The organism is Kocuria sp. LHG3120 (assembly GCF_049897445.1).
Lineage (GTDB): Bacteria > Actinomycetota > Actinomycetes > Actinomycetales > Micrococcaceae > Kocuria > Kocuria rosea.
The window spans coordinates 617,012-671,678 of the sequence record NZ_JAFCWG010000001.1; the positions used below are offsets into that span (position 1 = coordinate 617,012).

Annotated in this window: 61 protein-coding genes and 1 tRNA gene (1 of these 62 only partly in view); 2 read left to right on the plus strand and 60 right to left on the minus strand. The window is 70.7% G+C overall.

Going from position 1 to position 54,667, the window contains the following annotated elements; translation table 11 throughout:
- Positions 1–101: 101 nt before the first annotated feature.
- The 34 genes from glmM to rpsJ form a co-directional block, all read right to left on the minus strand.
- Complete coding sequence (glmM, locus tag ACP7CD_RS02840; protein WP_031282958.1) at positions 102–1,457, minus strand: phosphoglucosamine mutase; 1,356 nt, start codon at positions 1,455–1,457, stop codon at positions 102–104.
- 131 nt (positions 1,458–1,588) lie between these two features.
- Entirely contained in the window at positions 1,589–2,095 is a 507-nt protein-coding gene (gene rpsI / locus ACP7CD_RS02845; protein ID WP_031282957.1) for a 30S ribosomal protein S9, read from the minus strand.
- Between the two features lie 33 nt (positions 2,096–2,128).
- Complete coding sequence (gene rplM, locus ACP7CD_RS02850) at positions 2,129–2,572, minus strand: 50S ribosomal protein L13 (RefSeq protein WP_017833326.1); 444 nt, start codon at positions 2,570–2,572, stop codon at positions 2,129–2,131.
- 295 nt (positions 2,573–2,867) lie between these two features.
- Positions 2,868–3,836: a tRNA pseudouridine synthase A gene (locus ACP7CD_RS02855; RefSeq protein WP_035924851.1), complete on the minus strand. Its 969-nt coding sequence runs from the start codon at positions 3,834–3,836 to the stop codon at positions 2,868–2,870.
- 104 nt (positions 3,837–3,940) lie between these two features.
- Positions 3,941–4,702, minus strand: a complete 762-nt coding sequence (rplQ, locus tag ACP7CD_RS02860) for a 50S ribosomal protein L17 (RefSeq protein WP_035924856.1) — start codon at positions 4,700–4,702, stop codon at positions 3,941–3,943.
- 67 nt (positions 4,703–4,769) lie between these two features.
- A complete protein-coding gene (locus ACP7CD_RS02865; protein ID WP_017833323.1) occupies positions 4,770–5,777 on the minus strand; it encodes a DNA-directed RNA polymerase subunit alpha in 1,008 nt (335 codons plus the stop codon).
- 137 nt (positions 5,778–5,914) lie between these two features.
- On the minus strand, positions 5,915–6,319 hold the full coding sequence (gene rpsK / locus ACP7CD_RS02870) for a 30S ribosomal protein S11 (protein ID WP_017833322.1): 405 nt from the start codon (positions 6,317–6,319) through the stop codon (positions 5,915–5,917).
- 82 nt (positions 6,320–6,401) lie between these two features.
- Entirely contained in the window at positions 6,402–6,770 is a 369-nt protein-coding gene (rpsM, locus tag ACP7CD_RS02875; RefSeq protein ID WP_017833321.1) for a 30S ribosomal protein S13, read from the minus strand.
- Between the two features lie 168 nt (positions 6,771–6,938).
- Positions 6,939–7,052: a 50S ribosomal protein L36 gene (rpmJ, locus tag ACP7CD_RS02880; RefSeq protein WP_017833320.1), complete on the minus strand. Its 114-nt coding sequence runs from the start codon at positions 7,050–7,052 to the stop codon at positions 6,939–6,941.
- A 55-nt stretch (positions 7,053–7,107) separates the two neighbouring features.
- Positions 7,108–7,329 (minus strand): translation initiation factor IF-1, encoded by a 222-nt coding sequence (gene infA, locus ACP7CD_RS02885; protein ID WP_017833319.1) that lies wholly within the window; start codon positions 7,327–7,329, stop codon positions 7,108–7,110.
- Positions 7,330–7,580: 251 nt separating this feature from the next.
- On the minus strand, positions 7,581–8,753 hold the full coding sequence (gene rlmN, locus ACP7CD_RS02890; protein WP_290467948.1) for a 23S rRNA (adenine(2503)-C(2))-methyltransferase RlmN: 1,173 nt from the start codon (positions 8,751–8,753) through the stop codon (positions 7,581–7,583).
- Positions 8,754–8,803: 50 nt separating this feature from the next.
- A complete protein-coding gene (gene map, locus ACP7CD_RS02895; protein ID WP_017833317.1) occupies positions 8,804–9,640 on the minus strand; it encodes a type I methionyl aminopeptidase in 837 nt (278 codons plus the stop codon).
- Positions 9,641–9,757: 117 nt separating this feature from the next.
- Entirely contained in the window at positions 9,758–10,321 is a 564-nt protein-coding gene (locus ACP7CD_RS02900) for an adenylate kinase (protein ID WP_017833316.1), read from the minus strand.
- Between the two features lie 85 nt (positions 10,322–10,406).
- A complete protein-coding gene (secY, locus tag ACP7CD_RS02905; RefSeq protein WP_031282952.1) occupies positions 10,407–11,717 on the minus strand; it encodes a preprotein translocase subunit SecY in 1,311 nt (436 codons plus the stop codon).
- A 268-nt stretch (positions 11,718–11,985) separates the two neighbouring features.
- Positions 11,986–12,474, minus strand: a complete 489-nt coding sequence (rplO, locus tag ACP7CD_RS02910; protein WP_017833314.1) for a 50S ribosomal protein L15 — start codon at positions 12,472–12,474, stop codon at positions 11,986–11,988.
- A 2-nt stretch (positions 12,475–12,476) separates the two neighbouring features.
- Complete coding sequence (rpmD, locus tag ACP7CD_RS02915; protein WP_017833313.1) at positions 12,477–12,686, minus strand: 50S ribosomal protein L30; 210 nt, start codon at positions 12,684–12,686, stop codon at positions 12,477–12,479.
- On the minus strand, positions 12,686–13,417 hold the full coding sequence (rpsE, locus tag ACP7CD_RS02920; protein ID WP_017833312.1) for a 30S ribosomal protein S5: 732 nt from the start codon (positions 13,415–13,417) through the stop codon (positions 12,686–12,688). The genes rpmD and rpsE overlap by 1 nt, the downstream gene beginning before the upstream one ends.
- Complete coding sequence (gene rplR / locus ACP7CD_RS02925) at positions 13,414–13,785, minus strand: 50S ribosomal protein L18 (protein WP_017833311.1); 372 nt, start codon at positions 13,783–13,785, stop codon at positions 13,414–13,416. The genes rpsE and rplR overlap by 4 nt, the downstream gene beginning before the upstream one ends.
- 2 nt (positions 13,786–13,787) lie before the next feature.
- Entirely contained in the window at positions 13,788–14,324 is a 537-nt protein-coding gene (gene rplF / locus ACP7CD_RS02930; protein WP_031282950.1) for a 50S ribosomal protein L6, read from the minus strand.
- A gap of 23 nt (positions 14,325–14,347) precedes the next feature.
- Positions 14,348–14,746 carry a 30S ribosomal protein S8 gene (rpsH, locus tag ACP7CD_RS02935; protein WP_017833309.1) on the minus strand — a complete coding sequence of 133 codons (399 nt, stop codon included), beginning with the start codon at positions 14,744–14,746 and terminating at the stop codon, positions 14,348–14,350.
- 85 nt (positions 14,747–14,831) lie between these two features.
- Positions 14,832–15,401, minus strand: a complete 570-nt coding sequence (gene rplE, locus ACP7CD_RS02940) for a 50S ribosomal protein L5 (RefSeq protein WP_017833308.1) — start codon at positions 15,399–15,401, stop codon at positions 14,832–14,834.
- Positions 15,401–15,745, minus strand: coding sequence for a 50S ribosomal protein L24 (rplX, locus tag ACP7CD_RS02945; protein WP_017833307.1), 345 nt, complete (start codon positions 15,743–15,745; stop codon positions 15,401–15,403). The genes rplE and rplX overlap by 1 nt, the downstream gene beginning before the upstream one ends.
- A gap of 2 nt (positions 15,746–15,747) precedes the next feature.
- The gene (gene rplN / locus ACP7CD_RS02950) at positions 15,748–16,116 is read right to left on the minus strand and encodes a 50S ribosomal protein L14 (RefSeq protein WP_017833306.1); all 369 of its coding nucleotides are present in this window, start codon (positions 16,114–16,116) and stop codon (positions 15,748–15,750) included.
- Between the two features lie 355 nt (positions 16,117–16,471).
- Positions 16,472–16,762 carry a 30S ribosomal protein S17 gene (gene rpsQ / locus ACP7CD_RS02955; RefSeq protein ID WP_284563479.1) on the minus strand — a complete coding sequence of 97 codons (291 nt, stop codon included), beginning with the start codon at positions 16,760–16,762 and terminating at the stop codon, positions 16,472–16,474.
- The gene (gene rpmC / locus ACP7CD_RS02960; protein ID WP_017833304.1) at positions 16,759–17,034 is read right to left on the minus strand and encodes a 50S ribosomal protein L29; all 276 of its coding nucleotides are present in this window, start codon (positions 17,032–17,034) and stop codon (positions 16,759–16,761) included. Before rpmC ends, rpsQ begins: the two co-directional genes overlap by 4 nt.
- Positions 17,035–17,036: 2 nt before the next feature.
- Positions 17,037–17,453 carry a 50S ribosomal protein L16 gene (gene rplP, locus ACP7CD_RS02965; protein WP_017833303.1) on the minus strand — a complete coding sequence of 139 codons (417 nt, stop codon included), beginning with the start codon at positions 17,451–17,453 and terminating at the stop codon, positions 17,037–17,039.
- On the minus strand, positions 17,454–18,305 hold the full coding sequence (gene rpsC / locus ACP7CD_RS02970) for a 30S ribosomal protein S3 (RefSeq protein ID WP_017833302.1): 852 nt from the start codon (positions 18,303–18,305) through the stop codon (positions 17,454–17,456).
- Positions 18,306–18,671, minus strand: a complete 366-nt coding sequence (gene rplV / locus ACP7CD_RS02975; RefSeq protein WP_017833301.1) for a 50S ribosomal protein L22 — start codon at positions 18,669–18,671, stop codon at positions 18,306–18,308.
- A gap of 53 nt (positions 18,672–18,724) precedes the next feature.
- Positions 18,725–19,006: a 30S ribosomal protein S19 gene (rpsS, locus tag ACP7CD_RS02980; RefSeq protein ID WP_017833300.1), complete on the minus strand. Its 282-nt coding sequence runs from the start codon at positions 19,004–19,006 to the stop codon at positions 18,725–18,727.
- Between the two features lie 12 nt (positions 19,007–19,018).
- Positions 19,019–19,858, minus strand: a complete 840-nt coding sequence (gene rplB, locus ACP7CD_RS02985; RefSeq protein WP_017833299.1) for a 50S ribosomal protein L2 — start codon at positions 19,856–19,858, stop codon at positions 19,019–19,021.
- 30 nt (positions 19,859–19,888) lie between these two features.
- Positions 19,889–20,194, minus strand: coding sequence for a 50S ribosomal protein L23 (gene rplW / locus ACP7CD_RS02990; RefSeq protein ID WP_017833298.1), 306 nt, complete (start codon positions 20,192–20,194; stop codon positions 19,889–19,891).
- Positions 20,191–20,814 carry a 50S ribosomal protein L4 gene (gene rplD / locus ACP7CD_RS02995; protein WP_017833297.1) on the minus strand — a complete coding sequence of 208 codons (624 nt, stop codon included), beginning with the start codon at positions 20,812–20,814 and terminating at the stop codon, positions 20,191–20,193. Before rplD ends, rplW begins: the two co-directional genes overlap by 4 nt.
- 7 nt (positions 20,815–20,821) lie before the next feature.
- The gene (rplC, locus tag ACP7CD_RS03000) at positions 20,822–21,478 is read right to left on the minus strand and encodes a 50S ribosomal protein L3 (RefSeq protein WP_017833296.1); all 657 of its coding nucleotides are present in this window, start codon (positions 21,476–21,478) and stop codon (positions 20,822–20,824) included.
- Between the two features lie 16 nt (positions 21,479–21,494).
- Positions 21,495–21,803, minus strand: coding sequence for a 30S ribosomal protein S10 (gene rpsJ / locus ACP7CD_RS03005; RefSeq protein ID WP_003803825.1), 309 nt, complete (start codon positions 21,801–21,803; stop codon positions 21,495–21,497).
- A gap of 491 nt (positions 21,804–22,294) precedes the next feature.
- Here rpsJ and ACP7CD_RS03010 point away from each other — a divergent pair, with 491 nt between their 5' ends.
- On the plus strand, positions 22,295–22,678 hold the full coding sequence (locus ACP7CD_RS03010) for a VOC family protein (protein WP_284563478.1): 384 nt from the start codon (positions 22,295–22,297) through the stop codon (positions 22,676–22,678).
- A gap of 87 nt (positions 22,679–22,765) precedes the next feature.
- On the opposite strand, the gene tuf is transcribed toward ACP7CD_RS03010, so the two are convergent.
- From tuf to ACP7CD_RS03140, 26 genes are all read right to left on the minus strand, one after another.
- Positions 22,766–23,956, minus strand: coding sequence for an elongation factor Tu (tuf, locus tag ACP7CD_RS03015; protein WP_017833294.1), 1,191 nt, complete (start codon positions 23,954–23,956; stop codon positions 22,766–22,768).
- Between the two features lie 159 nt (positions 23,957–24,115).
- Positions 24,116–26,230: an elongation factor G gene (gene fusA, locus ACP7CD_RS03020; protein WP_031282946.1), complete on the minus strand. Its 2,115-nt coding sequence runs from the start codon at positions 26,228–26,230 to the stop codon at positions 24,116–24,118.
- A gap of 69 nt (positions 26,231–26,299) precedes the next feature.
- Entirely contained in the window at positions 26,300–26,770 is a 471-nt protein-coding gene (rpsG, locus tag ACP7CD_RS03025; RefSeq protein WP_017833292.1) for a 30S ribosomal protein S7, read from the minus strand.
- Entirely contained in the window at positions 26,770–27,144 is a 375-nt protein-coding gene (gene rpsL / locus ACP7CD_RS03030; RefSeq protein WP_017833291.1) for a 30S ribosomal protein S12, read from the minus strand. Before rpsL ends, rpsG begins: the two co-directional genes overlap by 1 nt.
- 313 nt (positions 27,145–27,457) lie before the next feature.
- Positions 27,458–28,270 carry an IclR family transcriptional regulator gene (locus tag ACP7CD_RS03035; RefSeq protein ID WP_035924877.1) on the minus strand — a complete coding sequence of 271 codons (813 nt, stop codon included), beginning with the start codon at positions 28,268–28,270 and terminating at the stop codon, positions 27,458–27,460.
- A 76-nt stretch (positions 28,271–28,346) separates the two neighbouring features.
- Positions 28,347–29,024, minus strand: coding sequence for a 3-oxoacid CoA-transferase subunit B (locus ACP7CD_RS03040; protein ID WP_095650585.1), 678 nt, complete (start codon positions 29,022–29,024; stop codon positions 28,347–28,349).
- 1 nt (position 29,025) lies between these two features.
- The gene (locus ACP7CD_RS03045; protein WP_035924883.1) at positions 29,026–29,718 is read right to left on the minus strand and encodes a 3-oxoacid CoA-transferase subunit A; all 693 of its coding nucleotides are present in this window, start codon (positions 29,716–29,718) and stop codon (positions 29,026–29,028) included.
- Positions 29,719–29,768: 50 nt separating this feature from the next.
- Positions 29,769–30,962: a thiolase family protein gene (locus ACP7CD_RS03050; protein ID WP_426118798.1), complete on the minus strand. Its 1,194-nt coding sequence runs from the start codon at positions 30,960–30,962 to the stop codon at positions 29,769–29,771.
- Between the two features lie 71 nt (positions 30,963–31,033).
- Complete coding sequence (gene pcaC, locus ACP7CD_RS03055) at positions 31,034–31,459, minus strand: 4-carboxymuconolactone decarboxylase (protein ID WP_035924888.1); 426 nt, start codon at positions 31,457–31,459, stop codon at positions 31,034–31,036.
- Entirely contained in the window at positions 31,456–32,289 is an 834-nt protein-coding gene (locus ACP7CD_RS03060) for an alpha/beta fold hydrolase (RefSeq protein WP_426118801.1), read from the minus strand. Before ACP7CD_RS03060 ends, pcaC begins: the two co-directional genes overlap by 4 nt.
- A complete protein-coding gene (locus tag ACP7CD_RS03065; protein WP_284563477.1) occupies positions 32,286–33,731 on the minus strand; it encodes a lyase family protein in 1,446 nt (481 codons plus the stop codon). Before ACP7CD_RS03065 ends, ACP7CD_RS03060 begins: the two co-directional genes overlap by 4 nt.
- 91 nt (positions 33,732–33,822) lie before the next feature.
- Positions 33,823–34,407 carry a protocatechuate 3,4-dioxygenase subunit alpha gene (gene pcaG / locus ACP7CD_RS03070; protein WP_017833283.1) on the minus strand — a complete coding sequence of 195 codons (585 nt, stop codon included), beginning with the start codon at positions 34,405–34,407 and terminating at the stop codon, positions 33,823–33,825.
- Positions 34,400–35,221: a protocatechuate 3,4-dioxygenase subunit beta gene (gene pcaH, locus ACP7CD_RS03075; RefSeq protein ID WP_017833282.1), complete on the minus strand. Its 822-nt coding sequence runs from the start codon at positions 35,219–35,221 to the stop codon at positions 34,400–34,402. Before pcaH ends, pcaG begins: the two co-directional genes overlap by 8 nt.
- Positions 35,222–35,379: 158 nt before the next feature.
- Positions 35,380–36,579: a 4-hydroxybenzoate 3-monooxygenase gene (locus ACP7CD_RS03080; protein WP_284563476.1), complete on the minus strand. Its 1,200-nt coding sequence runs from the start codon at positions 36,577–36,579 to the stop codon at positions 35,380–35,382.
- Between the two features lie 135 nt (positions 36,580–36,714).
- Positions 36,715–37,479: an IclR family transcriptional regulator gene (locus ACP7CD_RS03085; protein ID WP_017833280.1), complete on the minus strand. Its 765-nt coding sequence runs from the start codon at positions 37,477–37,479 to the stop codon at positions 36,715–36,717.
- A 149-nt stretch (positions 37,480–37,628) separates the two neighbouring features.
- Positions 37,629–41,513: a DNA-directed RNA polymerase subunit beta' gene (locus ACP7CD_RS03090; RefSeq protein WP_115162903.1), complete on the minus strand. Its 3,885-nt coding sequence runs from the start codon at positions 41,511–41,513 to the stop codon at positions 37,629–37,631.
- Positions 41,514–41,574: 61 nt separating this feature from the next.
- Positions 41,575–45,084, minus strand: coding sequence for a DNA-directed RNA polymerase subunit beta (rpoB, locus tag ACP7CD_RS03095; protein ID WP_017833278.1), 3,510 nt, complete (start codon positions 45,082–45,084; stop codon positions 41,575–41,577).
- 276 nt (positions 45,085–45,360) lie between these two features.
- Positions 45,361–48,195 (minus strand): aminomethyl-transferring glycine dehydrogenase, encoded by a 2,835-nt coding sequence (gcvP, locus tag ACP7CD_RS03100; protein ID WP_426118806.1) that lies wholly within the window; start codon positions 48,193–48,195, stop codon positions 45,361–45,363.
- Positions 48,196–48,392: 197 nt separating this feature from the next.
- Positions 48,393–48,776 (minus strand): 50S ribosomal protein L7/L12, encoded by a 384-nt coding sequence (rplL, locus tag ACP7CD_RS03105; protein WP_017833276.1) that lies wholly within the window; start codon positions 48,774–48,776, stop codon positions 48,393–48,395.
- A 98-nt stretch (positions 48,777–48,874) separates the two neighbouring features.
- On the minus strand, positions 48,875–49,399 hold the full coding sequence (rplJ, locus tag ACP7CD_RS03110; RefSeq protein WP_017833275.1) for a 50S ribosomal protein L10: 525 nt from the start codon (positions 49,397–49,399) through the stop codon (positions 48,875–48,877).
- 299 nt (positions 49,400–49,698) lie between these two features.
- Positions 49,699–50,850: a GNAT family N-acetyltransferase gene (locus tag ACP7CD_RS03115; protein ID WP_035924897.1), complete on the minus strand. Its 1,152-nt coding sequence runs from the start codon at positions 50,848–50,850 to the stop codon at positions 49,699–49,701.
- Positions 50,851–50,995: 145 nt separating this feature from the next.
- Positions 50,996–51,703, minus strand: coding sequence for a 50S ribosomal protein L1 (gene rplA / locus ACP7CD_RS03120; RefSeq protein WP_017833273.1), 708 nt, complete (start codon positions 51,701–51,703; stop codon positions 50,996–50,998).
- Between the two features lie 89 nt (positions 51,704–51,792).
- Positions 51,793–52,224 (minus strand): 50S ribosomal protein L11, encoded by a 432-nt coding sequence (rplK, locus tag ACP7CD_RS03125; RefSeq protein ID WP_017833272.1) that lies wholly within the window; start codon positions 52,222–52,224, stop codon positions 51,793–51,795.
- Between the two features lie 146 nt (positions 52,225–52,370).
- The gene (nusG, locus tag ACP7CD_RS03130) at positions 52,371–53,219 is read right to left on the minus strand and encodes a transcription termination/antitermination protein NusG (RefSeq protein ID WP_017833271.1); all 849 of its coding nucleotides are present in this window, start codon (positions 53,217–53,219) and stop codon (positions 52,371–52,373) included.
- Between the two features lie 84 nt (positions 53,220–53,303).
- The gene (gene secE, locus ACP7CD_RS03135) at positions 53,304–53,576 is read right to left on the minus strand and encodes a preprotein translocase subunit SecE (RefSeq protein ID WP_017833270.1); all 273 of its coding nucleotides are present in this window, start codon (positions 53,574–53,576) and stop codon (positions 53,304–53,306) included.
- A gap of 110 nt (positions 53,577–53,686) precedes the next feature.
- Positions 53,687–53,759: transfer RNA gene (locus ACP7CD_RS03140), tRNA-Trp, on the minus strand.
- A 283-nt stretch (positions 53,760–54,042) separates the two neighbouring features.
- On the opposite strand from ACP7CD_RS03140, the gene ACP7CD_RS03145 reads away from it, so the two are divergent.
- Positions 54,043–54,667, plus strand: the 5' portion of a protein-coding gene (locus ACP7CD_RS03145) for a pyridoxal phosphate-dependent aminotransferase (protein WP_144836158.1). The gene runs 581 nt beyond the window's last position; the window shows 625 of its 1,206 coding nt (coding positions 1–625); the start codon lies at positions 54,043–54,045; its stop codon lies off the right edge, out of view.

Consider the following 54,667-nt stretch of genomic DNA (forward strand, 5'->3'; position numbering starts at 1 on the left):
CCGCACCGTAGCCCGGTCCCGCCGGGCCCGCGGGGCCCGCCGGACGCCGGAGGCCCGCACCGTGCGCACGGTGCGGGCCTCCGGCGCCCGGCGGGACCGGCTCAGACGGTGAGGGCCAGCTCGCGCTCCACGACGGACGCGAGGAACTCCGTCTCGGCCCGGGCGATCTCCTCGGAGGCCGCCTCGACCATCACGCGGACCACCGGCTCGGTCCCCGAGGGGCGCAGCAGCACGCGGCCCGTCTCGCCGAGGCGCTGCTCGACCTCCGCGACGGCCGCCTGCACCCCGGGGTTGGAGCCCACCGCGGTGCGGTCCACCCCGCGCACGTTGAGCAGCACCTGCGGCAGCCGCGTCATCACGCGGGCCAGCTCCGCGAGCGGTGCGCGGGTCTGGGCCACGCGCGAGGCCAGCATCAGCCCGGTCAGCAGCCCGTCGCCGGTGGTGGCGTAGTCGGACATGATCACGTGGCCGGACTGCTCGCCGCCCAGGTTGTACCCGTGCTCGGTCATCGTCTCGAGGACGTAGCGGTCCCCCACGGCGGTCTCCCGAACGTCGATGCCCGCGTCCCGCAGGGCCAGCTTGAGGCCGAGGTTGCTCATCACGGTGGCCACGAGCGTGTCCTCGACGAGCCGGCCCGCGTCCTTGAGCGCCAGGGCGAGGATCGCCATGATCTGGTCCCCGTCGACCTCGCGGCCGGTGGCGTCCACGGCGAGGCAGCGGTCGGCGTCGCCGTCGTGGGCGATCCCGAGGTCGGCCCCGAGCTCGACGACGGCCCGCTGGAGGGGCTCCAGGTGGGTCGAGCCGCAGCCGTCGTTGATGTTCAGGCCGTCGGGCTCCGCGCCGATGACGTGCACCTCGGCGCCCGCGCCGCGGAAGGCGTCCGGCGAGACCCCGCTGGCGGCGCCGTTGGCGCAGTCCAGGACCACGCGCATCCCCTCGAGCCGGTGCGGGATGGCCCCCACCAGGTGCAGGACGTAGCGGTCCTCGGCGTCCGTGAGCAGGTGGATGCGCCCGACCCCGGCGCCGGTGGGGCGCCGGAAGTCGCCGGACTCGAAGACCTGCTGGATCTCGTCCTCCACCCGGTCCGGGAGCTTCCGCCCGCCGTGGGCCAGGAACTTGATCCCGTTGTCGGGGGCCGGGTTGTGCGAGGCGGAGATCATCACGCCGAAGTCGGCGTCGAGGTCCGCCACCAGGTAGGCCAGCGCGGGGGTCGGCAGGACCCCGGCGTCGTGGACGTCCACGCCCGAGCCGGCGAGACCCGCGGTCACGGCGGCGCTGAGGAACTCCCCGCTGGCCCGCCCGTCCCGGGCGACGACCGCCGTGGGGCGCCGCCCCTCGCGTGCGTGGCCGTGGCCGAGCACGATCGCGGCGGCCTGGGCCAGGTCCAGGGTCATGTTGGCTGTGAGGAGGTCGTTCGCGAGCCCGCGCACGCCGTCCGTTCCGAATAATCTAGACATCGCCCCCATCCTACGTTCCCCGCGGCCCGGACACCGGCAGGCGGGCAGAAACGAAGGGACCCCGTCCGACACCGGTGTGCACCGGGTCGGACGGGGTCCGTGACGCTGGGGCGGGCCGGGAGGCCCTCCGATCAGCGCTTCGAGTACTGCGGAGCCTTGCGGGCCTTCTTGAGACCGGCCTTCTTGCGCTCGATGACGCGCGGGTCGCGGGTCAGGAAGCCGGCCTTCTTGAGGGTCGGGCGGTTGTTCTCGAGGTCGATCTCGTTCAGGGCACGCGCCACGCCGTGGCGCAGGGCACCGGCCTGGCCGGAGGGGCCACCGCCGTGGATGCGGGCGATGACGTCGTAGGCGCCCTCGAGCTCCAGCACCTTGAAGGGGTCGTTGACCTCCTGCTGGTGCAGCTTGTTCGGGAAGTAGTTCTCCAGGGTGCGGCCGTTGACGGTCCACTGGCCGGAGCCGGGGACGACGCGCACGCGGGCGACGGCCTCCTTGCGGCGGCCGACGGCCTGGCCGGAGACGGTGAGGGCCGGGCGCTCGGCGGCGGCCTCGGTCTCCTCCGCGGGGGAGGACTCGGAGGTGTAGCTGCTCAGCTGCTCCTCGCCGTCCACGATGTTCTGCTCTTCAGTATTCTGAGCCACGATTTTCCTCGCTCGTTTCTGTCGTAGGCCCGGTTACTGGGCGACCTGGGTGAACTCGAAGGTCTGCGGCTGCTGGGCACCGTGGGGGTGCTCCGGGCCGGCGTAGACCTTGAGCTTGGACATCTGCTGGGCGGCCAGCTTGTTCTTCGGGAGCATGCCACGGATGGCCTTCTCCACGGCGCGGACCGGGTGCTTCTCCAGCAGCTCGGCGTAGGAGCTGGACTTGAGCCCGCCCGGGTAGCCGGAGTGGCGGTAGGCCCGCTTCTTCTCGAGCTTGGAGCCGGTCAGGGCCACCTTCTCGGCGTTGATGATGATGACGAAATCACCGGCGTCCACGTGGGGAGCAAAGGTCGGCTTGTGCTTTCCGCGCAGCAGCGTTGCGGTCTGGCTGGCAAGGCGACCCAGGACGACGTCGGTGGCATCGATGACGTGCCACTGGCGCTGGATGTCACCGGGCTTCGGGGTGTACGTACGCACGTTAGTTTGCCTTCGTTCGGGTTATCTCGGTGGCGCTAGTTGGGATCACGCCGTTTCTCGGTGTGCCGTCCGGGGCTCGGGTGAGGGCCGAGCTGCATCCGGTGCCCGAGACCCCGGTGCACCGGACCGCCAGGCGTCCTGCAACGGGACAGCGGATCCGGGTACACGTGAACCGAGGCGGGACACGCACAACAGCACCCCACGGTACCGGATGGAGCGGCCAAAGACCACTCGGGCCATACACCCGGAGGGTGCGGCGGTCAATCTCCCCGCGGGCGCCCGGGCCCGCGGAGGCTCACGCTCCGCCGTGCCGGGGCGTCCCGGGAGCGTCGCGGGGATCTCCTCGGAGCTCCTCGCGGGCGGGGTCGCCGAGCGGGGCGCGCCGCGCCCGGGTGCGCTCGGCCCGCTCCCCCAGGGCGGCGTCCCCGGGATAGCGGACCTCCTCGAGCACGAGGGCGTGCGGCGGGGCCATCAGCGCCTTGGCGTCCCGGACCCGCTCCGCGAGCCGGCGGCCGAGCCAGTCGGGGTCCTCGCGGCCCGCGCCCACGCGGGCGGCCGCGCCCACGACCGAGCGGACCATGTGGTGGCAGAAGGCGTCCGCCTCGATGCCCAGCAGCACGAGCCCGTCCCGGTCCCGCTCGACGGACACGTCCAGGACCTCCCGCACCGTCGTGGCGCCCTCCCGGGGGCGGCAGAAGGACAGGAAGTCGTGCAGCCCCACCAGCTCCTGCGCCGCCCGGGCCATGACAGGGACGTCGAGCACGTCCTTCGACCACCACGTCAGGTGCCGGGTCAGCGGGTCCCGGCCCGCCGCGCCGTCGTCGATCCGGTAGCTGTAGCGGCGGGAGACGGCGGAGAAGCGGGCGTCGAAGCCGGCGGGGGCGGCGCCCGCGCGGCGGACCACCACCGCGCCCGGGCACTCGGGCAGGCCCTGCGCGCGGCGGCCGCGGCCCAGGACGTGGGCCAGTGCCCCGGTGAGGCGGCGTTCGAGCGCCCGTCCCGGGTCCTCGTCCCGGCCGCGGGCGAGACCGGTCCACTCCGCGGGGGCCAGGTCCAGGTGCGCCACCTGGCCGCGGGCGTGCACCCCGGTGTCCGTCCGGCCGGCCACCGCGACCCGCACGTCCCGGCGGACCAGCACGGCGAGGGCGTCCTCCACGGCCCCCTGCACGGTGGGCAGGCCCGGCTGACGGGCCCACCCGGCGAACGGCGCGCCGTCGTAGGCCAGGTCGATCCGCACGCGCACGGGGGAGTCGGACGGGCTCATGGTCAGCTCCTGGGAGGGGGTGGTGGGGGGTGCGGCGGGCACGACGACGCCGCCGGGGACCAGGTCCCCGGCGGCGTCGCGGTGTCCGTCCGTGCGTCGTCCGGTCAGCGCAGCTTCTGCGCGGCGGCGCCGCCGGCCGGCTGGAAGCCGGCGGCCTCGGCGTTGGCCGGCGAGTCGAACCAGATCTCGGCGGTGGTGCCCGCGTACCAGCGCGAGCCGGGCACGTGGTACTTCATCGAGTTCTTGTTGCCCTTGACCTCGAAGCCCTCGGGGGCCTCGCCGGACTCGAGCGGGGCGTGCGAACCGGGGAACTCGGCGTCGGAGTTCTCGGCGGCGACCTCGGCGGCCTGCTCGGAGCCGACCTCGGGGGCCTGCTCGTCGGCGGGGATCTCCTCGGCGGCGACCTCACCGGCGGTGGTGTCCGCCGGGGTGTCGACCGGGGCGGCGGGGGCCGGGGCGGCCTTCTCGGTGGCGCGCTCGGCCTCGGCCACGGTGGCCTTGGTCGCGACGGGCTCCATCACGAGCTCGATGACGGCCATGGGGGCGTTGTCGCCCTTGCGGTTGCCGATCTTGGTGATGCGGGTGTAGCCGCCGTTGCGGTCCTCCATCGCCGAGGCGATGGTGGTGAACAGCTCGTGCACCACGGACTTGTCGGTCAGCTGCGCCAGCACGCGACGGCGGGCGGCCAGGTCACCGCGCTTGGCGAAGGTGATCAGGCGCTCGGCGTAGGGACGCATCCGCTTCGCCTTGGTCACGGTGGTGGTGATGCGCTTGTGCTCGAACAGCTGCTGCGACAGGTTCGCCAGCATCAGGCGCTCGTGCGCGGGTCCGCCTCCGAGGCGGGGTCCCTTGGTGGGAGTAGGCATGGTTGTTGATCTCCTGGAAGTGTGTCCCGGCCCGGGCGGGCACCCGTCGGGACGTCAGCGGGAAGGACTAGTGGTCGTCGTCGTCGAACGGGTTCTCGTCGTCGATCGCGGCGGCGCGAGCGGCGAGGTCGAAACCGGGGGGCGAGTCCTTGAGGGACAGCCCGAGGTCGACGAGCTTGGCCTTGACCTCGTCGATCGACTTGGCGCCGAAGTTGCGGATGTCCATCAGGTCCGCCTCGGAACGGCCCACGAGCTCACCCACGGTGTGGATGCCCTCGCGCTTGAGGCAGTTGTAGGACCGCACGGTGAGCTCGAGGTCCTCGATGGGCAGCGCCATGTCGGCGGCCATCGCGGCGTCCGTCGGCGAGGGCCCGATCTCGATGCCCTCGGCGGCCGTGTTGAGCTCCCGGGCGAGACCGAACAGCTCGACCAGGGTGGTGCCGGCGGAGGCCACGGCGTCACGCGGGGTGATGGCCTCCTTGGTCTCCACGTCCAGGACCAGCTTGTCGAAGTCGGTGCGCTGCTCCACACGGGTGGCCTCCACGCGGAAGGTCACCTTCAGGACGGGCGAGTAGATCGAGTCGACCGGGATGCGGCCGATCTCCGCGTCCCCGGCCTTGTTCTGGGCGGCGGAGACGTACCCGCGCCCGCGCTCGATGGTCAGCTCGAGCTCGAGCTGGCCCTTCGCGTTGAGGGTCGCGATGTGCAGGTCCGGGTTGTGGATCTCCACACCGGCCGGGGCCGTGATGTCCGCGGCGGTGACGACGCCGGGGCCCTGCTTGCGCAGGTAGGCGACGACGGGCTCGTCCTGCTCCGAGGAGACGGCGAGCTTCTTGATGTTGAGAATGACCTCGGAGACGTCCTCCTTCACGCCCTCCACGGTGGAGAACTCGTGGAGCACCCCGTCGAGCCGGATGCTGGTCACGGCGGCACCGGGGATCGAGGACAGGAGGGTGCGGCGGAGGGAGTTGCCGAGGGTGTAGCCGAAGCCGGGCTCGAGCGGTTCGATCACGAAGCGGGACCGGTTGTCGGCCACGACCTCTTCAGAGAGGGTGGGGCGCTGTGCGATGAGCACTGATGTTTCCTTTCAGCGGGCATCCGCTATATGACGCGCGCAAATGGTGGAAAACAGTTGATGGGTGCGGACCGGTGCCCGGTCCGTTGTCGGCATGCGCACCGGGACCCCGCAGGGTCCCGGTGGGCGTGCTCACATCAGACGCGGCGGCGCTTCGGCGGGCGGCAACCGTTGTGCGCGCTCGGGGTGACGTCCGAGATGGAGCCGACCTCGAGGCCGGTGGCCTGCAGGGAGCGGATGGCGGTCTCGCGCCCGGAGCCGGGGCCCTTGACAAACACGTCGACCTTGCGCATGCCGTGCTCCTGCGCGCGCTTCGCGGCGGCCTCGGCGGCCATCTGGGCCGCGAAGGGGGTGGACTTGCGAGAGCCCTTGAAACCCATCTCGCCGGCGGACGACCAGGAGAGGACGGCGCCGGAGGGGTCGGTGATGGTGACGATGGTGTTGTTGAACGTCGACTTGATGTGGGCCTGGCCCTGGGTGACGTTCTTCTTGTCCTTGCGGCGGGGCTTGCGGGCAGCCGCTGCGCGAGTCTTCGGGGGCATGGAGATCTCCTACAAAGTTCGGGAAGAGTGGTGGTGGGCCGCTCGGGGGACCGCGGGGTCCTGGCGCACGAGCGGCAGCGGGCTACTTCTTCTTGCCGGCGACCGTGCGCTTCGGACCCTTGCGGGTGCGGGCGTTGGTCTTGGTGCGCTGACCGTGCACGGGCAGGCCGCGGCGGTGCCGGATGCCCTGGTAGCTGCCGATCTCGACCTTGCGGCGGATGTCGGCGGCCACCTCGCGGCGGAGGTCACCCTCGACCTTGTAGTTGTCCTCGATGTAGTCGCGCAGCTCCACGAGCTGGGCATCGGTGAGTTCGCGCACGCGCAGGTCGCCCGAGATGCCGGTGGCGTCCAGGGTGGCGAGCGCGCGGGTGCGACCCACGCCGTAGATGTAGGTGAGCGCAATTTCCAGCCGCTTTTCGCGGGGGAGGTCGACGCCTGCGAGACGAGCCATATCGGCGGTTCTCCTTGTGGTGTTCCAGAGGTCTGGAGCATCGCTGTCCGGTCGGGGACGTCATGTCCCCTCCGGTCCCCGGCCTCTGTACCGGGGGCGCCCGCCTGGATCTCTCCGGTCGGGAGCGGTGCCTTTGTGGATCCACTTGCGTGGGCAGCTCGGGGCGGGTCAGCCCTGACGCTGTTTGTGGCGCGGGTTCTCGCAGATCACCATGACCCGCCCGTTGCGGCGGATCACCTTGCACTTGTCGCAGATCGGCTTCACGCTCGGTTGGACCTTCATCGCATTCCTTCGCGTCGTTCTCTCGAGTGGTGTGCGGCCCGGACGGCCGCCGGTCCTACTTGTAGCGGTAGACGATACGACCGCGGGTGAGGTCGTACGGGCTCAGCTCCACCACCACGCGGTCCTCGGGGAGGATCCGGATGTAGTGCTGTCGCATCTTCCCGGAGATGTGGGCGAGGACCAGGTGACCGTTGTTCAGCTCAACGCGGAACATCGCGTTGGGCAGAGCCTCGACCACAGTGCCTTCGATCTCGATGACTCCGTCTTTCTTGGCCATATCCTCCGCTAACTTCAGGTGCCCCCCGCCGGGGCGGCGAGCAGGGTTTCGGGTGTACATCGTCGTTAAACGCCGCAGCGGACCTGTACGCGCGCACCATCACCGTTCGTGGTGCACGGTGAGGGTCGGCGTGGTCCGAAGTGTGCGGAATCGCTGGAGCACAGACAACCAACAGGACACTCTACGGGATCGGGGGCGCCTCCCGCAACGCGGGAGGCGCCCCCGGGGAGCGGTGCCGGGGACGACGGCGCTCAGACGGTCGCGGCGAGCTGCCCGCAGGCCCCGTCGATGTCGGAGCCGCGGGTGTCCCGCACGGTGGTGGGGATGCCGTGGGCCCGGAGCCGCTCCACGAAGTTCTGCTCCACGCCGGGCCGGGACGCGGTCCACTTGGAGCCGGGGGTCGGGTTGAGCGGGATGGGGTTCACGTGCACCCATCCCCCGCCGCGGGCGTTGAGCTTCTCGCCGAGGAGGTCGGCCCGCCACCCGTGGTCGTTGATGTCGCGGATCAGGGCGTACTCGATCGAGACCCGCCGGCCGGTGGCCTGGTAGTAGTCGTAGGCGGCGTCGAGGGCCTCGTCGACCTTCCAGCGGGTGTTGATCGGGATGAGCTCGTCGCGCAGCTCGTCGTCCGGGGCGTGCAGGGACAGCGCCAGGGTGACCGGCAGCTTCTCCTGCGTGAACTTCCGGATCCCGGGCACCAGGCCCACCGTGGACATGGTGATGCCGCGGGCCGAGATGCCGAGGCCCTCCGGGGAGGGGTCGATGAGGCGGTGGATCGCCCCGATCGAGGCCTTGTAGTTGGCGAGGGCCTCCCCCATGCCCATGAACACGATGTTGGAGATGCGCAGCGGCTCCTGCTCGGCCCGGCCGACCCTGCCGCCGCGGAGCATCCGGGCGCCCTGCACGACCTGCTCGACCATCTCCGCGGTGGAGAGGTTGCGGGTCAGGCCCGCCTGGCCGGTCGCGCAGAAGGGGCAGTTCATCCCGCAGCCGGCCTGGGAGGAGATGCACATGGTCACCCGGTGGGTGTAGCGCATGAGCACGGACTCCACGGTGGCGCCGTCGAAGCAGCGGTGCACGTTCTTGACGGTGTCCCCCTGGTCGGCCTCGAGGCTGCGCACGGTGGTCAGCAGCGCGGGCAGGGCCTGGGAGACGAGCTCCTCCCGGCCGGCCGCGGGCAGGTCGGTCATGTCCTCGGGGGCCGTGGCGAACCGGTCGAAGTAGTGGCGGGAGAGCTGTCCCGCCCGGAAGGGCTGGTGCCCCATTTCGGCGAGGAACTCCCGGCGGCCCGCCATGTCGAAGTCGGCGAGGTGGCGCGGGGGCTTGCCGCGCCGCGGCGCGGCGAAGGTCAGCTGACCGGGCCGGGGTTTCACGGTGAGCTCGACGGGTGTGCTGGTGGTGCTCTGCTGCGGCTGCTGGGCCACGGTGTTCTCCTCGCGGTGTCGCGGGTCCGGGGTGGTGGAGGGCCGGCCGGTCACGGCAGGTCCTCCGGGATCGGGACGGGGCGCACGCCGAGGGGCTCGAGCTCCGAGGCCCCGCCGTCCTCGGCGGTGAGCACCCAGACGCCGTCGGCGTGCAGGGCCACGGAGTGCTCCCACTGGCTGGAGCGGGCGCCGTCGGTGGTGACCACGGTCCACTCGTCGTCGAGCACGCGGGTGCCGATCCCGCCGCGGACGAGCATCGGCTCGATGGCCAGTGCCATCCCGGCGCGCAGGCGGGGCCCGCGGTCGGTGCTGCGGAAGTTGAGCACGTCGGGGGCCATGTGCATCTTGGACCCGATCCCGTGTCCCACGTACTCCTCGAGGATCCCGAAGCGGTGCCCGGAGGCCTTGCGCACGTAGTCCTCCACGGCCGCGCCGATGTCGCCGACGTGCGTGCCGGTGGCCGCCGCCGCGATGCCGTGCCACATGGCGTTGCGGGTGACGTCGGAGAGCTCGGCGTCCGCGGGGTCCGGGCGGCCCAGGAGCACGGTGCGCGCGGAGTCCCCGTGCCAGCCCTCGACCACGGCCCCGCCGTCCACGGAGAGGATGTCCCCCTCCTGCAGCACCTGGTCCCCCGGGATGCCGTGGACGACCACCTCGTTGACGGACACGCACACGGCGGCGGGGTAGCCGAAGTAGCCGAGAAAGTTGGAGCTCGCCCCGTGCGCGTCGAGGACGGAGCGGAAGACGTCGTCGAGGGACGCGGTGGTCACGCCGGGCACGGCGGCCGCCACGGCGGCGTCGAGGGCGCGGGAGGTCACCACCCCGGCGCGCTGCATGGTGCGCAGCTGGGCGTGGGTCTTGTACTCGATCCGGCGGCGGCCGAACATGCGGTCTTCCTTCCGAGCCGCTCCCCCGGTCGGGGAGCTCGCGGCTGTCGTGGGTTAAACGTGAGACCCCCGGGGGTGTCCGGGGGTGTCACGGCGTTCGCGGTGCGGGACGGTGCGTCAGGACAGCGCTGTCATGATCCGCTGGGAGACCTCGTCGACGGTCCCGAGACCGTCGACCTCGCGGACGATGCCGCGCCGGTCGTAGACGTCGACGACCACGGCGGTCTCGGCGTCGTACACGTCGAGGCGGTGCCGGATGACCGCCTCCGTGTCGTCGGTGCGCCCCTCCTTCTGGGCCCGCCCGAGGAGCCGCTGGACGAGCTCGTCGCGGTCGGCGGTCAGCTTCAGCACCACGTCGAGCTCCTGCCCCAGCTCGTCGAGGATGGCGTCGAGCTCGTCCACCTGCGCGGCGTTGCGCGGGTAGCCGTCGAGCAGGAAGCCGTCGGCGGTGTCCGTCTCGGCGAGGCGGTCGCGGACCATCCGGTTGGTCACGGAGTCCGGGACGAGGTCGCCGGCGTCGATGTAGCTCTTGGCCTCCTGCCCCAGAGGGGTCCGGCCCTTGATGTTGGCCCGGAAGATGTCACCGGTGGAGATCGCCGGGATGCCGAGCCGCTCCGAGATGCGCACGGCCTGCGTGCCCTTGCCTGCGCCGGGGGGTCCGATGATGAGCATGCGGGTCATGAAGTCTCCTTGCGGTCGGTGGTGGCTGCGGTCACAGTCTACCGGGGCGTGCCCGCCGTCCCCGGCGGGGGACGGCGGGGTGGGGTCAGCGCAGCAGGCCCTCGTAGTTGCGCTGCTGCAGCTGGGCCTCGATCTGCTTCACCGTGTCCAGGCCCACGCCCACCATGATCAGCAGCGACGGACCGCCGAAGGGGAAGTTCTGGTTCGCGTCGATCAGCACGAGCGCCACGAGGGGGATCATGGACACGATGCCCAGGTAGAGGGCGCCCGGGAACGTGATCCGGCTGAGCACGTAGGCGAGGTACTTCTCGGTGGGCCGTCCCGCGCGGATCCCCGGGATGAAGCCGCCGTAGCGCTTCATGTTGTTGGAGACCTCCTCCGGGTTGAACGTGATCGACACGTAGAAGTACGTGAAGAACACGATCATCAGGAAGTACATCGCCATGTACACGGGGTGGTCGCCGGTGACGAGGTAGGTGTTGATCCAGTTGACCCAGCCGGGGATGTCCGTGCCGTCGTCCGGCATGCCGAACTGGGCGAGCATGCCGGGGAGCATCAGCATCGAGGACGCGAAGATGATGGGGATGACACCGGCCATGTTGACCTTGAGCGGGATGTAGGTGGTGGTCCCGCCGATCGTGCGCCGGCCCACCATCCGCTTGGCGTACTGCACGGGCACGCGGCGCTGGGACTGCTCCACGAACACCACGCAGGTGATCACCACGAGCCCCACGGCCAGCACGGAGAGGAACACGCCCCAGCCGCGGGTGCGGAGGATCTCGCCCAGCGCGGAGGGGAAGGTCGCGGCGATGGACGTGAAGATGAGCAGCGACATGCCGTTGCCCACGCCCTTCTCCGTGATCCGCTCCCCCAGCCACATGATGATCGCCGTGCCGGCGGTCATCGTGATGATGATGATCAGCACGGTCAGCCAGGTGTCGTTCGGGATGATCGGCAGGGGGCAGTCCCCCAGCAGGGCGCCGGACCGGGCGAGCGAGACCACCGTGGTGGCGTTGAGCAGCGCGAGGCCGATGGTGAGGTAGCGGGTGTACTGGGTCAGCTGCGTCTGCCCCTGCGCCCCCTCCTCGTGCAGCTCCTGGAAGCGCGGGATGACCACGCGCAGCAGCTGCACGATGATGCTCGCGGTGATGTAGGGCATGACGCCCAGGGCGAAGACCGACAGCTGCAGCAGCGCGCCGCCGCTGAAGAGGTTCACCATGTCGTACACGCCGCCCGTGGTGGTCCCGAGGGCCAGGCACTGCTGCACGTTGCCGTAGTCGACGCCCGGCGCCGGGATGAACGTGCCCAGGCGGTAGAGCACGATGAGGGCGAGGGTGAACCCCAGCTTGCGTCGCAGGTCGGGGGTTCGCAACGCCCGTCCGAAAGCGCTGAGCACATGTCCTCCTAGAGACTGGGTCCGACCGGCATCCGGTGGCGGGGGGTGTGGTGGTGCGGGAGCTCGGTCCGGGGTCCCCGCGCCCGGTGGGCGCGGGCGACTCCGGCAAGTCTAGCGAACGCGGCCCGCCCGGGACTCACCGGGGGCGCGCGCCGACGGGGCGGGCTCGTGCCCGCCGACGGATCAGGCCCCGCCCACGCTGGCGTGGACGGGGCCTGATCCGTGGGTGCCGCGGGGCCGGGCGTGCGCCCGGCCCCGCGGCCCGCGCTCACAGCGCGGTGGTGCTGCCGCCGGCGGCGGCGATCTTCTCCGCGGCGGAGCCCGAGAAGGCGTGCGCCTTCACGTCGACCGCGACCGCGATGTCGCCGGAGCCCAGGACCTTGACGGGCTGGTTCTTGCGCACGGCGCCGCGGGCCACGAGCGACTCCACGGTCACCTCGCCGCCCTCCGGGAAGAGCTCGGTGAGCTTGTCCAGGTTGACGACCTGGTACTCCACGCGGAACGGGTTCTTGAACCCGCGCAGCTTGGGCAGGCGCATGTGCAGCGGAAGCTGCCCGCCCGCGAAGCCCGCCTTGACCTGGTACCGGGCACTGGTGCCCTTGGTGCCGCGGCCGGCGGTCTTGCCCTTGGAGCCCTCACCGCGACCCACGCGGGTCTTGGCGGTCTTCGCGCCCGGGGCCGGACGCAGGTGGTGCACCTTGAGCGCGTGCACCTTCTCGTTGCTCTGAGCGGTGTTCTCAGCAGTGTTCTCTGCCATGGTTACTTGGCCTCCTCGACCTTGACCAGGTGGGCGACGGTGTTGACCATGCCCGCGGTCACGCCGTCGGCCTTGCGGACCACGACGTTGCCCGGCCGCTTGAGGCCGAGGGACCGCAGGGTGTTGCGCATGTTCTGCTTCTGGCCGACCACCGACCGGACCTGCGTGATGCGCAGCTCCGTGCCGTCGGGCTGGATACGCTTGCCGGACATCAGGCACCTGCCTTCTGGATCGAGCGCAGCAACGGACCGGGGACGACCTCGTCCATCGGGAGCCCACGACGGGCCGCGACGGCCGCCGGCTCCTCGAGCTGGCGGAGCGCCTCGATGGTTGCGTGCACGATGTTGATCTGGTTCGACGAGCCGAGGGACTTCGACAGCACGTCGTGGATGCCGGCGCACTCGAGCACCGCGCGGACCGGACCACCGGCGATCACACCGGTACCCGGGGTCGCCGGGCGCAGCATGACGACGCCTGCGGCGGCCTCGCCCTGCACGCGGTGCGGGATCGTGCGGTCCTCGATGCGCGGGACGCGGAAGAAGTTCTTCTTCGCCTCCTCGACGCCCTTCGAGATCGCCGCCGGCACCTCCTTGGCCTTGCCGTAGCCGACGCCGACCATGCCGTTGCCGTCGCCGACGACGACGAGGGCGGTGAAGCTGAAGCGACGACCACCCTTGACGACCTTGGAGACACGGTTGATGGTCACGACGCGCTCGAGGAACTTGTCCTTCTCCTCGTCGCGGCCGCCGCGGCCACCGCGGCCGCCGCGCTCGCCACGGCCCCCGCGCTCACCGCGGCCGCCGCGCTCGCCGCGGCCACCGCGGTCGCCGCGGGAGTCCTGGGAGCGGTTGGCCTCGGTGGTCTGCTGGGCCCCGGTCGCCTCCGTGGAGGCAGTGCTGGCTTCGGTCACCTGGGTTTCCTTCTCGTTGTTCTGCTCGCTCACAGTGCCAGACCTCCTTCACGGGCGCCGTCGGCGACAGCCGCCACGCGACCGTGGTACTTGTTGCCGCCGCGGTCGAACACGACGGACTCGACACCGGCGGCCTTGGCGCGCTCGGCCACGAGCTCACCCACGCGCTTGGCCTTGGCGGTCTTGTCCGCGTCGGCGCCGCGCAGGTCGGCCTCCATGGTGGAGGCCGAGGCGACGGTGACACCCTTGGTGTCGTCGACGACCTGGACGAACACGTGGCGGGCGGAGCGGTTGACGACCAGGCGCGGGCGCGCGGCCGTGCCGGCCAGGTGCTTGCGCACCCGGACGTGGCGGCGGCTGCGGGCGGCGGCCTTGGACTTGCCCTTGATCTTCAGAGCCATGGTTACTTACCAGCCTTTCCGGCCTTGCGGCGGATCTGCTCGCCGGCGTACCGCACGCCCTTGCCCTTGTAGGGCTCGGGGGCGCGGAGCTTGCGGATCTTGGCGGCGACCTCGCCGACCTGCTGCTTGTCGATGCCGTTGACCGAGAGCTTGTTGACGCCCTCGACGGCGAACGAGATGCCCTCCGGCGCCTTGAAGGTGATCGGGTGGCTGTAGCCGAGGGCGAACTCGAGGTCCTGGCCCTTGGCCTGCACGCGGTAACCGGTGCCGACGATCTCGATGCCCTTGGTGTAGCCCTGGGTGACGCCCTGGATCATGTTGGCGATCAGGGTGCGGGTGAGACCGTGCAGCGAGCGGGACTCGCGCTCGTCGTCGGGTCGGGTGACGGTGAGGGTGCTGTCGTCGAGCGCGACGGTGATCGGGCTGGCAACGGTGTGCTGCAGCTCGCCCTTGGCGCCCTTGACGGAGACGACGTTGCCGTCGATCTTGATCTCCACACCGGCCGGCACAGAGATGGGGAGACGTCCGATACGTGACATGTTCTCTTCCTTTCTGTTCCGGGTTACCAGACGTACGCGAGGACTTCGCCGCCCACGCCCTTCTTCGCGGCCTGCTTGTCGGTCAGCAGCCCGGAAGAGGTGGACAGGATGGCGATGCCCAGGCCGCCCAGGACCTTGGGGAGGTTGGTGGACTTGGCGTAGACGCGCAGGCCCGGCTTGGAGATGCGCCGGACGCCCGCGATGGAGCGCTCCCGGTTGGGGCCGAACTTCAGGGAGAGCGTGAGGGTCTTGCCGACCTCCGCCGCCTCCTCCTTGTAGTCCGCGATGTAGCCCTCGGCCTTGAGGATGTCCGCAACGCGAGCCTTGAGCTTCGAGTACGGCATGCTCACGGAGTCGTGGTAGGCGGAGTTGGCGTTGCGCAGACGCGTCAGCATGTCCGCGACAGGATCTGTCATTGTCATTTTGGGGGCACGTGCCCTTCCTCGTCCCGGTTTCCGCACCTGGCGGCGCCCGTGGGCGCCCGGCCGGACCTGGAACGTAGCGAGATTAGTTGGTCTTGAAGGGGAAGCCGAGCGCCTTCAGCAGCGCGCGGCCCTCGTCGTCGGTCTTCGCGGTGGTGACCACCGTGATGTCCATGCCGCGGACCCGGTCGATGCGGTCCTGGTCGATCTCGTGGAACATGGACTGCTCGGTGAGGCCGAAGGTGTAGTTGCCGTTGCCGTCGAACTGGCGGTCGGACAGACCGCGGAAGTCGCGGATGCGCGGCAGGGCCAGGGTCACCAGGCGGTCGAGGAACTCCCACATGCGGTCGCCGCGCAGCGTGGTGTGCGCGCCGATCGGCATGCCCTCGCGGAGCTTGAACTGCGCGATGGACTTCTTCGCCCGGGTCACGAGCGGCTTCTGGCCCGTGATGGCGGTGAGGTCGCGGACGGCGCCGTCGATGAGCTTCGAGTCCTTCGCGGCGTCACCGACACCCATGTTCACGACGACCTTGACGACGCGCGGGATCTCCATGACGTTGCCGTAGCCGAACTGCTCCTGCAGCGCGGGCACGACGGTCTCCTGGTACTTGTCCTTGAAGCGCGGGGACACGCTGATCTCGGTGGTTTCGGTCATCACAGGTCCTTGCCGGTGCTCTTGGAGACGCGGACGCGGACGGTCTTCTGGCGTCCGTCGCGCTCCACGGTCTCGGTGCGGTGGCCGACGCGGGTCGGCTTGTTGGTCTCCGGGTCCACGAGCGCCACGTTGGACACGTGGATCGGCGCCTCGACCTTGTCGATGCCGCCGGCTTCGCCCTGCATGGAGGCCTTGCGGTGGCGGGTGATCACGTTGATGCCCTCCACGACCACGCGGGAGGTCTCGGGGATCACGCGCAGGACCTTGCCCTGCTTGCCCTTGTTGTCCCTGCTGCCGGAGATGACCTGCACCAGGTCGCCGGTCTTGATCTTGAACTTCGCCATGGTCAGAGCACCTCCGGGGCCAGCGAGATGATCTTCATGAACTTCTTGTCGCGCAGCTCACGGCCCACGGGGCCGAAGATGCGGGTACCACGGGGGTCACCGTCGTTCTTCAGGATCACTGCGGCGTTCTCGTCGAACTTGATGTAGGAGCCGTCCGGACGACGGCGCTCCTTCTTGGTACGGACGATCACGGCCTTGACCACGTCGCCCTTCTTCACGTTCCCGCCGGGGATCGCGTCCTTGACGGTGGCGACGATGATGTCGCCGATGCCTGCGTAGCGACGTCCGGATCCACCGAGAACACGGATGGTGAGGATTTCCTTCGCACCCGTGTTGTCGGCGACCTTCAGTCGCGACTCCTGCTGAATCACTGATTACTCCTGTCGTCACGCCGGTTCCAACACCGATCGAGAGCACGGTGCGGGCCTTGCGGAACAGCTTGTCGGATGATGTGCCCTCCCCCGGCGCGCACGCCGGACCGGGCCCAGCCCTCCATGCCAGGAGCATCTGAACCCGCCACCAGGTGGCACGGGGGCGCCCTGCACGCGGTCATTATGCGCTGGCACGAAGAGCTGTGGATTGCACGGACAGAGATTTCCGCCCATACAAGCTCACCAGCCTAGCACAGGCGGGGCGCCGTCCGTGCGGGCGGTGAACGGGCGACGGCCCGCCCCCTCGAGGAGGGGGCGGGCCGTCGGGGCCGTGCCCGGCTCTAGCGAGCTCGGGTCACTTGGCCTTCTCGAGGATCTCCACGATCCGCCACCGCTTGGTCGCGGACAGCGGGCGGGTCTCGGAGATCAGGACGAGGTCGCCGACGCCGGCGGCGTTCTGCTCGTCGTGGGCCTTGACCTTCGAGGAGCGGCGCATGACCTTGCCGTACAGCGAGTGCTTGACGTTGTCCTGCAGCTGCACCACGACGGTCTTGTCCATCTTGTCGGAGACCACGTAGCCACGACGGCTCTTGCGGTCACCGCGCTCGTCGGCCTGATCGGCCTCGTTGTTGATCTGCTCGGTCACTTGGCGTCCTCCTCGGAGGTGGTCTCGGCGGTGGTCTCGGCGGAGCCCGCCTGGGGCCGGATGCCGAGCTCGCGCTCGCGCAGCACCGTGTAGATGCGCGCGATGTCGCGCTTGACGGCCTTGAGGCGGCCGTTGTTCTCGAGCTGACCGGTTGCGGACTGGAAGCGGAGGTTGAACAGCTCCTCCTTGGCCTTGCGCAGCGCCTCACCCAGAGAGTCCTTGTCGAGGGCCGCGAGGTTCTCGATGCTCAGATCCTTGGATCCAACAGCCATTCTCATTCACCACCTTCGCGACGCACGATGCGTGCCTTCATCGGGAGCTTGTGGATCGCCAGGCGCAGGGCCTCGCGGGCGACCTCTTCGGAGACACCGGAGAGCTCGAACATCACGCGCCCGGGCTTGACGTTGGCGACCCACCATTCGGGGGAGCCCTTGCCGGAGCCCATGCGGGTCTCGGCGGGCTTCTTGGTCAGGGGGCGGTCCGGGTAGATGTTGATCCAGACCTTGCCGCCACGCTTGATGTGGCGGGTCATGGCGATACGGGCGGCCTCGATCTGACGGTTCGTCACGTAGGCCGGCGTGAGCGCCTGGATGCCCCACTCGCCGAAGGCGACAGTGGTGCCGCCCTTGGCAGCGCCCGACCGCTTCGGGTGGTGCTGCTTGCGGAACTTCACACGACGTGGGATGAGCATTTACTTACCACCCTCTGCGTTGGTCGCTCCCGCGGCCGGAGCCGGGGAGGCGGCGGAGTCGTTGCGCTCACGGCGTCCGCCACGGTCGTTACGGTCGGGACGACGACGGTCGCCGCCGCCGCCTCCGCGACGCTCGCCCGGACCGCCGCGACGGTCACGGTCGCCGCCGCGGCCGCGCGAGGGAGCGGCGGCCTGCTGGGCCGCCAGTTCCTTGGCGGTGAGGTCGCCCTTGTAGATCCAGACCTTCACGCCGATGCGGCCGAAGGTGGTCTTGGCCTCGAAGAAGCCGTAGTCGATGTTCGCGCGCAGGGTGTGCAGGGGCACACGGCCTTCGCGGTAGAACTCCGAGCGGCTCATCTCGGCGCCGCCGAGGCGGCCGGCGCACTGGATGCGGATGCCCTTCGCGCCGGCGCGCTGCGCCGACTGGATGGCCTTCTTCATGGCGCGGCGGAAGGCCACGCGGGAGGCGAGCTGCTCGGCGACACCCTGGGCGACCAGCTGGGCGTCCACCTCGGGGTTCTTGACCTCGAGGATGTTCAGCTGGATCTGCTTGCCGGTGAGCTTCTCGAGCTCGCCGCGGATGCGGTCGGCCTCGGCGCCGCGGCGGCCGATGACGATGCCGGGGCGGGCGGTGTGGATGTCCACGCGCACGCGGTCCCGGGTCCGCTCGATCTCGACCTTGGAGATGCCGGCCCGCTCCATGCCCGTGGACATGAGCTTGCGGATCTTGATGTCCTCGCGGACGTAGTCCTTGTAGCGCTGGCCCTCCTTGGTGGAGTCCGCGTACCAGTGCGACACGTGGTCGGTGGTGATGCCCAGCCGGAACCCGTGCGGGTTGATCTTCTGTCCCACTTAGCGGACCTCCTCGCTGTCAGGGCTCGCCACGATCACGGTGATGTGGCTCGTGCGCTTGTTGATGCGGTAGGCGCGGCCCTGGGCCCGCGGCTGGAACCGCTTCATGGTCGGACCCTCGTCGACGAAGGCCTCGCTCACGACGAGCTCCTCCTCCTTGAACGGCAGGCCGTCGCGGTCGGCCAGCTGGCGCGCGTTGGCGACCGCCGACTGGAGGACCTTGAACACCGGTTCCGAAGCACCCTGGGGGGCGAACTTCAGAATCGCCAGAGCCTCATTCGCCTGTTGGCCACGAATCAGGTTGACGACGCGCCGGGCCTTCATAGGCGTCACGCGGATGTAGCGCGCAGATGCCTTGGCTTCCATTGCTTTCCTTCTCTCGTCTTCTCGAAGTGCTCACGCTGCGGGATCCCGGAGGATCAGCGGCGCTTGCCCTTCTTGTCGTCCTTCACATGGCCGCGGAAGGTCCGCGTGGGGGCGAACTCGCCGAGCTTGTGCCCGACCATCGACTCGGTGATGAACACGGGGATGTGCTTGCGTCCGTCGTGCACGGCGATCGTGTGCCCGAGCATGTCGGGGACGATCATCGAGCGGCGGGACCACGTCTTGATGACGTTCTTGGTGCCCTTGTCGTTCTCCTTGGCGACCTTCAGGAAAAGGTGCTGATCGACGAAAGGGCCCTTCTTCAGGCTGCGTGGCATGTGTCAGGCTCCTTAGCGCTTGTTCTTGCCGGTGCGACGACGGCGGACGATGAGCTTGTCGCTCTCCTTGTTGGGGCGGCGGGTGCGGCCCTCGGGCTTGCCGTTCGGGTTGACCGGGTGACGGCCACCGGAGGTCTTGCCCTCGCCACCACCGTGCGGGTGGTCGACGGGGTTCATGACCACACCGCGGACGGTCGGGCGGACGCCCTTCCAGCGGTTGCGGCCGGCCTTGCCCCAGTTGATGTTCGACTGCTCGGCGTTGCCGACCTCGCCGACCGTCGCGCGGCAGCGCACGTCGACGTTGCGGATCTCGCCGGAGGGCAGCCGGAGCTGGCCGTACTTGCCCTCCTTGGCGACGAGCTGCACCGACGCGCCGGCGGAGCGGGCGAGCTTGGCGCCGCCGCCCGGACGGAGCTCGACGGCGTGGATCACGGTGCCGACGGGGATGTTGCGCAGCGGCAGGTTGTTGCCGGGCTTGATGTCGGCGCCGGGGCCCGACTCGACGACGTCGCCCTGGGACAGCTTGTTCGGCGCGATGATGTAGCGCTTGGAGCCGTCCACGAAGTGCAGCAGCGCGATGCGCGCCGTGCGGTTCGGGTCGTACTCGATGTGCGCGACCTTGGCGTCGACGCCGTCCTTGTCGTGGCGACGGAAGTCGATGACGCGGTACTGGCGCTTGTGCCCGCCACCCTTGTGCCGGGTGGTGATGCGGCCGGTGTTGTTCCGCCCGCCCTTCTTGGGCAGCGGCCGGACCAGCGACTTCTCGGGGGTCGTGCGCGTGATTTCTGCGAAGTCGGCAACGGAGGAGCCGCGACGGCCCGGGGTTGTCGGCTTGTGCTTACGGATAGCCATGTGTCAGTTCCTCGTTAAAGTGGTCTCCGCTCAGGCGAGCGGACCGCCGAAGATGTCGATGGTGCCTTCCTTGAGGGTCACAACGGCACGCTTGGTGCCCTTGCGCTGACCCCAGCCGAAGCGCGTGCGCTTCCGCTTCCCGGCACGGTTGATGGTGTTCACGGACTCGACCTTGACGCCGAAGATCTGCTCGACGGCGTACTTGATCTGGGTCTTGTTCGAGTCGGGCGCCACGAAGAACGTGTAGCGGCCCTCGTCGATGAGCCCGTAGGACTTCTCGGAGACGACCGGCGCGATGATGACGTCCCGGGGGTCCTTGATGGTGGTCGCGCTCACTTGGCGTCCTCCTGCTTCTTCTTGCTGGCGGCCGCCACGAAGGACTCGAACGCGTCCTTGGTGAAGACCACGTCGTCGGAGACCAGCACGTCGTACGTGTTGAGCTGGTCCGCGTAGAGGGTGTGCACGTCGTCGAGGTTGCGCACCGACAGCGCGGCCACGTCGTCCGAGCGGTGCAGGACGACCAGCAGGTTCTTGCGGTCGGAGAGCCCGCGCAGCGTCGCCTGGGCGGCCTTCGTGTTGGGGACGGTGCCCTCGACGAGTGCCTCCACGACGTGGATGCGGTTGTTGCGCGCCCGGTCCGAGAGGGCTCCGCGCAGGGCGGCGGCCTTCATCTTCTTGGGGGTGCGCTGGCTGTAGTCGCGCGGGGTCGGGCCGTGCACCACGCCGCCGCCGGTCATGTGCGGAGCGCGGATCGAGCCCTGGCGCGCGCGGCCGGTGCCCTTCTGCTTGAAGGGCTTGCGGCCGGCGCCGGAGACCTCGGCGCGGTTCTTGGTCTTGTGCGTGCCCTGGCGGGCCGCGGCCAGCTGAGCGACGACGACCTGGTGCAGCAGGGGCACGTTGGTCTGGACGTCGAAGATCTCGGCGGGCAGGTCGACGTTGACGGTCTGAGTTGCCATGGTCTGATCAGGCTCCCTTCACTGCGGTGCGGACGAGGACGACCGAACCCTTGGGGCCCGGCAGGGCGCCCTTGATGAGCAGCAGGGAGTTCTCGGCGTCCACGGCGTGAACGGTGAGGTTCTGCGTCGTGTGACGGACGGCGCCCATGCGGCCCGCCATGCGCATGCCCTTGAACACGCGAGCGGGGTAGGACGCGCCGCCGATGGATCCCGGCTTGCGGTGGTTCTTGTGGGCACCGTGGGAGGCGCCGACGCCGGAGAAGCCGTGACGCTTCATCACACCGGCCGTGCCCTTGCCCTTGGTCTTGCCGATCACGTCGACCTTCTGGCCGGCCTCGAAGAGCTCGACGGAGAGCTCCTGGCCCAGCTCGTAGGTGTCGGCGTCGGCCGTGCGCAGCTCCACGACGTGGCGGCGCGGCGTGACGCCGGCCTTCTCGAAGTGGCCGGCCAGCGGCTGGGTGACCTTGCGGGGGTCGATCGCACCGAACCCGATCTGGACGGCCGAGTAGCCGTCACGGTCCTGGTTGCGCAGCTGGGTCACGACGTTGGAGTCCGCCTTGACGACGGTCACCGGCACGAACTTCCCGTTCTCGTCCCAGACCTGGGTCATGCCGAGCTTCGTGCCCAGCAGGCCCTTCACCTGGCGTTCGAAAGTGGTAGTCATTGGGATGCGATCCTCTTTACAGCTTGATTTCGATGTTCACGTCAGCCGGCAGGTCGAGGCGCATGAGCGAGTCGACGGCCTTCGGCGTGGGGTCGATGATGTCGATCAGCCGCTTGTGCGTGCGCATCTCGAAGTGCTCACGGCTGTCCTTGTACTTGTGCGGCGAGCGGATGACGCAGTACACGTTCTTCTCCGTGGGCAGCGGCACGGGGCCGACCACCGTGGCGCCTGCGCGCGTCACCGTCTCAACGATCTTCCGGGCCGAGACGTCGATGACCTCGTGGTCATAAGACTTCAGCCGGATGCGGATTTTCTGTCCCGCCATGGCGTCGTGACTCTCTTTCTTGAACGATCTTCCCTGTGACGGAGCCGAGGGCTCCTTGTGCATGGCGCCACCTGGTGGGCGCCCCTCCACGCAGACTGAATCCGGAAGGATCCGGGTTCCTCACCCTGCTGGAGCTCCGACCCCCGAACTCGGGCGTGTCGTCCCGTGCTGGCACGGGCGCACACCGATTCCGTTTCTCGGGGCGGGCTGTATGTGGTCCGTGCGTGGCAGCTTCCAGGAGCTGCTGACCCCGGTTCTGCTTCGGAACCCGATGGTGTCCTGGGGTCTGCCGGTTCGAACCGTTGGGAGCACGCGTCGGCGCTTGAACAACGTCCTCCATCCTGCCAGAGATGGCAGACCGGTGCAAACGCACGGCCGGGGGCAGGCCGTGCGCAACCGTGCCGGAACCGTGAGCCGACCGCGACCGGCGCCGGCACCCGCGGTCGTATCCTGGCCTCGTCCGCACCCCGACGTCCCAGGAGATGGGTCCCATGCTGTCCACCGCGAGACTGGTCGCGATCGTCCCCGTCCGGGAGCTCGACCGCGCCCGCCGGTTCTACCAGGAGACGCTGGGGCTCTCCCCCGCCCACGCCCCCGAGCCGGACAGCGTCCTGTTCAGCGAGGACGGGCACACCGGCCTGCAGCTGCTGCTGCGCCCGGACGCGCCGGCGTCCGGGCTGACGCAGGTCAGCTTCGAGGTCCCCGACGTCGAGGCCGCGGTCCGGGAGCTCGAGGGCCGGGGCGTGCGCTTCGAGGACTACGACCTGCCCGGCCTGCGCACCGTCGGCCACGTCCTCACCGCCGACGGGATGCGCGCGGCGTGGTTCACCGACTCCGAGGGCAACATCCTGTGCCTGCACCAGCTCACTGGCTGAACCCCGTCGTGGTTGCCCCGGAACGCACGGAACCCCCCGCCGCTGCAGGAGCGACGGGGGGTTCTGCGCAGATCGGCAGTCCGGGGACTACTTGATGATCTTGGTGACGCGGCCGGAGCCCACGGTGCGGCCACCCTCACGGATGGCGAAGCCGAGGCCCTCCTCCATGGCGATCGGCTGGATCAGCGCGACCGTCATCTCGGTGTTGTCGCCGGGCATGACCATCTCGGTGCCCTCGGGCAGCGTGATGACGCCGGTGACGTCGGTGGTCCGGAAGTAGAACTGCGGACGGTAGTTCGAGTAGAACGGGTTGTGACGCCCGCCCTCCTCCTTGGAGAGGATGTAGACGTTGGCCTCGAAGTCGGTGTGCGGGGTGATGGAACCCGGCTTGCACACGACCTGGCCGCGCTCGACGTCGTCACGCTTGAGACCGCGCAGCAGCAGGCCGCAGTTCTCGCCCGCCATGGCCTCGTCCATCTGCTTGTGGAACATCTCGATGCCGGTGACCGTGGTCTTCTGGACCGGACGGATGCCGACGATCTCGACCTCGGAGTTGATCGGCAGCGTGCCGCGCTCGGCACGGCCGGTCACCACGGTGCCGCGACCGGTGATGGTGAAGACGTCCTCGATGGGCATGAGGAACGGCTTGTCCATCTCACGGATGGGGTCGGGCACGTTCTCGTCGACGGCCTCCATGAGCTCCTCGACCTTGGCGACCCACTCGGGGTCGCCCTCGAGGGCCTTCAGCGCCGAGACGCGGACGACCGGCGCGTTGTCGCCGTCGAAGCCCTGGTCGGAGAGGAGCTCGCGCACCTCCATCTCGACGAGGTCCAGCAGCTCCTCGTCGTCGACCATGTCGGACTTGTTCAGGGCCACCAGCAGGTAGGGCACGCCCACCTGGCGGGCGAGCAGCACGTGCTCGCGGGTCTGGGCCATGGGGCCGTCCGTGGCGGCGACCACGAGGATGGCGCCGTCCATCTGCGCCGCACCGGTGATCATGTTCTTGACGTAGTCCGCGTGACCCGGGGCGTCGACGTGCGCGTAGTGGCGCTTCTCCGTCTGGTACTCGATGTGCGCGATGTTGATGGTGATGCCGCGCTGCTTCTCCTCCGGAGCGGAGTCGATGGCACCGAAGTCGCGCTGCTCGTTCAGGTCCGGGTACTTGTCGGCCAGGACCTTGGAGATGGCAGCCGTGAGCGTCGTCTTGCCGTGGTCGACGTGGCCGATGGTGCCGATGTTGACGTGCGGCTTGGTGCGCTCGAACTTGGCCTTCGCCATGGTTGTTCCTCCTAGAACATTTGTCGAAACTTGCTCAGCACTACCCCACCGCGTGTTTCCGGGGGGAGCTTGAGGCGCTCAGCAGTACTGAAACCTCTGCAAGTCTACTTTGGCTGTGCGTGATTGATGAAATTCCCGGCCGGGGCCGAGGGGTGGTGCCTACTCGCCGCGGTTCTTCTGGACGATCTCCTCGGCGACGGCCTTGGGGACCTCCGAGTAGCTGTCGAACCGCATCGAGTACACGGCGCGGCCCTGGGTCTTGGACCGGAGGTCGCCGATGTAGCCGAACATCTCGGACAGCGGGACGAGGGCGTTGACCAGCTTGATGCCGCTCACGTCCTCCATCGACTGGATCTGGCCGCGGCGGGAGTTCAGGTCGCCGATGACCTCGCCCATGTACTCCTCGGGGGTGCGCACCTCGACCGCCATGAGCGGCTCGAGGAGGACGGGCTGCGCCTTGCGGGCACCCTCCTTGAACACCATCGAGCCGGCGATCTTGAACGCCATCTCGGAGGAGTCGACGTCGTGGTAGGCGCCGTCGAGCAGAGTGGCCTTGACGCCCACGACCGGGTACCCGGCGAGGACGCCGAGACGCATGGCGTCCTGGATGCCGGCGTCCACGGAGGGGATGTACTCGCGCGGGACGCGGCCGCCGGTGACCTTGTTGTCGAACTCGTAGAGCTCCTCGGCGTCCAGCGGGATCGGCTCGAACGCCATCTGCACCTTGGCGAACTGGCCGGAGCCGCCGGTCTGCTTCTTGTGCGTGTAGTCGATCTTCTCGACGGCCTTCTTGATCGTCTCGCGGTAGGCCACCTGCGGCTTGCCGACGTTCGCCTCGACCTTGAACTCGCGCTTCATGCGGTCCACCAGGATGTCCAGGTGGAGCTCGCCCATGCCGCCGATCTCGGTCTGGCCGGTCTCCTCGTTGAGGGACACCGTGAACGTGGGGTCCTCGGCGGAGAGCTTCTGGATCGCGATGGAGAGCTTCTCCTGGTCGCCCTTGGTCTTCGGCTCGATGGCCACCGAGATGACCGGGGCCGGGAAGGACATGGACTCGAGCACGATCGGCTTCTGCAGGTCGCACAGGGTGTCGCCCGTGGTGGTGTCCTTGAGCCCGATCGCGGCGTAGATGTGCCCGGCCTGGACGGTGTCGACCGGGTTCTCCTTGTTGGAGTGCATCTGGAACAGCTTGCCGATGCGCTCCTTCTTGCCCTTGGTGGAGTTGAGCACCTGGTCGCCGTTGGACGCCTTGCCGGAGTACACGCGGATGTAGGTGAGCTGCCCGTAGAACGGGTGGTTGGCCACCTTGAAGGCGAGCGCGGAGAACGGCGCGGTCGAGTCGACCGGGCGGGAGAGGATCTCCTCCTCGTTGTTCAGCGCGTGGCCCTCGACGTTCGGGACGTCCAGCGGGGACGGCAGGAAGTCGATGACGGCGTCGAGCATCGGCTGCACGCCGCGGTTCTTGAACGCGGAGCCGCACAGCACGGGGTACGCCTGCGAGGTGATGGTGAGCTTCCGGATGCCGGCCTTGAGCTCCTCGAGGGTGAGCTCCTCGCCGCCCAGGTACTTCTCCATGAGCTCGTCGTCGGCCTCGGCGACCGACTCCACCAGCTGGTTGCGGTACTCCTCGGCCCGCTCCTGCAGGTCGGCGGGGATCTCCTCGATCTCGTACTTGGCGCCGAGGGAGACGTCGCCCTTGGAGTCGCCCGGCCAGACGAAGGCCTTCATGGTGAGCAGGTCGACCACGCCGGTGAACTCGGACTCGGAGCCGATCGGCAGCTGCATGACCAGCGGCTTCGCGCCGAGGCGGTTGATGATGGTGTCGACGGTGAAGTAGAAGTCGGCGCCCAGCTTGTCCATCTTGTTGACGAAGCAGATGCGGGGGACGTCGTACTTGTCGGCCTGGCGCCAGACCGTCTCCGACTGGGGCTCGACGCCCTCCTTGCCGTCGAAGACCGCCACGGCGCCGTCGAGCACGCGCAGGGAGCGCTCGACCTCGACCGTGAAGTCCACGTGGCCCGGGGTGTCGATGATGTTGATCTGGTTGTCGTGCCAGTAGCAGGTCGTCGCGGCGGACGTGATCGTGATGCCGCGCTCCTGCTCCTGCGCCATCCAGTCCATGGTGGAGGCACCATCGTGGGTCTCGCCGATCTTGTGGGAGATACCGGTGTAGAACAGGATGCGTTCGGTGGTGGTGGTCTTCCCGGCATCGATGTGCGCCATGATGCCGATGTTGCGGACCTTCTTGAGGTCGGTAAGCACGTCAAGTGCCACGGTGGTTCCCTTTCGGAGATGGTGCCGGCGGCCTGTCGGCCCGGGTGGGGCCGACAGGCCTGGAAGATTCTACCAGCGGTAGTGGGCGAAGGCCTTGTTGGACTCCGCCATCTTGTGGGTGTCCTCCCGGCGCTTCACGGCGGCACCGAGACCGTTGGACGCGTCCAGGATCTCGTTCTGCAGACGCTCGGTCATGGTGTTCTCACGGCGGATCTTCGAGTAGCCGACGAGCCAGCGCAGGGACAGCGCCTGGGCGCGGCCCGGCTTGACCTCGACGGGCACCTGGTAGGTGGCGCCGCCGACGCGGCGGGACTTCACCTCGAGGGCCGGCTTGACGTTCTCCAGGGCCTTCTTGAGGGTGGCGACGGGGTCGGCACCGGACTTGGCGCGGACACCCTCGAGGGCACCGTAGACGATGCGCTCGGCGGTGGACTTCTTGCCGTCCTGGAGGACCTTGTTGATCAGCTGCGTGACGACCGGGGAGCTGTAGACCGGGTCGACGACGAGCGGGCGCTTGGGAGCGGGACCCTTACGAGGCATTACTTCTTCTCCTTCTTGGCGCCGTAACGGGAACGGGCCTGCTGGCGGCCCTTGACACCCTGGGTGTCGAGCGCGCCGCGGACGATCTTGTAGCGGACACCGGGGAGGTCCTTCACGCGACCGCCGCGGACGAGCACGATGGAGTGCTCCTGCAGGTTGTGGCCCTCACCGGGGATGTAGGCCGTGACCTCCACGCCGCCGTTGAGCTTCACGCGGGCGACCTTGCGCAGCGCGGAGTTCGGCTTCTTGGGGGTGGTGGTGTAGACGCGGGTGCACACGCCGCGCTTCATGGGGCTGCCCTTGAGTGCGGGCGCCTTGGTCTTGACGACCTTCGGGGTCCGGCCCTTGCGGACCAGCTGCTGGATTGTAGGCACAGTGTCTCCTGATCGGACGGGACGCGTCAGCGGCCCGCTGGGTGTTCGGCTCCCCCGCGACCGGCCGGGGCCGGGAGCGGGTGCGGCGCCTGTCGTGGGCCCGGCGGGCGGGCACCACGGTCGCCACGCCGAAGGTAGCTGGGCAGACGAAAAGGATGGCATTTCGGTACACAACGCGTACCGGAGGACCGAGTCCGTTCTGCCATGATTTCTTCGGCCTCCAGGGGCGCGGGCGCCGAGGGATGACCGTTCAATTCCTCGACAGCCTATCAGACCCCGGCCGGGGCGGGGAAGCGGGGCCGGGCCGGCCCGCTCAGCGCCCGGTCGCGGCGAGGTCGGCGGAGATCCTCCGGGCGCACTCGAGCAGGGGCGGCACGACGTCGTCCACGGGGTCACCGGCGCTGGCGCCGGGCATCCCCACGCGCATGGAGACGTTCACGGCCGCGACCACGCGCCCGGTGCCGTCGGTGACGGGGGCGGCGACCGAGCGCAGCCCGACCTCGAGCTCCTGGTCGACGAGCGCCCAGCCCTGGGCGCGGACCCGGCGCAGGTCGGCCTCGAGGGCCGCGCGGTCGGTGAGGGTGTGCTCGGTCAGGCGCTCGATCCGCGCCGTGCGGAAGTACTCGTCGAGCTCCTCCGGGTCCAGCCCGGCCAGCAGCACCCGGCCCATGGACGTGGCGTGGGCGGGGAACCGGGTGCCCACGGCGATCGCCACGGTCATGATCCGGTGCGTGGAGACGCGGGCGACGTAGACGATGTCGGCGCCGTCCAGCACCGAGGCGGACGTGGACTCCTCGACCTGCGCCGAGAGGGTCTCGAGGTGCGGGGCGGCCAGGGCGGGCAGCGGCTGCGAGGAGAGGTAGGAGTAGCCGAGCTGGAGGACCACGGGGGTGAGCTCGAAGAGCCGCCCGTCGGTCCGGACGTAGCCCAGCTCCTCGAGCGTGAGCAGGAACCGGCGCGCGGTGGCGCGGGTCAGCCCGGTGCGCCGGGCCACGTCGCTGAGGGTCATCCGGGGGTGCCGGGCGTCGAAGGCCGTGATCACGCCGAGCCCGCGCGCCAGGGACTGCACGAACTGTCCGGGGGTGCCCCGCTCCCCCGCCGGGACGGTCGGGTCCTGCTCGGTCATCGGTGGCCTCCTGCGGGCCTCGTCCGGGGTGCGGCGACCGGTGCCGGCCCGCCGCGCCCCGTGAGCGGTGCTGGGCTCAGCGGGCGGGCCGCAGCGGGACGTCGACGATTTGCTGAAGCTCCTCGAAGCTCGTGCCGAAGGTCTCGCGCACCGTCACGCCGTCCTCCTCGAGGAGGAACACGGCCTGGTCGGTGTAGATCCGGGAGACGCAGCCGACGCCGGTGAGCGGCATGGTGCACTGCTCCACGAGCTTGGACCGGCCCTTCTTGGTCAGCAGGGACATCATCACGAAGGTCATCTTCGCACCCGTGGCCAGGTCCATGGCCCCGCCCACGGCGGGGATCGCGTCCGGGCTGCCGGTGTGCCAGTTGGCGAGGTTGCCCGTCCGGTCCACCTGAAAGGCGCCGAGCACGCAGTAGTCCAGGTGCCCGCCGCGCATCATGGCGAAGGAGTCCGCGTGGTGGAAGTAGGAGCAGCCCGGCGTCTCGACCACGGGGATCTTGCCGGCGTTGATGAGGTCGGCGTCGACCTCGTCGCCGTGGGCCTCGGGGCCCATGCCGAGCATCCCGTTCTCGGTGTGCAGGGTGACGTCGTCCTCGGCGCTCAGGTAGTTGGAGACCAGGGTGGGCTGGCCGATGCCGAGGTTGACGTAGGAGCCGGCGGGGATGTCGCGGGCCACCACGCGCGCCAGCTCCTCCGGGGCGAGGGGCGTCTCGGAGGTCCTGGGCACGGTGTCCACGGTGTTCTCGCTCATCTCAGATGTCCTCTCGGGGGTCGGTCTGGGCGGGTGCGTCGATCCGCACGACGGTGTCCACGTAGATGCCGGGGGTCACGACGGCCTCGGGGTCCAGCCCGCCGCGCTCCACGACCTCCGCGACCTGCACGATGGAGGTGGCGGCGGCGGCGGCCATGATCGGGCCGAAGTTGCGGGCCGTCTTGCGGTAGACGAGGTTGCCGGCCCGGTCGGCGACGTGCGCCTTGGTCAGCGAGAAGTCGGCCTTGATGGGGTGCTCGAGCACGTAGTGGCGGCCGTCGATCTCGCGGACCTCCTTGCCCTCCGCGAGCAGGGTGCCGTAGCCGGTGGGGGTGAAGAACCCCCCGATGCCGGCGCCGGCGGCGCGGATCCGCTCGGCGAGGTTGCCCTGGGGGACGACCTCGAGCTCGATCTGCCCGGCGCGGTACTTCTCGTCGAAGTGCCAGGAGTCGGACTGGCGCGGGAAGGAGCAGATGATCCTCCGCACACGGCCGAGCTGGATCAGCCGGGCCAGGCCCACGTCGCCGTTGCCGGCGTTGTTGTTCACGACCGTCAGGTCGGTGGCTCCGTGCTCGATGAGCGCGTCGATCAGCTCGACGGGCTGGCCGGCCACGCCGAAGCCGCCGATCATGACGACGGCGCCGTCGTGGATCGGGGCCACGGCCTGCGCGCAGCTCTCTGCGATGTTCAGCATGCGTTGTGCCTTCCTTCGGTGGTCTTCTCCGCCCGGGTCCCGCACGGGTCTCAGGCGTTCTGGTTCTCGAGCACGACGGCGAGGCCCTGGCCCACGCCGATGCAGATGGCCGCCACGCCCCAGCGGGCCCCGGAGGCCCGCAGGGACTTCGCGAGCGTGCCGAGGATGCGGGTGCCCGACGCCCCGAGGGGGTGGCCGATGGCGATGGCGCCGCCGTGCGGGTTGACGATCGCGGGGTCGATCCCCCACGCGTCGACGCAGGCGAGGGACTGGGCCGCGAAGGCCTCGTTGAGCTCGACGGCGGCGACGTCGTCCCACGTGATCCCGGCGCGGCGCAGCGCCAGGTTCGCGGCCTCGACCGGGGCGAAGCCGAAGAACTGCGGCTCGTTGGCCGCGGCGGCCCGCCCGGCGATGCGGGCGAGAGGCTGCAGGCCGGTCAGCTCGGCGGCCCGCTCGGAGCCCAGCAGCGCCGCGGAGGCGCCGTCGTTGAGGGGCGAGGCGTTGCCGGCGGTGACGGTGCCGCCCTGGTCCGCGGGGCGGAAGACGGTCTTGAGCCCGCCAAGCTTCTCGACCGTCGAGGACGCGCGGACGGACTCGTCCCGGGTCAGCTCGGTGCCGGGGACCGGGACGGTGAGGTCGTCGTAGAAGCCCTCGTCCCACGCCTGCTGGGTGAGCTGGTGGGAGCGGAACGCGAACTCGTCCATCCGCTCGCGGGTGATGCCGTGGCGCTCGGCGAGCTGCTCGGTGGCCTCGCCCAGGGACACGGTCCACTCCGGGTTCATCCTCGGGTTCACGAGGCGCCAGCCCAGCGTGGTGGAGGCGAGGGTCAGGTCGCCGGCCGGATAGGGCTTCTCCGTCTTCGGGAGCACCCAGGGGGCCCGGCTCATGGACTCCACGCCGCCGACGAGCATCAGGTCGGCCTCGCCCGCGTTGATCTGCCGGGACGCGATGATCGCGGCGTCCAGGGACGACCCGCACAGGCGGTTGACGGTGGTGCCGGGGAGCTCGACGGGCAGGCCGGCCAGCAGCGTGCCCATGCGGGCGACGTTGCGGTTCTCCTCGCCGGCGCCGTTGGCGTTGCCGAGGATCACCTCGTCGATCGCGGCGGGGTCCAGCGCGGACGCGCGCCGGACCTGCTCGCCGATCACCAGGGCGGCCAGGTCGTCGGGGCGCACGCCCGCCAGGGCGCCGCCGAAGCGGCCGAAGGGGGTCCGCACGGCGTCGTAGATGTAGGCCTCGGTCATGGTGTTCCTCACTTGCGTCGTTGCACGTCGGTCACGGGGTGCCGGAATGGGGTGGTCGGAGGGCCGGCAGGTCAGGGGGCCGGGGGCGCCGCGGAGTCCTCGGCGTCGAGGGCGTCGAGGACCTGCTTGGCGTGCTTGAAGGCGTTGTTGGCGGAGGGCACGGAGAGGTAGATCGCCGACTGGAGCAGGATCTCCTTGATCTCGTCCCGCTCCAGGCCGTTGCGCAGGGCGGCGCGCACGTGCATCTCGAACTCCTCCCAGTGCCCGGCGGCGATCAGCGCGGTCAGGGTCACGGCGCTGCGCATCCGCCGGTCCAGTCCCGGCCGGGTCCAGATCTCGCCCCACGCGTAGCGGGAGATGAAGTCCTGGAACTCGGCGGTGAAGGCGTCCTTGCCGGCCTCGGCGCGGTCCACGTGGGCGTCGGAGAGCACCTCGCGGCGCACGGCCATGCCGTCCGCGTGGGCCTCCTGCTCGGTGCGCCGGGGGTTGCCGCTCATGCTCGTGCTCCTTCGTGGTGGGGTGGGTGGGCGCCGATGTGCTCGTCCAGCAGGCGTGCCACGTCCTGCGGGGCCTCGGCGGGCACGAGGTGGCCCGCGCCCTCGACGACCACGAGGCGGCCGCCGGTCGCCCCGGCCAGCTCCGCCACGGCGTCGGGCGGCGTGGCGGCGTCCTGCGCGCCGACCACGACGAGCACGGGGACGTCGACGGCGCCGAGGCGCCCGGTCGCGTCGAAGCCGGCGAGGGCCTCGCAGGCCCGGGCGTAGGAGAACCGGTCCGCGTCCTGGAGGGCGTGCAGCAGCCCGGTGGTCGTGACCGCGTCCCGCTCGATGAAGCCCGGGGCGAACCACCGCTGCGCGGAGCCGACGATCTGGGTGGGGGTGCCGGCGGCGGCCACGAGCCGGGCGCGCTCGGACCACGCGGCGGGCTCCCCCACCCGGGCGGCGGTGCCCACCAGCACGGCCGCCGCCGGCCGGTGCGGCGCGTCGAGCAGCAGCTGGAGGCCGACGCAGCCGCCGAGGGAGGTGCCCGCGTAGTAGAACGGACCTCCGGTTTCGAGGCCGGCGGCCTCCTGGTACCGGTCCACGGCGTCGAGCACGCCCCGGGCCAGCTCGGCGGTGCCGAACGGCTCGTCGGCGGGCGCGGAGCCGCCGTGGCCGGGGAGGTCCCAGCCGACCACGCGCAGGTCGGCCTCCAGCAGGTGCGCCGCGGCGGACCACAGCGAGGCGGCGGAGGTGCCGAGCCCCGGGCCCAGCACCAGCAGGGGCGCCCGCGGCGACGGGGCCCGACGGGTCGAGAACTCGACGAGGGTGAGGACGGGGACGGTCATGCGGATGCTCCTGGGCTGGTCCGGGTGCTGGACGGACGGTCGTTCGCGGACCGGCGGTGCTGCGCGAGCACGCGGTCGATCAGCAGGTCGTTGGCCCCGAGGTACCCGGCGGGGTCGAGCAGCCCGGCCACGACGTCCCGGTCCACGGGGGTGCCGTCGGCCAGGGCGGTGCCGGCGGCGAGGCCCACGAGGGCGTCGAGCATGCCCGGTCCGTCGGTCGCGTGCTCGCGCACGACCGCCTGCACGCGCTGCCGCCCCGTGGCGCCGTCGGCGGCGGGCGGCAGCAGGGGCGCGAGCTCCGCGCTGATCCGCTCGGCGAGCACGGCGGGACCCGACGCGTCCAGGTTGGCCCGCATCCGGGCGCTCTGCACGGTGAGCCCGGCCGTGAGCTCGGCCGCGTGCGACGACGCCGCGACGGCGAGCCGGGCGAGCTCCCGCAGTGCCGGCCACTCCGTGTGCCAGGCGCCGTCGGGGCGCTCGTCGACGAACTGGGCGGCGGCGACGTGGAGCTGGGCCACGAGCTGCGGCGCCGTCAGGGCGGTGCGCTTGAGCAGCACGGACAGCACCGGGTTCTGCTTCTGCGGCATCGCCGAGGACACGCCGCGCCCTTCGACGGCCGGTTCCCGCAGCTCGCCGAGCTCGGGGCGGGAGAGCAGCAGGACGTCGTTGGCGATCCGGCCGAGGGCCGCGCAGACCGCCGCGAAGGTCTCGCCGGTGCGCAGCACCGGCCGCCTGGTGGCGTGCCACACGTGCGGCGGCAGGCTCAGGCCGAGCTCGTCGGCCCAGCGGCGGGCGAGCTCGAGGGCCTGCTCGGCGGCGTCGGGGGCGCCCGGGAAGAGCGCGAGGCTGCCGGCGAGGGTGCCGGCGGCGCCGCCGCAGGACACCGGGAGCCGGGCGAGCCCGGCGAGGTCCGCCTCGAGGTCCTGCAGCCCGGCCAGCCAGCCGGCCGCCTTGAGCCCGAAGGTGGTGGGCAGCGCGTGCTGGGTCAGGGTGCGGGCGGCCTGGACGGTGCCGCGGTGGGCGTCCGCCAGCCGGGCCAGGGCGTCTGCCGTGTCGGACAGCTGCTCGGCGAGGGGGACGGCGGCGCGCCGGGCCAGCAGCATCATGGCGGTGTCCATGACGTCCTGGCTGGTCAGGCCGCGGTGCACGAAGCGCACGGCGCCGGGGTCGAGCTGCCCCAGCCGGCGCCGGTAGTCGGCGAGGAGCGGGATGACGGGGTTGCCGCCGCCCTCGGCGCGCCGGGCGATGTCCCCGGCGTCGTAGTCGGCGGCGCGGGCGGCCGCACGCGCGGACGCCGCGGCGGCGCGCGGGGCGAGCCCGGCGTCCGCCTGCGCGGCGACCCAGGCGGCCTCGACGTCGAGCAGCGCCTGGAGCACCGCGGTGTCGTCCGTGTGCGCGTCACCCCGGTGGGCTCCGGGGCGGAGCAGCCCGGCGTCGGTCATGCGCGTCCTCCTTCGGTGGTCGTCGGGTCGTCCGTGGCGGGGTGGTGCCGTGCGGGGGCCCCGGGGCGGCCGGGGCCCGCGCACGGAACGGTCACGCCTGGAGGTTCGGGTAGGTGAGGAAGACGGTCTCGCCCTCGCCCTGGAGCCGGAGGTCGAAGCGCAGGGAGCCGTCGGCCTCCCGCTCGGCGACCAGGGTGCGGCGGCGGTCCTCGGGCAGGGAGCGCAGCAGCGGGTCGTTCGCGAGGGCCTCGGTGTCCTCCGGCAGGTAGATGCGGGTGAACAGCCGGTTCGTCACGCCCCGGGCGAAGACGGTCAGCGTGATGAACGGCGCCTTGCCGGGCTCGGTCGGCCCCGGGTCCACGGTGGTGAAGGTGTAGTGGCCCTCGTTGTCGACGGACGCGCGGCCGAAACCGGTGAAGGTGTAGCCGTCGCGCACGAGCGAGCCGGTCGCGGTGGGGACGTCGCCGTTGCCGTCGGCCTGCCAGATCTCGAGCATGGCGTCCGGCACGAGGTCGCCGTGGCCGTCGGTCACCGTGCCGTGCAGGCGCACCGCCTGCGGGTGCCCGAGCGGGACGAGCAGCTCGCCCTTGTCGTAGGGCAGCGCGTAGCCGAAGAACGGCCCGATGGTCTGGCCGGGGGTGGCCGGGAGTGCGGGGGTCGCGGGGGTCTCAGACATTGGAGTCGCCTTCCGTCCAGGTGCGGTTCGAGCCGCTGAGCACGATGTCCCAGGTGTAGCCGAGCAGCCACTCGTGCTCGGACGCCTCGTGGTCGTAGTCGGCCACGAGCCGGCGGCGGGCCTCGGGGTCCACGATCGACTGGAAGATCGGGTCCAGCGCGAACAGCGGGTCCGAGGGGAAGTACATCTGGGTGATCATCCGCTGGGTGAAGTCCGTGCCGAACAGGGAGAAGTGCACGTGCGCGGGCCGCCAGGCGTTGTGGTGGTTCTTCCAGGGGTACGGCCCGGGCTTGATGGTGACGAACTCGTAGGAGCCGTCGTCGCCGGTCAGGCAGCGCCCCACGCCGGTGAAGTTCGGGTCGATGGGGGCCGGGTGCTGGTCCCGCTTGTGGATGTACCGCCCGGCCGCGTTGGCCTGCCAGATCTCCACGAGCTGGCGGCGCACGGGCCGGCCGTCGCCGTCGAGGACCCGGCCGCGGATCTTGATCCGCTCGCCGATGGGCTCCCCGCCCGACTGGATGGTCAGGTCCGACTCGAGCCGGTGCACGTCCCGCTCGCCGAAGGCGGGCGCGTGCAGCTCGATGGTCTCCGGGTCCGCGTGGTGCAGGTCCTTGGTGGGGTGCCGCAGGATCGAGCTGCGGTAGGGCGCGTAGTCCAGCCGCGGCTGCGTCTCGGTGCGGCCGGACGCGCTGTAGTCGGCGCTGATGCCGGCCATCTCGCGGTCGAGGTCGGCCTGCGTGTCCGCCGCGTCGTCGGGGCCCTTCGGGGTGAGGTGCACGAAGGACTCCTCCGGCCCCTGGTCCTGGTCGGTCATGGTTCAGCTCCTTTGTTGCGAGGTGGCTGCCGCACCGGCGGGCGTGGTGCCCGCGGCGAACTCTCCGAGGCTAGCGCATTCGGTGCAGCATTCGCACATGTGTTCACTGTGCGAACTTATTGTGGGGTCACAGTGGGGAGGTCCGGCGGGGCCGGGGGTCAGCGGTCGTCGGGCCAGCCGGTGTAGGACTCCGCGAAGTAGGCGGCGCCGCGCTCGGAACCGGTGACCGCCTTGAACTCGCCGCGCCGGCGCTTCTGGTTGAAGGGGTTCTCCCCCGGCTGGGTGTGCATGAGGTGGGTGGCCCAGTAGGAGAAGTTCTGCGCCTTCCACACCCGCTCCAGCGCCGTGGCCGAGTACCCGGCCAGCCCGGTGCCGTCGCCCGTGCGGAAGAACTCGACGATCGCCGGGGCGAGCACGCGGACGTCGCAGAACGCGAGGTTCAGGCCCTTGGCGCCGGTCGGGGGGACGGTGTGGCCGGCGTCGCCGACGAGGAACAGGTTGCCGTGGCGCAGGGGCTCGCAGACGTAGGAGCGGAACTTCAGCACGGTCTTGTCGAAGATGGGGCCCTCCTGGAGCCGGAGCCCGTCGGGGCCCTCGACCCGGCGCTGGAGCTCGGCCCAGATCCGCTCGTCGCCCCAGTCGTCGACGTCCTCCTCCGGGTCGCACTGGAAGTACATCCGCTGGACGGTCCCGCTGCGCTGGGAGATGAGGGCGAAGCCGTGCTCGGAGTTCGAGTAGATGAGCTCCGGGGCGCTCGGCGGGGCCTCGGCGAGGATGCCGAACCAGGCGAAGGGGTACTCGATGAAGTTGTCGGTGCGCTCCTGCTCCGGGATGGCGCGGCGGCAGATGCTCTGCGAGCCGTCGGCGCCCACGAGGATCTCGCAGCGGATCTCGAAGTCCTCGCCCGCGGCGTCGGTGAAGCGGATGCCGGGCCGGTCGGTGGTCAGGTCGACCACCTCCGTGTCCGTGACGGACCAGCGGACGTCGCCGCCGTCGCGCTCCCGGGCGTCGGCCAGGTCCAGGAACACCTCGTTCTGCGGGTAGAGCCACACAGACTCGCCGACGAGCTCCTTGAAGTCGATCCGGTGGCTCTCCCCCTCGAAGCGCAGCACGGTGCCCTCGTGCTCGTGGCCCTCCGTGAGCACCCGCCCGTCGACGCCGGAGTCGGTCAGCATCCGCACCGTGGGCGCCTCGAGGATGCCCGCCCGGTGGGTGGCGTGGATGGTGTCCTTGTCGCGCTTCTCGACCACGATGCTGTCGATGCCGGCGCGGCCGAGCAGGTGGGCCAGCATCAGCCCGGCGGGGCCGCCGCCCACGATGCCGACCTGCGTGCTGAGAACGGTGCGCTGTGCGCTCATGAGTGCTCCTGGTGATACGACGGGAATCGTGTCCAGTGTCTCAGCGGCCTGTGGGCGGCACCACAGTTGTCCCGTTGAACGGGATGCTGGGGGCGACGGGCGCGGTGTGCCCGGGAGCCGGTGCCGCGGCCCGTCTCAGCGGGGGGCGTCCCGCAGGGTCCGGCGGATGCCGTGCGCTGCGGTGTGCAGCGCCTGGACGATCGCCCCGGCCCGCGCGGCCGGGTCGCCCGCCGGGGTGATGACGCCCAGGCCCGCCACCACCTGGTCGCCGCGCCCCCGCACGGGGACGGCGATCCCCGCCGTGCCGGCCTCGAGATAGCCGGTCTGCAGGGCGTGGCCCGCGCCGCGGATCCGCTCGAGCTCCGCGGCCAGCACCGCGGGTTCGGTCGGCGAGAGCTCGGTGAACGCGGTGAGGGGCCCCTGCAGGTACTCCTCCTGGTAGTCCTGAGGGGCGTGCGCCAGCAGCACGAGGCCCGTGGCCGACAGGTGCAGGGGCAGCCGGCCGGCCACCTCCGACCGGACGGGCACCGCCCGGGGGTGGGAGAGCCGCTCCACGAGCAGCACCTCGCGGCCCTCCACGATGCCGAGCTGCACGTGCTGGCGCAGCACCGCGTGGATGTCGCCCATGAAGGGGCGGGCGGCGCGCGCCAGGCCGAGCTCGCGCGAGGAGCGGTTGACCAGCTCCCACAGCCGGGTGCCGACCACGTAGTGCCCGCCCTCCACCCGCTCGAGCCAGCCCTGGCGGGCCATGTCCCGGGCGAGCCGGTGCGCGGTGGCGGTGGGCAGCCCGGTGAGGGCCGCGATCCGGCCCCCGGTCAGCCGCGAGTCCTCCGCCGTGAACGCCGCGAGGATCCGGTCCGCCCGCTCGAGCACGGACTCCCCGGTGGGTGAGTTCGCCATGGTGACTCCTGGGGCTCCTTCCTGGTCCGCGGCCCGGCCCCGTGACCGGCCGCGGGACGGGGGCAGCCCCGCCCCGGAAGACGCTACTTCCGGAACGGGGCTGCCGTGGTGACCACGAGGGTGATCACGTCCTGCGGGGGACGCCGACCTCAGTTGGAGCCGAAGTCGTAGTCCTCCAGCGGGATCGCCTGGAACTCGGCGGGCGAGGAGTTCTCCTCCGCGTAGCTGAAGTCCGAGAACGAGCCCGGCTCCGTGAACAGCGAGGCCTTCGCCTCGTCCGTCGGCTCCACGTCGATGTTGTTGTACCGCGCGAGCCCGGTGCCGGCCGGGATCAGCTTGCCGATGATCACGTTCTCCTTGAGGCCCACCAGCGGGTCGGACTTGCCCTCCATGGCCGCCTGCGTGAGCACGCGGGTGGTCTCCTGGAAGGACGCGGCCGACAGCCACGAGTCGGTGGCCAGCGAGGCCTTGGTGATGCCCATCAGCTCCGGGCGGCCGGCGGCCGGCCGGCTGCTCTCGGCCACGGCCTTGCGGTTGGCCTCCAGGAAGCGCACGTTCTCGACGAGCTCGCCCGGCAGCAGGTCCGTCTCGCCCGACTCGATGATCGTCACGCGGCGCAGCATCTGCCGCACGATGACCTCGACGTGCTTGTCGTGGATGCCCACGCCCTGGGAGCGGTACACGCGCTGCACCTCGTCCACGAGGTGCTTCTGCGCCTGCCGCGGACCGCGGATGCGCAGCACCTCCTTGGGGTCGACGGCGCCCGAGACCAGCTGCTGGCCGACCTCGACGTGGTCGCCCTCGGTCACGAGCAGCTTGGCGCGGCGCAGCACCGGGTACCCGATCGCCTCGTCACCGTTGTCCGGGGTCACGACGAGCTTCAGGGCCTTCTCGGTGTCCTCGATGCTGACCCGCCCGGCGACCTCCGAGATCGGCGCGACGCCCTTGGGCGTGCGGGCCTCGAAGAGCTCCTGGATACGGGGCAGACCCTGGGTGATGTCGCCGTCCGAGGACGCCACACCACCGGTGTGGAAGGTGCGCATCGTGAGCTGCGTGCCCGGCTCGCCGATGGACTGCGCGGCGATGATGCCGACGGCCTCGCCGATGTCCACCAGCTGGTTGGACGCCAGCGAGCGGCCGTAGCAGGCCGCGCAGACGCCCACCGCGGACTCGCAGGTCAGCACGGAGCGCACGCGCACCGTGTCGGCCCCGCCCGCGAAGAGGGCGCTGATGAGCCCGTCGGAGAGTTCCGTGCCGGCCTCGGCCAGGATCTCGCCGTTGGCGTCCACGACGTCCACCGCGAGCACCCGGCCGTGCACCGTGTTCTCGATGTCCTCGTGCAGCACGCGGGACCCGCTCTCCTGCACGTCGGCGAGCGGCAGGTTCAGGCCGCGCTCCGTCATGCAGTCCGCCTCCCGCACGATGACGTCCTGGGAGACGTCGACGAGACGACGGGTCAGGTAGCCCGAGTTCGCCGTGCGCAGCGCGGTGTCGGCCAGGCCCTTGCGGGCACCGTGGGTCGCGATGAAGTACTCCAGCACCGACAGGCCCTCGCGGTACGAGGACTTGATCGGGCGGGGCATGATCTCGCCCTTGGGGTTGGACACGAGCCCGCGGATGCCGGCGATCTGGCGGACCTGCATCCAGTTGCCTCGGGCGCCGGAGGACACCATGCGGTTGATGGTGTTCAGCGGCGACAGGTTCGCCTGCATGGCCTGGGCGACCTCGTCCGTGGCCTTGGTCCAGATGTCGATGAGCTCCGAGCGGCGCTCGTCGTCGTCGATCAGACCACGGTCGTACTGGCCCTGGATCTTCGCGGCCTGCGCCTCGTAGCCCTCCATGATGGCGGGCTTCTCCGGCGGGGTCGCGATGTCCGAGATCGCCACGGTCACGCCCGAGCGGGCCGCCCAGTGGAACCCGGCGTCCTTGAGCTCGTCCAGCGTGTGCGCCACGGTGACCATCGGGTACCGCTCCGCGAGATCGTTGACCAGCGCGGACAGGTGCTTCTTGTCCGCGACGGCCTCGTCCCAGGGGTAGTCCTCGGGCAGCGTCTCGTTGAACAGCACGCGGCCCAGCGTGGTCTGCACCAGCACCGGCTGACCCGGCTCCCAGCCCTCGGGGGCCTCCCAGCCCTCGAACGGCACGAAGTCGTCGAGCTCGATCCGGCACAGCGCGTTGAGGTGCAGCCGGCCTGCGTCGTGGGCCATGATCGCCTCGGCCACGGAGGAGAACGAGCGGCCCTCCCCCTCCTCGCCCTCGCGGACGGTGGTGAGGTGGTACAGCCCGATGATCATGTCCTGCGAGGGCAGGGCGATCGGCTTGCCGTCCGAGGGCTTCAGGATGTTGTTCGAGGACAGCATCAGGATGCGCGCCTCGGCCTGGGCCTCCGGGGACAGGGGCAGGTGCACGGCCATCTGGTCGCCGTCGAAGTCGGCGTTGAACGCGCCGCACACGAGCGGGTGGAGCTGGATGGCCTTGCCCTCGACGAGCTGCGGCTCGAACGCCTGGATGCCCAGACGGTGCAGGGTGGGGGCACGGTTGAGCAGCACGGGGTGCTCGGTGATGACCTCCTCGAGCACGTCCCACACCTGGGGGCGGTAGCGCTCGACCATGCGCTTGGCCGACTTGATGTTCTGCGCGTGGTTGAGGTCCACCAGCCGCTTCATCACGAACGGCTTGAACAGCTCCAGCGCCATCTGCTTCGGCAGACCGCACTGGTGCAGCTTCAGCTGCGGGCCGACCACGATGACCGAGCGGCCGGAGTAGTCGACGCGCTTGCCGAGCAGGTTCTGCCGGAACCGGCCCTGCTTGCCCTTGAGCATGTCGGACAGCGACTTCAGCGCACGGTTGCCCGGCCCGGTGACCGGGCGGCCGCGGCGGCCGTTGTCGAACAGCGAGTCCACGGCCTCCTGCAGCATCCGCTTTTCGTTGTTGACGATGATCTCCGGGGCGCCCAGGTCCAGCAGGCGCTTGAGCCGGTTGTTGCGGTTGATCACGCGCCGGTAGAGGTCGTTGAGGTCCGACGTGGCGAAGCGGCCGCCGTCGAGCTGGACCATCGGGCGCAGCTCCGGCGGGATCACCGGGACGGCGTCCAGGACCATGCCCAGCGGCGAGTTGTCCGTGGTCAGGAACGCGTTGACGACCTTGAGCCGCTTCAGGGCGCGGGTCTTGCGCTGACCCTTGCCGGTGGCGATGGTCTCCCGCAGGGACTCGGCCTCCGCCTCGAGGTCGAAGGTCTCGAGGCGCTTCTTGATCGCCTCGGCCCCCATCGAGCCCTCGAAGTACATGCCGTAGCGGTCCACCATGACGCGGTAGAGCGCCTCGTCTCCCTCGAGGTCGTTGACCTTGAGGTTCTTGAAGCGGTCCCAGACCTGCTCGAGGCGGTCGATCTCCAGGTTGGCGCGCTTGCGCACGTTGGCCATCTGGCGGTCGGCGGAGTCGCGGAGCTTGCGCTTCTCCGCGGCCTTGCCGCCCTCCTCCTCGACCCGGCCGAGCTCGGTCTCGAGGTCGCGGGCGATCGCGGCGATGTCGGAGTCGCGGGTGGACTCCATCTGCGCCTTCTCCCGGTCCACGGCGGCCTGCAGGTTCGGCAGGTCGTCGTGGCGGGCGTCCTCGTCCACCGACGTGATCATGTACGCCGCGAAGTAGATGACCTTCTCCAGGTCCTTCGGGGCGAGGTCCAGCAGGTAGCCGAGCCGCGAGGGCACGCCCTTGAAGTACCAGATGTGGGTCACGGGAGCGGCGAGCTCGATGTGGCCCATGCGCTCACGGCGCACCTTGGCCCGGGTGACCTCCACGCCGCAGCGCTCGCAGATGATGCCCTTGTAGCGCACGCGCTTGTACTTGCCGCAGTAGCACTCCCAGTCCCGGGTGGGACCGAAGATCTTCTCGCAGAACAGGCCGTCCTTCTCGGGCTTGAGCGTGCGGTAGTTGATGGTCTCCGGCTTCTTGACCTCGCCGTAGGACCAGGTCCGGATGTCCTCCGCGGTCGCAAGACCGATCCGCATGAGGCCTAGTGAAGATTCGTTGGACATGAGGGTCCTTTATCTCTTTCTCTGGAAAAGTTGACGTCTCGTCGGGGTGGACCGAGCGGGATCAGACCTCTTCGACCGAGCTGGGCTCGGAGTGCGAGAGATCGATGCCCAGTTCCTCGGCCGCCCGGAAGACCTCGTCATCCGAATCGCGCATCTCGATGGTGTTGCCGTCCGCCGAGAGCACCTCGACGTTCAGGCACAGCGACTGCATCTCCTTGATGAGGACCTTGAAGGACTCGGGGACACCCGGCTCGGGGATGTTCTCGCCCTTCACGATGGCCTCGTAGACCTTCACGCGCCCGTGCACGTCGTCGGACTTGACCGTCAGCAGCTCCTGCAGCGTGTAGGCGGCGCCGTACGCCTCGAGCGCCCAGACCTCCATCTCGCCGAAGCGCTGGCCGCCGAACTGCGCCTTACCGCCCAGCGGCTGCTGGGTGATCATGGAGTACGGGCCGGTGGAGCGCGCGTGGATCTTGTCGTCCACCAGGTGGTGCAGCTTCAGGATGTACTGGTAGCCCACCGACACCGGGTCCGGGAACGGCTCGCCGGAGCGGCCGTCGAACAGCCGGGCCTTGCCGGACCGGTCGATCAGCCGCACGCCGTCGCGCGTCGGGTTGGTGTGGTCGAGGAGGTCGAAGATCTCCTCCTCGCGCGCGCCGTCGAACACCGGGGTGGCCACGTTCGTGGGGCCGGACTGCTTCGGGAAGTTCGGCAGCCGGTCGAGCCACTCGGGGTCGCCCTCGATGTTCCAGCCCTGCTTCGCGAGCCAGCCGGTGTGCACCTCGAGGACCTGCCCCAGGTTCATGCGGCCGGGCACGCCCAGCGGGTTGAGGATGATGTCCACGGGGGTCCCGTCCTCGAGGAACGGCATGTCCTCCAGGGGCAGGATCTTCGAGATGACGCCCTTGTTGCCGTGGCGGCCGGCGAGCTTGTCGCCGTCCGTGATCTTGCGCTTCTGCGCCACGTACACCCGGACCACCTGGTTGACGCCCGCGGGCAGGTCGTCGTCCTCGTCGTCGCGGTCGAAGACGCGCACGCCGATGACGGTGCCGGACTCGCCGTGGGGCACCTTCAGGGACGTGTCGCGCACCTCGCGGGACTTCTCGCCGAAGATCGCCCGCAGCAGGCGCTCCTCCGGGGTCAGCTCGGTCTCGCCCTTCGGGGTGACCTTGCCCACGAGGATGTCGCCGGCCTGGACCTCCGCGCCGATGTGGATGATGCCGCGCTCGTCGAGGGCGGACAGCACCTCCTCGGACACGTTCGGGATGTCCCGGGTGATCTCCTCGGCGCCCAGCTTCGTGTCGCGGGCGTCGATCTCGTGCTCCTCGATGTGGATCGAGGTGAGCACGTCCTCCGAGACCATGCGCTGGGAGAGGATGATCGCGTCCTCGTAGTTGAGGCCCTCCCAGGACATGTAGGCGACCAGCAGGTTCTTGCCCAGGGCCAGCTCGCCCTGGTCCGTGGAGGGGCCGTCGGCGATGACCGAGCGCTCCTCGACGCGATCGCCCTCGGAGACGATGACGCGCTGGTTGTAGGTGTTGCCCGGGTTGGAGCGCGTGAACTTGTTGATCGGGTAGACCGTGGTCGTCCCGTCGTCGTTGAGCACGCGCACGAGGTTCGCCGAGACCTCCTCGACCACGCCGGCCTTGCGGGCCAGCACGGAGTCCCCGGCGTCCAGGGCCGCGTAGCGCTCCATGCCGGTGCCCACGAGCGGGGCCTCGGACTCGAGCAGCGGCACGGCCTGGCGCTGCATGTTGGCGCCCATGAGCGCGCGGTTGGCGTCGTCGTGCTCCAGGTACGGGATGAGCGCGGTCGCCACGGACACCATCTGGCGCGGGGAGACGTCCATGAACTGCACGGCGGTCGGGTCGACCAGCACGGCCTCGCCCGAGCCGTCGGCGGCGCGCGCGAGGACGGCGTCCTCGGCGAACCGGTTGTCCGGGCCCAGCGGGGCATTGGCCTGGGCGATCGTCACGCCGCGCTCGTCGTCGGCGGTGAGGTACTCGACCTCGTCGGTGACGAGGCCGCCGACGACCTTGCGGTACGGGGTCTCGATGAAGCCGAACGGGTTGATCCGCCCGTAGGTCGCCAGCGAGCCGATGAGGCCGATGTTGGAGCCCTCGGGGGTCTCGATCGGGCACATGCGGCCGTAGTGCGACGGGTGGACGTCACGGACCTCCATGCCGGCGCGGTCGCGGGAGAGACCGCCCGGGCCGAGCGCGGACAGGCGGCGCTTGTGGGTCAGGCCCGCGAGCGGGTTGTTCTGGTCCATGAACTGCGACAGCTGCGAGGTGCCGAAGAACTCCTTGATCGCCGCCACGACGGGACGGATGTTGATCAGGGTCTGCGGGGTGATCGCCTCGACGTCCTGGGTGGTCATGCGCTCGCGCACCACGCGCTCCATGCGGGACAGGCCCGTGCGGATCTGGTTCTCGATCAGCTCGCCCACGGCGCGGATGCGGCGGTTGCCGAAGTGGTCGATGTCGTCGACGTCCACGACGACCTCGCGGGGTTCGCCGTCGCGCACGCCCTTCATGGTGCCGCCGCCGGCGTGCAGGGTGACGAGGTAGCGGATCATCGCGACGATGTCGTCGACCGACAGCACGGAGGCGTCCTCGTCCTCGAACGCCTTGTCGAGGCCCAGCTTCCGGTTGATCTTGTACCGGCCGACCTTCGCGAGGTCGTAGCGCTTGGAGTTGAAGTACATGTTGTCGAGCAGCGCCTGCGCGGCGTCGACCGTGGGCGGCTCCCCCGGGCGCAGCTTGCGGTAGATGTCCAGCAGCGCGTCCTCGCGGGACTCGACGGTGTCCTTCTCGAGGGTCGCCCGGATGGAGTCGAACTCCCCGAACTCCTCGAGGATGCGGGACTCGCTCCAGCCCAGAGCCTTGAGCAGCACGGTGACCGACTGCTTGCGCTTGCGGTCGAGGCGCACGCCCACCTGGTCGCGCTTGTCGATCTCGAGCTCGAACCACGCGCCGCGCGAGGGGATGATCTTCGCGGAGTAGATGTCCTTGTCCGAGGTGCGGTCCTGGCCGCGCTCGAAGTAGGCGCCCGGCGAGCGGACGAGCTGGGACACGACGACACGCTCGGTGCCGTTGATGACGAAGGTGCCCTTCTCGGTCATCAGCGGGAAGTCGCCCATGAACACGGTCTGCTGCTTGATCTCGCCCGTGTTGTTGTTCATGAACTCGGCCTTGACGTACAGGGGCGCCGAGTACGTGGCGTCCCGGTCCTTGCACTCGTCCATGGTGTACTTCGGGTCGTAGAACTCCGGCTCCGAGAAGGACAGGGACATGGTGCCCTGGAAGTCCTCGATCGGGGAGATCTCCTCGAAGATGTCGGACAGCCCGGAGGTGCGGGCGATGCCCTGCTCCCCGGTCTCGATGGCCTGCTGGACCCGGGCCTGCCACCGCTCGTTGCCCACGAGACGGTCGAAGCTGTCCGTCTGGAGGGCCAGCAGGTTCGGCACGTCCAGCGGTTCATGGATCTTGGCGAAGGAGATGCGGCGCGGGATGTTCCCGTCGGCCGGTCGGTTAGCGGTTACGTTCGAATCGGTGCTCGAGGCGACCAAGATGGATTCCTTCCACAGACCTGCAGTTGAATCGCGCAGTTCCCGAATCGGGGATACGGGTGGGCGAGGGCCAGCGGACTCGAGATGCTGGTTCGCTCCCCGGGGGCGCCCACCGCTATATGAAGGCACGCAGAATGAGGGACAACGCAAAGATCCAGCATAGACGCGAAGTGCGGCTCTGTCCACACGACCGGTGGACGCGGGCGTCCACCGGTCGTAGGATGGGAAATTTCGTGCTCCGGGTCTCACCGGCACCGGGGGCGCCGGGCCCGCGGGTCAGCCCGCGGCCGCGAACGCCTCGACCGGCGGGCAGCTGCAGACCAGGTTGCGGTCCCCGGCGGCGTTCTCCACCCGGCCCACGGGCGGCCAGAACTTGGCGCGGCGCAGCTCGGGCAGCGGGTAGGCGGCCCGGGACCGGGGGTAGGCACGGTCCCACTCGTCGGCCGTGAGCACCTCCGCGGTGTGCGGCGCGCGGCGCAGGACCGAGTCCTCGAGTGCGACCTCGCCGTCGGCCACGGCGGTCATCTCCGCGTGGATCGCGCGCATCGCGGCCACGAACCGGTCGAGCTCCGCGAGGTTCTCGGACTCCGTGGGCTCCACCATGAGCGTGCCCGCCACCGGGAACGCGAGGGTGGGGGCGTGGAAGCCGTAGTCGACGAGCCGCTTGCAGACGTCCTCCGCGGTTACCCCGGAGGCCTTCGTGAGCGCGCGCAGGTCGAGGATGCACTCGTGGGCCACGAACCCGCCCGGGCCGGTGTAGAGGGTCGGGAAGACGTCGGCCAGCCGGGCGGAGACGTAGTTCGCGCTGAGGATCGCGGTGCGCGACGACGCGGTGAGCCCCTCCGCGCCGGTCATGGCGATGTACATCCAGGAGATCGGCAGCACCCCGGCCGACCCGTGGCGGGCCTGGGACACGGGGAAGGAGTCCTCCCCGCCGTCCGGGGCCGCGGGGTCCCCGGGCAGGAACGGCACGAGGTGCTCCGCCACGGCCACGGGCCCCACGCCGGGCCCCCCGCCGCCGTGCGGGATGCAGAAGGTCTTGTGCAGGTTCAGGTGGGAGACGTCCCCGCCGAAGCGGCCCGGCCGGGCGAGGCCCATGAGCGCGTTGAGGTTGGCGCCGTCCACGTAGACCTGGCCCCCCGCCGCGTGCACGGCCTCGCACACGGCCGTGATCTGCTCCTCGAACACGCCGTGCGTGGAGGGGTAGGTGACCATGATGCCCGCCAGCTCCTCCCCCACGCTCCCGATCTTCGCGGCGAGGTCGTCCAGGTCCACGGAGCCGTCCCCGGCGGTGGCCACGACCACCACCTTGAGGTCCGCGAGCACCGCGGAGGCGGCGTTGGTGCCGTGGGCCGAGGACGGGATGAGGACGGTGGTGCGCTGCCGGTCGCCCCGGGAGAGGTGGTAGCGGCGGATCGCGAGGAGCCCGGCGAGCTCGCCCTGGGAGCCGGCGTTGGGCTGGACGGAGACCGCGGCGTAGCCGGTGATCTCCGTGAGCCAGGACTCGAGCTGGGCGATGAGCTCGCGCCAGCCGAGGGTCTGGTCCTCGGGGGCGAGCGGGTGGATCGAGGCGAACTCGGGCCAGCTGATGGGCTCCATCTCCGCGGCGGCGTTGAGCTTCATGGTGCAGGAGCCGAGCGGGATCATGGTCCGGTCGAGGGCCAGGTCCTTGTCCGCGAGGGAGCGCAGCCAGCGCATCATCGCGGTCTCGGAGCGGTGCAGCGCGAACACAGGGTGGGTCAGGTAGGAGTCGGTGCGCAGCAGCTCGGCGGGCAGGTCCCACGCCCCGCCCGCGCCCGGCTCGTCGACGGCCGCGGCGCCGAAGGCCGCGAGCACGGCGTCGACGTCGCGCTCGTCGTGGGGCTCCCCCACCGACACGGAGACGTGGTCCGCGCCGGCCCGGCGGACGTTGATCCCACGCTCCGCGGCGGCGGCCACGACGGCGTCGGCGCGGCCGGGGACCTCGGCGAGCACGGTGTCGAAGAACCGGTCGTGGACCACGCGCACGCCCGCCGCGGCGAGCCCGGCGGCCAGGCGGGCGGCCAGCCCGTGCACGCGCTCGGCGATGGCGCGGAGCCCGTCCGCGCCGTGGTAGGCGGCGTAGGCGCCGGCCACGACGGCCAGCAGCGCCTGGGCGGTGCAGATGTTCGAGGTGGCCTTCTCACGGCGGATGTGCTGCTCGCGGGTCTGCAGGGCCAGCCGGTAGGCGGGCCGGCCGGAGGAGTCGGTGGAGACGCCCACCAGGCGACCGGGCAGGTTCCGCTCGAGGCCCTTGCGGCAGGCGAGGAACGCGGCGTGGGGCCCGCCGAAGAACAGGGGCACCCCGAAGCGCTGGGCCGAGCCCACGGCGATGTCCGCGCCCTGCTCCCCCGGGGAGCGCAGCAGGGTCAGGGCCAGCAGGTCGGTGGCCACGGCCACGAGCGCCCCCCGCGCGTGCGCCTCCTCGGCGCGCTCGGCGAGGGGGACGACCTCGCCGTCGACGCCCACCTGGGTCAGGACCACCCCGAAGAGCTCGCCCTCGGGCAGCCCCTCGGCGAGGTCGGCGACGACCAGCTCGATGCCCACGGCCCGGCAGCGCCCGCGCAGCACGGCGAGGGTCTGCGGGAGCGTCCGGGCGTCGACGACGACGCGCCGGCTCGTGGCCTTCCGGTTGGCCCGGCGCATCATGAGCACGGCCTCGGCCACCGCGGTGGCCTCGTCCAGGAGGGAGGCGTTCGCCAGGTCCAGGCCGGTGAGGTCCATGACGGCGTTCTGGAACGTGAGCAGGGCCTCGAGGCGGCCCTGCGAGATCTCGGGCTGGTAGGGGGTGTAGGAGGTGTACCAGGCGGGGTTCTCGAGGATGTTGCGGCGCAGCGCGGGCGGGGTGACGGTGTCCGCGTAGCCCTGCCCGATCATCTGGGTCATCACCCGGTTCTTCGCCGCGACCCGGCGCAGCGCCGCGAGGGCCTCGTGCTCGGACATCGGGGCGGGCAGGCCCAGCGGCTCGGAGGAGGCGATGGTCGCGGGGACGGCGCGGGCGACGAGCTCGTCGAGGTCGGCCGCGCCGACGGTCTCGAGCATGATCGCGGTCTCGGCGGCGTCCGGGCCGAGGTGGCGTGGCAGGAAGGACAAGGTGAGCTCCTCGTGGTCCGAGGCCCGGTGGGGCCCGTCCGCCCTCCCCCGCCCGGACTCTCCCGCTGCGCGTGGGCGGCCGATGTGGTCGTGCCCCCAGTCTCCCACAGACCGTCCGGGCCCGGCACGGCACGAGGCCCCGGACGCCGTGCGTCCGGGGCCTCGCAGGAGCGTCCGTGAAGGGACGCGTCCGGGGTCTACTTGAGGGTGACGGTGGCGCCGGCGCCCTCGAGGGCCTCCTTGGCCTTGTCCGCGGCCTCCTTGGTGGCGCCCTCGAGGACGGCCTTGGGGGCCGAGTCCACGAGGTCCTTGGCCTCCTTGAGGCCGAGGGAGGTCAGCGCGCGGACCTCCTTGATGACCTGGATCTTCTTCTCGCCGGCGGCCTCGAGGACGACGTCGAACTCGGTCTGCTCCTCGGCCTCCTCGGCGGCGGCGGCCGGAGCGGCGGCACCGGCGACGGCCACGGGGGCGGCGGCGGTGACGTCGAAGGTCTCCTCGAAGGCCTTCACGAACTCGGAGAGCTCGATGAGGGAGAGCTCCTTGAACGCGTCGATCAGTTCAGCGGTGGTGAGCTTGGCCATGGTTGTGGCTCCTTTTCGATGGTGTGCCCCGGCCGGGTTCGTCGGCGCGGGACGGTCTGGTTCCGTGGTGAGAATGTGCCTCGCGGCGGGGATGCTGGTCAGGCGTCCTGCTCCTCGACCTTGGCGCGCAGCGCCTCGGCCGTGCGGACGGTCTTCGACAGCGGTGCCTGGAACAGCGCCGCGGCCTGGGACAGGGACGCCTGCGCGGCACCGGCCACCTTGGCCAGCAGCACCTCGCGGGACTCGAGGTCCGCGAGCTGCTTGATCTCCGCGTCGCTCAGGGCCTTGCCCTCGAGGTAACCGCCCTTGACGACGAGCTGCGGGTTCGCCTTGGCGAAGTCACGCAGGCTCTTGGCGGCCTCGACGGGGTCCCCCGAGATGAAGGCGATCGCGCTCGGGCCGGCGAGCTGGCCGTCGAACGCGTCGATCCCCAGCTCCTTGGCCGCGATCGCGGTCAGCGTGTTCTTCACCACGGCGTATTCGGCGTTCTCACCGAGCGAGCGGCGCAGCTCCTTGAGCTGGGCCACGGTGAGGCCGCGGTACTCAGTCAGGACAGCGGCGTCCGAGTTGGAGAACAGTTCCTTCAACTCGGCGACCGCGGCTGCCTTTTCCGGGTTCGCCATGGTACTCCTTCCGGTCTTCGATGCCGGTCGCTGCCGCAAGGGCCCGGGCACAGAAAAAGCCCCGCGCAGATGCCCGGGGCTCGGCGTCGCACCCCGTGCAGGACGGGACGTGCTCGCTGTGCTGGTTCACCTGCGCTGGCGGTTCCTGGCGGAACTCTTACGGCTGTCCTCCCGCTTCGCGCACTCCGAAACGGGGCGCACGGGGCAGGGGGACCACGACCGGCGGTCTTTGGTGTCTCCCAGGCTACCGGAGGCCCCCGCCGCGGCCAAATCGGCTCCGGGGCGGCCCCGGACCCGGCTCAGGCGGAGGGGAAGTCGCGGGCCCACACGCCGCTGCGCCCGGCCACGCGGAAGCCCAGCCGGGCGTTGACCCGGCTCATCCGGTCGTCGCCGCTGTGGCTCCAGGAGTAGACGGTGCGCACGCTCGGGGCCAGCCGCTCGAGCTGCTGCAGGTTGGCCAGCTTCAGCCGGGTGGCGAGCCACCGGCGGCGGTGCTCGCGCAGGACCACGGTCTCGTCCTGCATCCCGATCGGCGGCTCCTCCCCCGCCAGGACGATCTCGGTCATCCCGACGAGGCGTCCGGTGGGCTCGTGCTCGGCGACGGCCACGAGCGAGAGGTTGCCCGCCTCGGCGCGCAGCTGCTCGGTGCGCCGCACGCGCTCGGCGTCCCAGGGCTCTGGCTCGGCGGCGGCCACGGGGGCCAGGAACGAGTCGGTCGCCATGCGCGAGTGCAGGGCGGCGAGCTCGTCGAGCCGGTCCTCGGGGGCCGGGCCGCTCCAGACGTGGATCCGGTACGGCTCCTGCGCCGGCGAGGCCGCGACCTCGTCCAGCAGGGCCGCGACGCGCTCGGGCGGCAGGGGGACGTCCAGCACCCCGAAGTCGCTGACCGACTCGAGCCGGTAGCCGGCGCTGAGGGCGAAGCGGGTCTGCCGGTTGGACACGGGCAGCCGGCCCGAGCCGTCGGCGGCGTCCACCCACTCGACCATCCCGGGCGTGACCAGCGGGAAGACCCCGGTGACGCTGCCGTCGCCCTGGATCTCCTCGGGCCCGGGGTGCTCGGTCTGGATCCGCAGGTGCCGGCGGGACTCGCCCACGGCGAGCTGCTCGGCGGCGGCCAGCAGCTCGCTGCCGGTGCCCTGGGAGGTGACGTCGGGGTCCACGTCGACGGTGATGTGGGCGGAGTCGGTGAGCGTGACCAGGGGCATCCGCACCTCGGCCCGTCCCGCCAGCCGGTCCCCGGCCCACGCCAGCAGGACGACCACGCGCTCGAAGGGGTCCAGCAGGTCCCGGTAGAGCTCCTGGGCGTCACCGGTGAGGTCCGAGATCCCCCACACGTGCTGCCGGGACCGGCGCACGAGCTCCGCGACGCGCCCCAGCAGCTCCTGCGCGGCGTCGTCGAACTCGTCGGGGATGCGCATCTGCTCGATGCGCACCGGGGGGTGCTCGCTCACGTGGGGGGTCTCCGTTCCGTGGGCGCCGGCGGACGCCCGCCGGCTGCTGGGTCGTGGGAGGAATGGTCCCGTCGGACGGGAAGGGGCCCGGCCGCATCGGCCGGGCCCCCACCCGTCGGAGCCCCGCGGGCTCCGGTGCACGGCGTCAGGCGCCGACGACGACCTCGGTGGCGTTCGGGTCGACCGGGATGCCCGGCCCGAACGTGGTCGAGACGGTCGCCTTCGTGATGTAGCGGCCCTTCGACGCGGAGGGCTTCAGGCGCAGGATCTCCTCGAGGGCGGCGCCGTAGTTCTCCGCCAGCTTCTCGAGCTCGAAGGACGTCTTGCCCACGATGAAGTGCAGGTTCGAGTGCTTGTCGACGCGGAAGTCGATCTTGCCGCCCTTGATGTCGTTGACGGCCTTGGTCACGTCCATGGTGACGGTGCCGGTCTTGGGGTTCGGCATCAGGTTGCGGGGGCCGAGGACCTTGCCCAGCCGGCCGACCTTGCCCATCATGTCCGGGGTGGCCACGGCGGCGTCGAAGTCGGTCCAGCCGCCCTGGATGCGGGCGATCAGGTCGTCGGAGCCGACGTAGTCCGCTCCGGCCTCCTCCGCGGCGGCGGCCTTGTCGCCGGTCGCGAAGACGACGACGCGGGCGGTCTTGCCGGTGCCGTTGGGCAGGTTCACGGTGCCGCGGACCATCTGGTCGGCCTTGCGGGGGTCGACACCGAGGCGGAGGACGACCTCCACGGTGGAGTCGGTCTTCGCGGTGTCGAGCTCCTTGGCCAGGGCCACGGCCTCGGCCGGGGCGTACAGCGTGCCCGCGTCGATCTTGGCGGCGGCCGCCTGGTATGCCTTGCTGCGCTTTGCCATCTGCTTCTTCTCCTTGTGCAGTTGTGGTCTGCGGGCCGCGCTCGGCCCTGCCACGTCAATAACGGTGGGTGGTGATCAGCCGAGGCTGGTCACTCGACCTCGATGCCCATGGAGCGGGCGGTGCCGGCGATGATCTTCGCGGCGGCGTCGATGTCGTTGGCGTTGAGGTCTTCCTTCTTGGTCTCGGCGATCTCGCGGACCTGGTCCATGCTGAGCTTGCCGACCTTCTGGGTGTGCGGGACACCCGAGCCCTTGGCGACGCCGGCGGCCTTCTTGATCAGCTGCGCGGCGGGCGGGGTCTTCGTGACGAAGGTGAACGAGCGGTCCTCGTAGACCGTGATCTCCACGGGCACGATGTTGCCGCGCTGGGACTCCGTGGCCGCGTTGTAGGCCTTGCAGAATTCCATGATGTTGACGCCGTGCTGACCGAGGGCCGGACCCACGGGAGGAGCCGGGTTGGCGGCGCCTGCCTGGATCTGCAGCTTGATCAGGCCGGAGACCTTCTTCTTCTTGGGAGCCATGTGCTGGTCCTTCTTCTGCTGGACGTACCGGCGCACAGGAGCGTACGACGGCGGGTGGCCGCCGTGGCGCGGCGGCCGGGCGGCCCGGCGGCGAAGCATGCACCGCGGGGCCGGGAACTGGGGCGGGCCGGAGCGGCCCGCGGGGCTCAGATCTTGGAGACCTGGTTGAAGCCGAGGGTGACGGGGGTCTCGCGCTCGAAGATCGACACGAGGACGACCAGCTGCTGGGACTCCACCTTGATCTCGGAGATCGTGGCGGGGAGGGTCTCGAAGGGGCCCTCCTTGACGATGACGGACTCGCCGACCTCGAAGTCGACGTCGATCTGCGGCTGCGCGCTGGGCTGGGCGGAGGACTCGGCCCCCGCGCCCTGCGGCGCCTCGAAGACCGGGTTGAGCATCTCGAAGACCTCGTCGAGGCGCAGCGGCACCGGGTTGTAGGCGTCCTGGCCGACGAAGCCGGTGACGCCCGGGGTGTGGCGGACCGCGCCCCAGGAGGCGTCGGTGAGGTTCATGCGCACCAGCACGTAGCCCGGGATCCGCACCCGGCGCACGATCTTGCGCTGGGCGTTCTTGATCTCGACGACCTCCTCCATCGGCACCTCGATCTGGAAGATGTCGTCCTCCATGTTGAGGGACTGGATGCGGGTCTCGAGGTTCGTCTTCACGCGGTTCTCGTAGCCGGCGTAGGTGTGGATGACGTACCAGTCACCCTCCTGGCGGCGCAGCTTCGACTTGAACTCCTCGACGGGGTCCACGGCGGGCGCCTCGTCCTCGGCCGCGGGGGCCTCCTCGTCGGCCGGGGCCTCCGCCTCGAGCGGGGCCTCCTCGTCGGCGGGCGCGGCGGGAGCCTCGTCGGCGACCGGGGCGTGCTCCGGGTCGTGGGCGGCCGCGAAGTCGTCCTCCTGCACGGAGGTCTCGGCCTCCGGCAGCTCCGGAGCCTGCTGGTCGACCTCGGCCGGTGCCTCGGTGCCGTTTTCGAGCTCGTGCTCGGTCACTGGATCTCCCTCAAAGTTCTTTCGTGGATGTCGTGCTCTGCTGGGTCACGGTGGCCGGCCGCGCCGGTCCGTGCGCCGCCCGGATCAGCCGGCGGCGTCCCCCTGCCCGAAGATCCACAGGGCGGCCTGGCCGAACGCCAGGTCCAGGACCGAGATGAGCACCATCATGAACGCGACGAACACGAGGACGACCAGGACGTAGTTGACCAGTTCGCGCCGGGTGGGGGTGACCACCTTCCGGAGCTCGCCGACGACCTGGCGCAGGAACAGGAACAGGCGCCCGAAGACGCCGCGGGGGCTCTCCGCACCCTGCTCCGGGGGCTGGCCCGACGCGCGGCCGGCGGTGGTCTGCGACATCGGCTCTCCCTGTGTGGACTCGTGCGTGCCGCGCAGTGCTGCCGGCCCGCCGTCGCCGCGGCGGCTCCCGGCACCCCCGTGGGGGTGCCGGGGACCACCCCGGACTGGAGCAGGGCAGACAGGACTCGAACCTGCAACCTGCGGTTTTGGAGACCGCTGCGCTACCAATTGCGCCACTGCCCTACGTGCCTCGCGGCCTCGGCCGGCGTGGGGACGCCGGTCTCGATCGCTCGGACCCGGTCACCGACTCTACCATCCGGTCCCGCCGTGACGGCGCGGCCGAGCAGGCGCCGATGACACCAGTCGTCCATCCTAGGCGACCCGGGCGGCGGGGTGCAATCCGGGCGGGCGCGGCCGCCGGGGCGCCGGGCCCGCGGTGCGGACGCCCGAGTAGCATGGGGGCGTCCGCACCGCCGTCCCCGCACCCGGCGGAGACCGCCCGTTCCCCTCCAGGAGGCCCCCGGTCATGACCACGTCCCGCATCTCCCGGCGCGTCGGCGCCATCGCAGAGTCCGCGACGCTCGCCGTGGACGCGAAGGCGAAGGCCCTCAAGGCCGCCGGCCGGCCCGTGATCGGCTTCGGCGCCGGGGAGCCCGACTTCCCGACCCCCCAGTACATCGTGGACGCCGCCGCGGCCGCCCTGCAGGACCCGGCGAACTTCCGGTACACGCCGGCCGCGGGCCTGCCCGAGCTGCGCAGGGCGGTGGCCGAGCAGACCGCCCGGGACGACGGCTACGCGGTGGAGCCCTCCCAGGTGCTCGTCACCAACGGCGGCAAGCAGGCCGTGTTCCAGGCCTTCGCGACGGTCGTGGACGAGGGCGACGACGTCCTGCTGCCCGCCCCGTACTGGACCACCTACCCCGAGGCCATCAAGCTCGCCGGGGGCAACCCGGTCGAGGTCTTCGCCGGACCGGAGCTCGGCTACAAGGTCACCCCCGAGCTGCTCGAGGCGGCGTGGACCGAGCGCACCAAGGCCCTGCTGTTCTGCTCGCCGTCGAACCCCACGGGCGCCGTGTACTCCCCCGAGGAGACCGCGGCCGTGGGCCGCTGGGCGGCGGAGAAGGGGATCTTCGTGCTGACCGACGAGATCT

Coding starts and splice junctions, on each gene's coding strand:
- glmM (WP_031282958.1), bottom strand. CDS start 1,457: ATGTCTAGATTATTCGGAACGGACGGCGTGCGCGGGCTCGCGAACGAC.
- ACP7CD_RS02855 (WP_035924851.1), bottom strand. CDS start 3,836: ATGAGCCCGTCCGACTCCCCCGTGCGCGTGCGGATCGACCTGGCCTAC.
- rplQ (WP_035924856.1), bottom strand. CDS start 4,702: ATGCCTACTCCCACCAAGGGACCCCGCCTCGGAGGCGGACCCGCGCAC.
- rpsK (WP_017833322.1), bottom strand. CDS start 6,319: ATGCCCCCGAAGACTCGCGCAGCGGCTGCCCGCAAGCCCCGCCGCAAG.
- rpsM (WP_017833321.1), bottom strand. CDS start 6,770: ATGGCTCGTCTCGCAGGCGTCGACCTCCCCCGCGAAAAGCGGCTGGAA.
- rpmJ (WP_017833320.1), bottom strand. CDS start 7,052: ATGAAGGTCCAACCGAGCGTGAAGCCGATCTGCGACAAGTGCAAGGTG.
- infA (WP_017833319.1), bottom strand. CDS start 7,329: ATGGCCAAGAAAGACGGAGTCATCGAGATCGAAGGCACTGTGGTCGAG.
- map (WP_017833317.1), bottom strand. CDS start 9,640: ATGTTCGGCCGCCGCCGGATCGAGTACAAGACCCACGCCCAGCTGCGC.
- ACP7CD_RS02900 (WP_017833316.1), bottom strand. CDS start 10,321: ATGACCCGCATGCTCATCATCGGACCCCCCGGCGCAGGCAAGGGCACG.
- rplO (WP_017833314.1), bottom strand. CDS start 12,474: ATGGCAGAGAACACTGCTGAGAACACCGCTCAGAGCAACGAGAAGGTG.
- rpmD (WP_017833313.1), bottom strand. CDS start 12,686: ATGTCCGGCAAGCGTATCCAGCCCGACGGCACGGAGCTGCGCATCACG.
- rplR (WP_017833311.1), bottom strand. CDS start 13,785: ATGGCTCTGAAGATCAAGGGCAAGTCCAAGGCCGCCGCCCGCAGCCGC.
- rplF (WP_031282950.1), bottom strand. CDS start 14,324: ATGTCACGTATCGGACGTCTCCCCATCTCTGTGCCGGCCGGTGTGGAG.
- rpsH (WP_017833309.1), bottom strand. CDS start 14,746: ATGACAATGACAGATCCTGTCGCGGACATGCTGACGCGTCTGCGCAAC.
- rplE (WP_017833308.1), bottom strand. CDS start 15,401: ATGACCGAAACCACCGAGATCAGCGTGTCCCCGCGCTTCAAGGACAAG.
- rplX (WP_017833307.1), bottom strand. CDS start 15,745: ATGGCGAAGTTCAAGATCAAGACCGGCGACCTGGTGCAGGTCATCTCC.
- rpmC (WP_017833304.1), bottom strand. CDS start 17,034: ATGGCTGTTGGATCCAAGGATCTGAGCATCGAGAACCTCGCGGCCCTC.
- rplP (WP_017833303.1), bottom strand. CDS start 17,453: ATGCTCATCCCACGTCGTGTGAAGTTCCGCAAGCAGCACCACCCGAAG.
- rplV (WP_017833301.1), bottom strand. CDS start 18,671: ATGGAAGCCAAGGCATCTGCGCGCTACATCCGCGTGACGCCTATGAAG.
- rpsS (WP_017833300.1), bottom strand. CDS start 19,006: ATGCCACGCAGCCTGAAGAAGGGCCCTTTCGTCGATCAGCACCTTTTC.
- rplB (WP_017833299.1), bottom strand. CDS start 19,858: ATGGCTATCCGTAAGCACAAGCCGACAACCCCGGGCCGTCGCGGCTCC.
- rplD (WP_017833297.1), bottom strand. CDS start 20,814: ATGGCAACTCAGACCGTCAACGTCGACCTGCCCGCCGAGATCTTCGAC.
- rplC (WP_017833296.1), bottom strand. CDS start 21,478: ATGACTACCACTTTCGAACGCCAGGTGAAGGGCCTGCTGGGCACGAAG.
- rpsJ (WP_003803825.1), bottom strand. CDS start 21,803: ATGGCGGGACAGAAAATCCGCATCCGGCTGAAGTCTTATGACCACGAG.
- ACP7CD_RS03010 (WP_284563478.1), top strand. CDS start 22,295: ATGCTGTCCACCGCGAGACTGGTCGCGATCGTCCCCGTCCGGGAGCTC.
- tuf (WP_017833294.1), bottom strand. CDS start 23,956: ATGGCGAAGGCCAAGTTCGAGCGCACCAAGCCGCACGTCAACATCGGC.
- rpsG (WP_017833292.1), bottom strand. CDS start 26,770: ATGCCTCGTAAGGGTCCCGCTCCCAAGCGCCCGCTCGTCGTCGACCCG.
- ACP7CD_RS03035 (WP_035924877.1), bottom strand. CDS start 28,270: ATGACCGAGCAGGACCCGACCGTCCCGGCGGGGGAGCGGGGCACCCCC.
- ACP7CD_RS03040 (WP_095650585.1), bottom strand. CDS start 29,024: ATGAGCGAGAACACCGTGGACACCGTGCCCAGGACCTCCGAGACGCCC.
- ACP7CD_RS03045 (WP_035924883.1), bottom strand. CDS start 29,718: ATGCTGAACATCGCAGAGAGCTGCGCGCAGGCCGTGGCCCCGATCCAC.
- ACP7CD_RS03050 (WP_426118798.1), bottom strand. CDS start 30,962: ATGACCGAGGCCTACATCTACGACGCCGTGCGGACCCCCTTCGGCCGC.
- pcaC (WP_035924888.1), bottom strand. CDS start 31,459: ATGAGCGGCAACCCCCGGCGCACCGAGCAGGAGGCCCACGCGGACGGC.
- ACP7CD_RS03060 (WP_426118801.1), bottom strand. CDS start 32,289: ATGACCGTCCCCGTCCTCACCCTCGTCGAGTTCTCGACCCGTCGGGCC.
- ACP7CD_RS03065 (WP_284563477.1), bottom strand. CDS start 33,731: ATGACCGACGCCGGGCTGCTCCGCCCCGGAGCCCACCGGGGTGACGCG.
- pcaG (WP_017833283.1), bottom strand. CDS start 34,407: ATGTCTGAGACCCCCGCGACCCCCGCACTCCCGGCCACCCCCGGCCAG.
- pcaH (WP_017833282.1), bottom strand. CDS start 35,221: ATGACCGACCAGGACCAGGGGCCGGAGGAGTCCTTCGTGCACCTCACC.
- ACP7CD_RS03080 (WP_284563476.1), bottom strand. CDS start 36,579: ATGAGCGCACAGCGCACCGTTCTCAGCACGCAGGTCGGCATCGTGGGC.
- ACP7CD_RS03085 (WP_017833280.1), bottom strand. CDS start 37,479: ATGGCGAACTCACCCACCGGGGAGTCCGTGCTCGAGCGGGCGGACCGG.
- ACP7CD_RS03090 (WP_115162903.1), bottom strand. CDS start 41,513: ATGTCCAACGAATCTTCACTAGGCCTCATGCGGATCGGTCTTGCGACC.
- rplL (WP_017833276.1), bottom strand. CDS start 48,776: ATGGCCAAGCTCACCACCGCTGAACTGATCGACGCGTTCAAGGAGCTC.
- rplJ (WP_017833275.1), bottom strand. CDS start 49,399: ATGGCGAACCCGGAAAAGGCAGCCGCGGTCGCCGAGTTGAAGGAACTG.
- rplA (WP_017833273.1), bottom strand. CDS start 51,703: ATGGCAAAGCGCAGCAAGGCATACCAGGCGGCCGCCGCCAAGATCGAC.
- rplK (WP_017833272.1), bottom strand. CDS start 52,224: ATGGCTCCCAAGAAGAAGAAGGTCTCCGGCCTGATCAAGCTGCAGATC.
- secE (WP_017833270.1), bottom strand. CDS start 53,576: ATGTCGCAGACCACCGCCGGCCGCGCGTCGGGCCAGCCCCCGGAGCAG.